This is a genomic window from Acinetobacter lwoffii, assembly GCF_029024105.1.
Lineage (GTDB): Bacteria > Pseudomonadota > Gammaproteobacteria > Pseudomonadales > Moraxellaceae > Acinetobacter > Acinetobacter lwoffii.
The window spans coordinates 1-56,758 of sequence record NZ_CP118964.1 but is presented as its reverse complement, the minus strand read 5'-3'; the positions used below and the strand labels follow the sequence as shown (position 1 = coordinate 56,758).

The 56,758-nt window shown below is 38.6% G+C and carries 52 protein-coding genes, 20 pseudogenes and 1 other annotated feature (1 of these 73 cut by a window edge); of the genes and pseudogenes, 38 read left to right on the top strand and 34 right to left on the bottom strand.

Going from position 1 to position 56,758, the window contains the following annotated elements:
• The 4 genes and pseudogenes from PYW33_RS15560 to PYW33_RS15545 form a co-directional block, all read left to right on the top strand.
• Positions 1 to 331, top strand: the 3' portion of a protein-coding gene (locus PYW33_RS15560) for an IS1 family transposase (RefSeq protein ID WP_004282341.1). It extends 371 nt beyond the left edge of the window; only the last 331 of its 702 coding nucleotides appear in the window; its start codon lies off the left edge, out of view; it ends in the stop codon at positions 329 to 331.
• A 305-nt stretch (positions 332 to 636) separates the two neighbouring features.
• Positions 637 to 837, top strand: a complete 201-nt coding sequence (locus PYW33_RS15555) for a transposase (RefSeq protein WP_004647840.1) — start codon at positions 637 to 639, stop codon at positions 835 to 837.
• A gap of 222 nt (positions 838 to 1,059) precedes the next feature.
• Positions 1,060 to 1,304, top strand: a pseudogene (gene tnpB, locus PYW33_RS15550) (IS66 family insertion sequence element accessory protein TnpB); the annotation flags it as partial.
• Positions 1,305 to 1,457: 153 nt separating this feature from the next.
• Positions 1,458 to 1,844 (top strand): annotated as a pseudogene (locus PYW33_RS15545) (IS66 family transposase); the annotation flags it as partial.
• Here the strand turns inward: PYW33_RS15545 and PYW33_RS15540 are convergent.
• Positions 1,840 to 2,026: pseudogene (locus tag PYW33_RS15540) on the bottom strand (transposase); the annotation flags it as partial. The pseudogenes PYW33_RS15545 and PYW33_RS15540 overlap by 5 nt on opposite strands.
• A 370-nt stretch (positions 2,027 to 2,396) precedes the next feature.
• Positions 2,397 to 3,630: pseudogene (locus PYW33_RS15535) on the bottom strand (IS3 family transposase).
• Positions 3,225 to 3,341: a sequence feature (AL1L pseudoknot), on the bottom strand. Its footprint overlaps the pseudogene before it by 117 nt.
• Positions 3,631 to 3,675: 45 nt before the next feature.
• On the opposite strand from PYW33_RS15535, the pseudogene PYW33_RS15530 reads away from it, so the two are divergent.
• Positions 3,676 to 4,236, top strand: a pseudogene (locus tag PYW33_RS15530) (IS5 family transposase); the annotation flags it as partial.
• 99 nt (positions 4,237 to 4,335) lie between these two features.
• Here the strand turns inward: PYW33_RS15530 and PYW33_RS15525 are convergent.
• The 4 genes from PYW33_RS15525 to PYW33_RS15510 form a co-directional block, all read right to left on the bottom strand.
• Positions 4,336 to 5,136 carry a sulfite exporter TauE/SafE family protein gene (locus tag PYW33_RS15525; protein WP_004647845.1) on the bottom strand — a complete coding sequence of 267 codons (801 nt, stop codon included), beginning with the start codon at positions 5,134 to 5,136 and terminating at the stop codon, positions 4,336 to 4,338.
• Positions 5,137 to 5,178: 42 nt separating this feature from the next.
• Entirely contained in the window at positions 5,179 to 5,673 is a 495-nt protein-coding gene (locus PYW33_RS15520) for a flavin reductase family protein (protein ID WP_004647846.1), read from the bottom strand.
• 97 nt (positions 5,674 to 5,770) lie between these two features.
• On the bottom strand, positions 5,771 to 6,814 hold the full coding sequence (locus PYW33_RS15515; protein ID WP_004281804.1) for a methionine synthase: 1,044 nt from the start codon (positions 6,812 to 6,814) through the stop codon (positions 5,771 to 5,773).
• Positions 6,815 to 6,865: 51 nt separating this feature from the next.
• Complete coding sequence (locus PYW33_RS15510; RefSeq protein WP_004647848.1) at positions 6,866 to 7,849, bottom strand: putative oxygenase MesX; 984 nt, start codon at positions 7,847 to 7,849, stop codon at positions 6,866 to 6,868.
• A 224-nt stretch (positions 7,850 to 8,073) separates the two neighbouring features.
• Between PYW33_RS15510 and PYW33_RS15505 the strand changes: the two genes are divergently transcribed.
• A complete protein-coding gene (locus PYW33_RS15505) occupies positions 8,074 to 8,838 on the top strand; it encodes an IS5 family transposase (RefSeq protein WP_004645258.1) in 765 nt (254 codons plus the stop codon).
• Positions 8,839 to 8,876: 38 nt separating this feature from the next.
• Here the strand turns inward: PYW33_RS15505 and PYW33_RS15500 are convergent, their stop codons facing one another.
• A complete protein-coding gene (locus tag PYW33_RS15500) occupies positions 8,877 to 9,170 on the bottom strand; it encodes a hypothetical protein (protein WP_004647711.1) in 294 nt (97 codons plus the stop codon).
• Between the two features lie 63 nt (positions 9,171 to 9,233).
• On the opposite strand from PYW33_RS15500, the gene PYW33_RS15495 reads away from it, so the two are divergent.
• Positions 9,234 to 9,998, top strand: a complete 765-nt coding sequence (locus PYW33_RS15495) for an IS5 family transposase (RefSeq protein WP_004645258.1) — start codon at positions 9,234 to 9,236, stop codon at positions 9,996 to 9,998.
• Positions 9,999 to 10,002: 4 nt separating this feature from the next.
• Here PYW33_RS15495 and PYW33_RS15490 read toward each other — a convergent pair whose 3' ends face one another.
• Positions 10,003 to 10,467, bottom strand: a complete 465-nt coding sequence (locus PYW33_RS15490; RefSeq protein ID WP_004647712.1) for a hypothetical protein — start codon at positions 10,465 to 10,467, stop codon at positions 10,003 to 10,005.
• On the opposite strand from PYW33_RS15490, the pseudogene PYW33_RS15485 reads away from it, so the two are divergent.
• Both PYW33_RS15485 and PYW33_RS15480 read left to right on the top strand, forming a co-directional pair.
• A pseudogene (locus PYW33_RS15485) lies at positions 10,461 to 11,210 on the top strand (IS5 family transposase). The gene PYW33_RS15490 and the pseudogene PYW33_RS15485 sit on opposite strands and share 7 nt — an antisense overlap.
• A 239-nt stretch (positions 11,211 to 11,449) precedes the next feature.
• Positions 11,450 to 12,118, top strand: coding sequence for an epoxyqueuosine reductase QueH (locus PYW33_RS15480; RefSeq protein WP_004647714.1), 669 nt, complete (start codon positions 11,450 to 11,452; stop codon positions 12,116 to 12,118).
• On the opposite strand, the gene PYW33_RS15475 is transcribed toward PYW33_RS15480, so the two are convergent.
• The 4 genes and pseudogenes from PYW33_RS15475 to PYW33_RS15460 form a co-directional block, all read right to left on the bottom strand.
• Entirely contained in the window at positions 12,115 to 13,509 is a 1,395-nt protein-coding gene (locus PYW33_RS15475; RefSeq protein ID WP_004647715.1) for a methylenetetrahydrofolate reductase C-terminal domain-containing protein, read from the bottom strand. The two genes, PYW33_RS15480 and PYW33_RS15475, sit on opposite strands and share 4 nt — an antisense overlap.
• Positions 13,510 to 13,697: 188 nt before the next feature.
• Positions 13,698 to 13,799, bottom strand: a pseudogene (locus PYW33_RS15470) (putative oxygenase MesX); the annotation flags it as partial.
• A gap of 24 nt (positions 13,800 to 13,823) precedes the next feature.
• Positions 13,824 to 13,940 (bottom strand): annotated as a pseudogene (locus PYW33_RS15465) (transposase); the annotation flags it as partial.
• Between the two features lie 50 nt (positions 13,941 to 13,990).
• Entirely contained in the window at positions 13,991 to 15,196 is a 1,206-nt protein-coding gene (locus PYW33_RS15460; protein WP_004647716.1) for a tyrosine-type recombinase/integrase, read from the bottom strand.
• 302 nt (positions 15,197 to 15,498) lie between these two features.
• On the opposite strand from PYW33_RS15460, the pseudogene PYW33_RS15455 reads away from it, so the two are divergent.
• Positions 15,499 to 15,930 (top strand): annotated as a pseudogene (locus tag PYW33_RS15455) (PPC domain-containing protein).
• A 93-nt stretch (positions 15,931 to 16,023) separates the two neighbouring features.
• Positions 16,024 to 17,232 carry an IS256 family transposase gene (locus PYW33_RS15450; protein WP_032028744.1) on the top strand — a complete coding sequence of 403 codons (1,209 nt, stop codon included), beginning with the start codon at positions 16,024 to 16,026 and terminating at the stop codon, positions 17,230 to 17,232.
• Positions 17,233 to 17,376: 144 nt separating this feature from the next.
• Here PYW33_RS15450 and PYW33_RS15445 read toward each other — a convergent pair.
• The 3 genes and pseudogenes from PYW33_RS15445 to PYW33_RS15435 form a co-directional block, all read right to left on the bottom strand.
• Positions 17,377 to 18,345: pseudogene (locus tag PYW33_RS15445) on the bottom strand (IS481 family transposase).
• Positions 18,346 to 18,547: 202 nt separating this feature from the next.
• On the bottom strand, positions 18,548 to 18,898 hold the full coding sequence (locus tag PYW33_RS15440) for a hypothetical protein (RefSeq protein WP_004281821.1): 351 nt from the start codon (positions 18,896 to 18,898) through the stop codon (positions 18,548 to 18,550).
• Positions 18,899 to 19,048: 150 nt separating this feature from the next.
• Positions 19,049 to 19,565: pseudogene (locus PYW33_RS15435) on the bottom strand (IS3 family transposase); the annotation flags it as partial.
• A 677-nt stretch (positions 19,566 to 20,242) separates the two neighbouring features.
• On the opposite strand from PYW33_RS15435, the gene mqo reads away from it, so the two are divergent.
• From mqo to PYW33_RS15420, 3 genes are all read left to right on the top strand, one after another.
• The gene (gene mqo, locus PYW33_RS15430) at positions 20,243 to 21,877 is read left to right on the top strand and encodes a malate dehydrogenase (quinone) (protein WP_004647724.1); all 1,635 of its coding nucleotides are present in this window, start codon (positions 20,243 to 20,245) and stop codon (positions 21,875 to 21,877) included.
• A 72-nt stretch (positions 21,878 to 21,949) separates the two neighbouring features.
• A complete protein-coding gene (locus PYW33_RS15425) occupies positions 21,950 to 23,224 on the top strand; it encodes an MFS transporter (protein ID WP_004647725.1) in 1,275 nt (424 codons plus the stop codon).
• Positions 23,225 to 23,280: 56 nt separating this feature from the next.
• Positions 23,281 to 23,736 carry a hypothetical protein gene (locus tag PYW33_RS15420; protein WP_004647727.1) on the top strand — a complete coding sequence of 152 codons (456 nt, stop codon included), beginning with the start codon at positions 23,281 to 23,283 and terminating at the stop codon, positions 23,734 to 23,736.
• Here the strand turns inward: PYW33_RS15420 and PYW33_RS15415 are convergent.
• Positions 23,713 to 24,477, bottom strand: coding sequence for an IS5 family transposase (locus tag PYW33_RS15415; protein ID WP_004645258.1), 765 nt, complete (start codon positions 24,475 to 24,477; stop codon positions 23,713 to 23,715). The genes PYW33_RS15420 and PYW33_RS15415 overlap by 24 nt on opposite strands.
• Before the next feature lie 501 nt (positions 24,478 to 24,978).
• On the opposite strand from PYW33_RS15415, the pseudogene PYW33_RS15410 reads away from it, so the two are divergent.
• Together PYW33_RS15410 and PYW33_RS16990 are read left to right on the top strand one after the other, a co-directional pair.
• Positions 24,979 to 25,307: pseudogene (locus PYW33_RS15410) on the top strand (transposase); the annotation flags it as partial.
• Positions 25,304 to 25,453, top strand: a pseudogene (locus PYW33_RS16990) (PPC domain-containing protein); the annotation flags it as partial. The pseudogenes PYW33_RS15410 and PYW33_RS16990, both read left to right, overlap by 4 nt.
• Positions 25,454 to 25,873: 420 nt before the next feature.
• Here the strand turns inward: PYW33_RS16990 and PYW33_RS15405 are convergent.
• The gene (locus PYW33_RS15405; protein ID WP_004647729.1) at positions 25,874 to 26,506 is read right to left on the bottom strand and encodes a glutathione S-transferase family protein; all 633 of its coding nucleotides are present in this window, start codon (positions 26,504 to 26,506) and stop codon (positions 25,874 to 25,876) included.
• A gap of 16 nt (positions 26,507 to 26,522) precedes the next feature.
• Positions 26,523 to 27,542 carry an NADP-dependent oxidoreductase gene (locus tag PYW33_RS15400; RefSeq protein ID WP_004647730.1) on the bottom strand — a complete coding sequence of 340 codons (1,020 nt, stop codon included), beginning with the start codon at positions 27,540 to 27,542 and terminating at the stop codon, positions 26,523 to 26,525.
• Between the two features lie 144 nt (positions 27,543 to 27,686).
• Between PYW33_RS15400 and PYW33_RS15395 the strand changes: the two genes are divergently transcribed.
• Positions 27,687 to 28,295, top strand: coding sequence for a TetR/AcrR family transcriptional regulator (locus PYW33_RS15395; protein WP_004647732.1), 609 nt, complete (start codon positions 27,687 to 27,689; stop codon positions 28,293 to 28,295).
• 104 nt (positions 28,296 to 28,399) lie between these two features.
• A complete protein-coding gene (locus PYW33_RS15390) occupies positions 28,400 to 28,630 on the top strand; it encodes a hypothetical protein (RefSeq protein ID WP_001087955.1) in 231 nt (76 codons plus the stop codon).
• An 83-nt stretch (positions 28,631 to 28,713) separates the two neighbouring features.
• Here the strand turns inward: PYW33_RS15390 and PYW33_RS15385 are convergent, their stop codons facing one another.
• The 3 genes from PYW33_RS15385 to PYW33_RS15375 form a co-directional block, all read right to left on the bottom strand.
• Positions 28,714 to 29,841, bottom strand: a complete 1,128-nt coding sequence (locus PYW33_RS15385) for an alkene reductase (protein ID WP_004647733.1) — start codon at positions 29,839 to 29,841, stop codon at positions 28,714 to 28,716.
• A gap of 203 nt (positions 29,842 to 30,044) precedes the next feature.
• Positions 30,045 to 30,722: a type 1 glutamine amidotransferase domain-containing protein gene (locus tag PYW33_RS15380; protein WP_004647734.1), complete on the bottom strand. Its 678-nt coding sequence runs from the start codon at positions 30,720 to 30,722 to the stop codon at positions 30,045 to 30,047.
• 75 nt (positions 30,723 to 30,797) lie between these two features.
• The gene (locus tag PYW33_RS15375; RefSeq protein WP_004281840.1) at positions 30,798 to 31,955 is read right to left on the bottom strand and encodes an iron-containing alcohol dehydrogenase; all 1,158 of its coding nucleotides are present in this window, start codon (positions 31,953 to 31,955) and stop codon (positions 30,798 to 30,800) included.
• 183 nt (positions 31,956 to 32,138) lie between these two features.
• Here PYW33_RS15375 and PYW33_RS16950 point away from each other — a divergent pair.
• Positions 32,139 to 32,468: pseudogene (locus tag PYW33_RS16950) on the top strand (IS3 family transposase); the annotation flags it as partial.
• A gap of 85 nt (positions 32,469 to 32,553) precedes the next feature.
• Here the strand turns inward: PYW33_RS16950 and PYW33_RS15365 are convergent.
• The 4 genes from PYW33_RS15365 to PYW33_RS15350 form a co-directional block, all read right to left on the bottom strand.
• A complete protein-coding gene (locus PYW33_RS15365; protein WP_000920558.1) occupies positions 32,554 to 32,856 on the bottom strand; it encodes a putative quinol monooxygenase in 303 nt (100 codons plus the stop codon).
• Between the two features lie 334 nt (positions 32,857 to 33,190).
• Positions 33,191 to 34,021 carry an S-formylglutathione hydrolase gene (gene fghA / locus PYW33_RS15360; protein ID WP_000402510.1) on the bottom strand — a complete coding sequence of 277 codons (831 nt, stop codon included), beginning with the start codon at positions 34,019 to 34,021 and terminating at the stop codon, positions 33,191 to 33,193.
• 228 nt (positions 34,022 to 34,249) lie between these two features.
• Positions 34,250 to 35,362, bottom strand: a complete 1,113-nt coding sequence (locus PYW33_RS15355; RefSeq protein ID WP_000842149.1) for an S-(hydroxymethyl)glutathione dehydrogenase/class III alcohol dehydrogenase — start codon at positions 35,360 to 35,362, stop codon at positions 34,250 to 34,252.
• Positions 35,363 to 35,383: 21 nt separating this feature from the next.
• The gene (locus PYW33_RS15350; protein WP_001133624.1) at positions 35,384 to 35,659 is read right to left on the bottom strand and encodes a metal/formaldehyde-sensitive transcriptional repressor; all 276 of its coding nucleotides are present in this window, start codon (positions 35,657 to 35,659) and stop codon (positions 35,384 to 35,386) included.
• A 464-nt stretch (positions 35,660 to 36,123) separates the two neighbouring features.
• Between PYW33_RS15350 and PYW33_RS15345 the strand changes: the two genes are divergently transcribed.
• Complete coding sequence (locus tag PYW33_RS15345; protein ID WP_004647735.1) at positions 36,124 to 37,119, top strand: zinc-dependent alcohol dehydrogenase family protein; 996 nt, start codon at positions 36,124 to 36,126, stop codon at positions 37,117 to 37,119.
• The gene (locus PYW33_RS15340; protein WP_004647737.1) at positions 37,109 to 38,125 is read left to right on the top strand and encodes a zinc-dependent alcohol dehydrogenase family protein; all 1,017 of its coding nucleotides are present in this window, start codon (positions 37,109 to 37,111) and stop codon (positions 38,123 to 38,125) included. The genes PYW33_RS15345 and PYW33_RS15340 overlap by 11 nt, the downstream gene beginning before the upstream one ends.
• A 50-nt stretch (positions 38,126 to 38,175) precedes the next feature.
• Here the strand turns inward: PYW33_RS15340 and PYW33_RS15335 are convergent, their stop codons facing one another.
• Positions 38,176 to 39,075, bottom strand: a complete 900-nt coding sequence (locus PYW33_RS15335; protein WP_004647738.1) for a LysR family transcriptional regulator — start codon at positions 39,073 to 39,075, stop codon at positions 38,176 to 38,178.
• A 135-nt stretch (positions 39,076 to 39,210) separates the two neighbouring features.
• Between PYW33_RS15335 and PYW33_RS15330 the strand changes: the two genes are divergently transcribed.
• From PYW33_RS15330 to PYW33_RS15305, 6 genes and pseudogenes are all read left to right on the top strand, one after another.
• On the top strand, positions 39,211 to 39,951 hold the full coding sequence (locus tag PYW33_RS15330; protein ID WP_004647740.1) for an SDR family oxidoreductase: 741 nt from the start codon (positions 39,211 to 39,213) through the stop codon (positions 39,949 to 39,951).
• A 71-nt stretch (positions 39,952 to 40,022) separates the two neighbouring features.
• Positions 40,023 to 41,021, top strand: a complete 999-nt coding sequence (locus PYW33_RS15325; protein ID WP_004647741.1) for a zinc-binding alcohol dehydrogenase family protein — start codon at positions 40,023 to 40,025, stop codon at positions 41,019 to 41,021.
• 20 nt (positions 41,022 to 41,041) lie between these two features.
• Positions 41,042 to 41,326 carry a putative quinol monooxygenase gene (locus PYW33_RS15320; RefSeq protein WP_004647742.1) on the top strand — a complete coding sequence of 95 codons (285 nt, stop codon included), beginning with the start codon at positions 41,042 to 41,044 and terminating at the stop codon, positions 41,324 to 41,326.
• A gap of 183 nt (positions 41,327 to 41,509) precedes the next feature.
• Positions 41,510 to 41,638: pseudogene (locus tag PYW33_RS15315) on the top strand (IS3 family transposase); the annotation flags it as partial.
• Positions 41,639 to 41,677: 39 nt separating this feature from the next.
• Positions 41,678 to 41,773: pseudogene (locus tag PYW33_RS15310) on the top strand (plasmid replication DNA-binding protein); the annotation flags it as partial.
• Between the two features lie 317 nt (positions 41,774 to 42,090).
• The gene (locus PYW33_RS15305) at positions 42,091 to 42,315 is read left to right on the top strand and encodes an addiction module antidote protein (RefSeq protein ID WP_004647743.1); all 225 of its coding nucleotides are present in this window, start codon (positions 42,091 to 42,093) and stop codon (positions 42,313 to 42,315) included.
• A 77-nt stretch (positions 42,316 to 42,392) separates the two neighbouring features.
• On the opposite strand, the gene arsH is transcribed toward PYW33_RS15305, so the two are convergent.
• The 3 genes from arsH to PYW33_RS15290 are packed head-to-tail and all read right to left on the bottom strand — an operon-like array spanning position 42,393 to position 44,462.
• A complete protein-coding gene (gene arsH / locus PYW33_RS15300) occupies positions 42,393 to 43,097 on the bottom strand; it encodes an arsenical resistance protein ArsH (protein WP_026055795.1) in 705 nt (234 codons plus the stop codon).
• A gap of 5 nt (positions 43,098 to 43,102) precedes the next feature.
• Complete coding sequence (gene arsB, locus PYW33_RS15295) at positions 43,103 to 44,143, bottom strand: ACR3 family arsenite efflux transporter (RefSeq protein ID WP_004647746.1); 1,041 nt, start codon at positions 44,141 to 44,143, stop codon at positions 43,103 to 43,105.
• 4 nt (positions 44,144 to 44,147) lie between these two features.
• A complete protein-coding gene (locus PYW33_RS15290; RefSeq protein ID WP_004647747.1) occupies positions 44,148 to 44,462 on the bottom strand; it encodes an ArsR/SmtB family transcription factor in 315 nt (104 codons plus the stop codon).
• Between the two features lie 82 nt (positions 44,463 to 44,544).
• Between PYW33_RS15290 and arsC the strand changes: the two genes are divergently transcribed.
• The 5 genes from arsC to PYW33_RS15265 all read left to right on the top strand — a co-directional run bounded on the left by arsC (position 44,545) and on the right by PYW33_RS15265 (position 48,124).
• On the top strand, positions 44,545 to 44,973 hold the full coding sequence (arsC, locus tag PYW33_RS15285) for an arsenate reductase (glutaredoxin) (protein WP_004647748.1): 429 nt from the start codon (positions 44,545 to 44,547) through the stop codon (positions 44,971 to 44,973).
• Between the two features lie 170 nt (positions 44,974 to 45,143).
• Positions 45,144 to 46,262, top strand: coding sequence for a Fic family protein (locus PYW33_RS15280; protein ID WP_016807159.1), 1,119 nt, complete (start codon positions 45,144 to 45,146; stop codon positions 46,260 to 46,262).
• 547 nt (positions 46,263 to 46,809) lie between these two features.
• Entirely contained in the window at positions 46,810 to 47,340 is a 531-nt protein-coding gene (locus PYW33_RS15275) for a PadR family transcriptional regulator (RefSeq protein WP_016807160.1), read from the top strand.
• Positions 47,337 to 47,624, top strand: coding sequence for a DUF3861 domain-containing protein (locus tag PYW33_RS15270; protein WP_005015460.1), 288 nt, complete (start codon positions 47,337 to 47,339; stop codon positions 47,622 to 47,624). The genes PYW33_RS15275 and PYW33_RS15270 overlap by 4 nt, the downstream gene beginning before the upstream one ends.
• Before the next feature lie 275 nt (positions 47,625 to 47,899).
• Entirely contained in the window at positions 47,900 to 48,124 is a 225-nt protein-coding gene (locus PYW33_RS15265; RefSeq protein ID WP_023278699.1) for an antitoxin, read from the top strand.
• Positions 48,125 to 48,131: 7 nt separating this feature from the next.
• Here PYW33_RS15265 and PYW33_RS15260 read toward each other — a convergent pair.
• Positions 48,132 to 48,554, bottom strand: a pseudogene (locus PYW33_RS15260) (recombinase family protein); the annotation flags it as partial.
• A gap of 43 nt (positions 48,555 to 48,597) precedes the next feature.
• Positions 48,598 to 49,275, bottom strand: coding sequence for an IS6-like element IS1006 family transposase (locus tag PYW33_RS15255; RefSeq protein WP_026055816.1), 678 nt, complete (start codon positions 49,273 to 49,275; stop codon positions 48,598 to 48,600).
• Positions 49,276 to 49,324: 49 nt separating this feature from the next.
• On the opposite strand from PYW33_RS15255, the pseudogene PYW33_RS15250 reads away from it, so the two are divergent.
• The 3 genes and pseudogenes from PYW33_RS15250 to PYW33_RS15240 all read left to right on the top strand — a co-directional run.
• Positions 49,325 to 50,001, top strand: a pseudogene (locus PYW33_RS15250) (IS3 family transposase); the annotation flags it as partial.
• A gap of 513 nt (positions 50,002 to 50,514) precedes the next feature.
• Positions 50,515 to 51,756 carry a group II intron reverse transcriptase/maturase gene (gene ltrA / locus PYW33_RS15245; protein ID WP_004644827.1) on the top strand — a complete coding sequence of 414 codons (1,242 nt, stop codon included), beginning with the start codon at positions 50,515 to 50,517 and terminating at the stop codon, positions 51,754 to 51,756.
• Between the two features lie 79 nt (positions 51,757 to 51,835).
• Positions 51,836 to 52,306, top strand: a pseudogene (locus PYW33_RS15240) (IS3 family transposase); the annotation flags it as partial.
• A gap of 126 nt (positions 52,307 to 52,432) precedes the next feature.
• Here the strand turns inward: PYW33_RS15240 and PYW33_RS15235 are convergent.
• Positions 52,433 to 53,713, bottom strand: a complete 1,281-nt coding sequence (locus PYW33_RS15235; protein ID WP_004897603.1) for a cation efflux transmembrane domain-containing protein — start codon at positions 53,711 to 53,713, stop codon at positions 52,433 to 52,435.
• An 89-nt stretch (positions 53,714 to 53,802) separates the two neighbouring features.
• Here PYW33_RS15235 and cadR point away from each other — a divergent pair, with 89 nt between their 5' ends.
• On the top strand, positions 53,803 to 54,195 hold the full coding sequence (gene cadR, locus PYW33_RS15230) for a Cd(II)/Pb(II)-responsive transcriptional regulator (protein WP_000550240.1): 393 nt from the start codon (positions 53,803 to 53,805) through the stop codon (positions 54,193 to 54,195).
• Between the two features lie 93 nt (positions 54,196 to 54,288).
• Positions 54,289 to 54,450, top strand: a pseudogene (locus PYW33_RS15225) (IS6 family transposase); the annotation flags it as partial.
• Between the two features lie 41 nt (positions 54,451 to 54,491).
• Here PYW33_RS15225 and PYW33_RS15220 read toward each other — a convergent pair.
• Together PYW33_RS15220 and PYW33_RS15215 are read right to left on the bottom strand one after the other, a co-directional pair.
• Positions 54,492 to 54,794, bottom strand: a complete 303-nt coding sequence (locus tag PYW33_RS15220) for a helix-turn-helix domain-containing protein (RefSeq protein WP_001140620.1) — start codon at positions 54,792 to 54,794, stop codon at positions 54,492 to 54,494.
• On the bottom strand, positions 54,787 to 55,143 hold the full coding sequence (locus tag PYW33_RS15215; RefSeq protein ID WP_004668307.1) for a type II toxin-antitoxin system RelE/ParE family toxin: 357 nt from the start codon (positions 55,141 to 55,143) through the stop codon (positions 54,787 to 54,789). Before PYW33_RS15215 ends, PYW33_RS15220 begins: the two co-directional genes overlap by 8 nt.
• 637 nt (positions 55,144 to 55,780) lie before the next feature.
• Between PYW33_RS15215 and PYW33_RS15210 the strand changes: the two genes are divergently transcribed.
• Entirely contained in the window at positions 55,781 to 56,758 is a 978-nt protein-coding gene (locus PYW33_RS15210; protein ID WP_004761028.1) for a TerC family protein, read from the top strand.

Sequence of the window (56,758 nt, the reverse complement as noted above, 5' to 3'; positions counted from 1 at the left end):
CTATCATCGAGAAACAGGTGAAATTGTTGCTTATGTATGGGGTAACCGAGATTTAGCCACTGCAAAACGACTTAAATTAAAATTGAAGCAGTTAGGTGTAAGCTATACATGTATATCAAGTGACCATTGGGATAGCTTTGTTACGACCTTTAAAGAATGCAAACAGTTGATTGGTAAATTTTTCACTGTGGGTATAGAAGGCAATAATTGTCGATTACGGCATCGAATCAGGCGAGGCTTTAGGAGAAGCTGCAACTTCTCCAAAAAGCTTGAAAATCATTTCAAAGCCTTTGATTTAGTGTTCTTTTATATCAATAATGGATTCGTTTAATGCCAGCATACTTTTTGAAACACCACCCTATTTTTAATTCGGTTCGGCTTTGTTGCATAACGAGCTGAAAAACAGATTTTGAAAACAGCAGATTCAAATCACAAGTGCGACACATTTGTAGTTAGTTGAAAAATTTAGGTGTATTCGTAGAATCATTAGACTTTTTCAACTCGCAATTGGAAAGCACGCAATGAAGAAATACACCCAACTCTCTCAAGATGAAAGTAAGCGTCCGCTGAGCCCCACTTTTTCTCACTCATGAATACCACGATAGTGTCCACTAAATTTTAAGTGGACACCTATTTATGGATTTAAAGACAGTTATAGACAGCACACCAATGCTAAAAAAGCCCCGTCGAACCTTCACGGCTGAATTTAAACATCAACTTATTCAGCAATGCCAGCAGCCAGATACATCAGTGGCTAAGGTCGCAATGCAACATCAGATCAATGCCAATCTGTTGCATAAATGGATTCGTCAGTCCAGATCAATGCCCCTGCATTAACACCCCCTCCATTCCACAGACTGACTTTCTTCCGGTCATGCTTCACCCGACTCCAGTCAAACAAGACGCACCTCCGCCACCTGTGCCGGAGAAGAATGCTGTCGCTCATATCAGGATTCCATTGCATAAGGAACAAAGTTCCGCAAGGGATCAGATGATCGAGATCGACTGGCCAGTGGAGTCAGTAACTGAATTACTGTTGCTGATCCAGGGTTTGACTCAATGATCCGTATTGATGAAATCTGGTTGTCTACCCAGCCCATGGACATGCGTGCGGGTATGGATACTGCCATGGCTAAGGTGTTGAGAGCCTTTGGCTCGATCAAACCGCATTGCGCTTACCTGTTCTGTAATAAACGTGGCCATCGCATGAAAGTGCTGGTGCATGATGGACGGGGATCTGGCTGTGTGCCCGGCGGCTGGAACAGGGAAAATTCCACTGGGCGCAGGTTCACCAGGGTGAAAGCATGGCGATCAGTCTGGAACAGTTACAGTCACTGATCCAGGGTTTGCCTTGGCAGCGCATTGGTGGTGACGATGCTCTAAACCAGCTTGGTACATTCTGCTATTCTCCAAACGTTCTATTTCCTCTGCGTCATGACCTCAGGCATACTGCGGTCATTAAAATGCTGCCTGACTTAAGCCAACTGACCCATGAACAACTGCTGGAATTTACCAGACAGCTAGCGCTGCAGCATCAACAACTCGCAGAAGATAAACAACAATTAGATACCAAAGTTCAGCATCTTGAAGTATCAAATCAGCAATTGGATGCCAAAGTTCAACATCTTGAAGCATGCAACCAACATCTCTCTGTTCTCACTCAAAAATACGAGCATGAACTTGCGCTATTTAAACAGTATAAATTCGGTAGTAAAAATGAACATCTCACCGCAAAACAAATCCACCTATGGGACGAAGCGGTTGAAGAAGATATTGCTGCGGTTGACCTGGAACTGGAACGACTGAATGCAGATAAAATGAATACAGCTGCGCAGAAAAGCGAGTATGCACGACTCTAAAATCACCAAAGCGTTCGAATAAGTCTCGCCACGGGATACCTGAACGATAGCGCTTCAACAAATAGTCGGTTATCTTTGGCCGTTACTCCAACAGTACCCATTCGTCCAGGTAACAGATCTTTAACCTGTTCCCACTGATCATCTTTTAATGCATAGCGTTTAGTCATGAAAAAATTATGAGGACCGGTAATATTTTCTCAAGCTAATTGATGACACGCCCTAAGAATAAAAAAATATTTATAAAAATAGACGTCTTGCGTTAGTCAAAATTTAAAATTTAAACAGCCAAAAGCTACATATTATAAGGTTTTAGCCAATTCAAAAATTAGGTAAAACGATACTTTCGCAAGAGGTCTAATCTATATTTTTTAGATTTAGCTATACAGAATTTATCATTCTGTATAGCATAGACTTTATACTCTATTAGTATCTAGAGTATAGTAAGAGTCAGACTGCTTAGCTAAAAGTTCAATAAACTGCGGAATTGCACTTGCACTTTGAACCGTACCGGGTTTGTCGGAGACTTTTTTATTTAAGTTAGGCCACCTGACCTAACGGGTTAATCTTATCATAGTACATTGCTTCAAACTCAAAAGGCGACTTGTAACCCAATGCACTGTGTACACGCTCTTTATTGAACCAATCTACCCAGTTGAGTGTCGCAAGTTGTACATCCGCTAAACCTTGCCAATCTGCTTTTAAATATTCAATCACCTCTGTTTTGTATAAGCCATTCACTGTTTCAGCCAAAGCATTATCGTATGAATCACCAGTTGTACCGACTGACGCTCGTAAATTTGCTGCTTCTAGACGATTGGTATAGCGAATGGAAAGATATTGCACACCTCTATCGGAATGATGAATTACATTCTTTGGCTTACCTCGATCATGCAATGCTTGCTCCAGTGCATCAAGCACCATATCTGTATTCATACGTGTTGATACTTTCCATCCAACAATTGCTCGTGAAAACACATCAATAATAAATGCGGTATAGACCCAACCTGACTTGGTTTGAATATACGTAAAGTCACTGACCCACAGCTGATCTGGATGATCAGCACTAAAATTACGTTTCACTAAATCATTCGCTCGTTTTTGATCATCTCGGCTACGGGTGGTTTGTTTGTTCTTACCTCGCCAAACACCTTGTATACCTAGCTTTTTCATTAATCGAGCAACAGTACAGCGTGCAATAATATAGCCTTCACGTTTCAGTTTTTGCCAGACTTTACGTACACCATACCGACCTGAACTTTCCTTCCAAATTCGTTTAATCTCCTCAGCATGATGCAAGTCATGTAAATCTCGCTTTGCTCGATGTTCTGGATTTTCGCAGAGATCTAGAGTCCGGTAATAGGTTGAAGCTGCGATCGGTAAAATCCTACAAATCGCATCAACACCATATAAGTCTTTATTGTTATGGATGAAATCCACCATTATTTGTGTGGGCGGTCGAGCTCCGCCTGGGCGAAAAAAGCGGCTGCTTTACGTAGAATTTCATTGGCGCGTTGCAGTTCTTTATTTTCGCGTTCGAGTTGTTTGATACGTTCTTGGTCTGAAAGCTGCTGTACTTTAACTGGATTTTGTTTATCTAAATATTTTTGATACCAAACACGTAGTGTTTCAGGAGTACAACCCTTGCGCAGTATACTGCTCAGGGAGCAATAGCTGTGATCGCAGCCCAATTCGATGGATAATCTTTCTCGGATTCAATCAATAATTGAACCGCTCTTTCTCTGATTTCAGGGGTATATTTTAATTTTGTCATCGGGATAGTCTCTCAGAATATTGACTCTCCGACAAACCCGGTACGGTTCAGTTTCTAGGTGAAGGTGAGTGGAAACGTAAGAAACATGGACCTGAATATCGTCGCCAATGGCGTAAGCTTCATATTGGCATCGATGCTGAAACCTTGCAAATACGTGCAGTACAGCTTACCACAAATAATGTGAGCGATTCGCAAGTACTCGGTGATTTACTTGCTCAAATTCCCTTAGATGAACGAATTGATTCGGTCTATACCGATGGTGCTTATGACACGAAGCACTGCAGACAAGTCATTCTAGATCGAGATGCACATGCGGTCATTCCGCCAAGAAAAAATGCAAACCCATGGAAAGATCAGAAATTGAGATCTTTAGAGCGGAATGAGTTACTGAAAACAGTTAAACGTTTAGGAAGAACGCTTTGGAAAAAATGGTCTGGTTATCATCGTCGAAGTTTAGTTGAAACCAAGATGCATTGCATCAAACTATTAGGTGATAAATTAACAGCAAGGAGTTTTTCTAGTCAGGTGAATGAGATTCATGCACGCATAGCCGTATTGAACAAATTTACAGAATTAGGTCGTCCTCATACCCAAGTTGTCACTTGAATTCTGTTCAAATGAGCAGAGTGTTGTCTTTTAAATCTTTGTGCAACAAAGCCCTTTAAAATTACATTTAGCATAAAATCTCTTATGCGAAGTCCAATATTAAATTAATCCCTTCACAAGGAAGAAGCTTGCTACAATGACCAATAAAACTGCAAAGCATTTCTTTAACATTGCTGGCGATAAAGCATGTGCCGCCTTCGCACCAAACTTAGCCGTAATGAAACTCATGATGCTAATGCCAATAAATGCATAAATATGCACGTAACCAATGGTATTAGGTACATTAATCTCAGCATTTATACCAAAAATAATAAAACCTAATGCACCAGCGACAGCAATGGGGAATCCACATGCCGCAGATGTTCCAACCGCCTTCTGCATGACCACACCATAGCGATTCAGGTACGGAACCGTCAGACTTCCACCACCTATTCCAAAAATTGCTGATGCAATCCCAATGACACTACCAGCAGCAACTTGTTGACCTGACGACGGTAAAGTTTGCGTTGAATTAATTGCTGTTTTAGCATCTGTAAGCATCGTATATGCGACCCAAATCAGAAATAAGCCAACAATGATTTGTAGATATAACCCTGATATCAAACCAGCAATACCTGCCCCAAAAAAACAACCAATCGCCATTGGTGGAGCTAGATTTTTAAATACAGGCCATAGCACAGCGCCATTTTTATGATGTGCCATTAATGAGCTGATTGAAGTGACAACGATTGTTGCTAAAGATGTACCTAATGCGAGATGCATAACAACATCAGGGTCATAACCCATTTGAGTAAAGACAATAAAAAGCAGTGGTACAATAATCGTACCACCGCCGACACCAAACAGCCCTGCTGCAAAACCAGCAAAAGCGCCGATGACTAAAAAGGTTATAAGTTCCACAATAAACTAACTTTAAAAAGATAAAAGAATTAAGGCATTGAGTTAAGCGTGTTCCAACTGACCCACTTGATGATAAGCACGGTTAAAATACACCAGACTTTCTTCTTGATCGCTTTGTTGAACTTTAAGAACACGACACATGAAAACACTGTGTGTACCGACTTGCTGAATATCTTGAATCTCACAGTCAAAACTGACCAAGGCATCTTTCAAAATAGGTGAACCAGTTTCCATCGTACTCCAATCACCGAGTTTGAAACGATCTTCTGAGCTGAATTTACTTGAAGCAAAAGCATTTGAAAGCTGTTCATGCTGAGTACTTAGTACGTTTACAGCCAAGACTTTATTTTCAACAAAATGGGCATGTGAACGGGAGGATTGATTCATACAGACTAATAACATTGGCGGTGTATCCGTCACGCTACATACGGCAGATGCAGTAAATCCATGCATACCTGTTTCACCCGAAGTCGTAATAACATTCACTGCTGTGGTGAGTAAAGACATTGCATTTCTAAAGTCTGTTGCTTCAATCATCTCTTTCATCTCAAATGTACATATCACGTGCTCGTGCATAAAGCTGGACAAATGACCTTGCGATGATTTGTTCTGCTTCGCACGAGACTACGTTTGATTAAGCTTCTAGCTCTTTACGAACAATGGCAGCACCTGCGCTTAAAGCTTCAAGTTTGCCACGTGCCACTTGGCGAGATAGCGGTGTCATACCACAGTTAGTTGAAGGATACAGTTTATCTGCATCAACAAATTGCAATGCTTTGCGTAGCGTATTTGCTACTTCCTCTGCAGTTTCCACTTGAGTGGTTGCCACATCAATTGCACCCACCATCACTTTCTTACCACGGATCAATTCGATTAAATCCATTGGTACACGTGAGTTTTGGCATTCAAGTGAAATAATATCGAGCTTAGATTGTTGTAGTTTCGGGAATGACTCTTCGTATTGACGCCATTCATTACCTAAAGTTTGTTTCCAATCTGTATTGGCTTTAATGCCGTAACCATAGCAAATATGAACTGCAGTTTCACATTTTAGACCTTCAAGTGCACGTTCTAAGGTTGGTACACCCCAGTCATTCACTTCATCAAAGAATACGTTAAACGCAGGTTCATCAAATTGGATAATGTCTACGCCTGCTGCTTCAAGTTCTAAAGCTTCTTGGTTCAAAATTTTGGCAAATTCCCAAGCCAGTTTTTCACGGCTCTTGTAGTGTCCGTCAAAAAGTGTATCAATCATGGTCATTGGACCAGGCAACGCCCATTTAATTGGCTGACTGGTTTGGCTGCGTAAAAATTTCGCATCGTCTACAAACACTGCTTTTTTACGAGAAACTTCACCCACAACTGAAGGTACACTTGCATCATAACGATTACGAATACGCATGGTTTCACGCTTTTCGAAATCTACACCTTCAAGATGTTCAATAAACGTGGTTACAAAGTGCTGACGGGTTTGCTCACCATCACTCACGATATCGATACCTGCAGTGACTTGCTCATGTAATGATAATTTCAAAGCATCACGTTTAGCTTCTAATAATTCTTCGCCTTCAAGCTTCCATGCAGACCATAATTTTTCAGGTTCAGCTAACCAAGACGGTTTTGGCAAGCTACCCGCAGTTGAAGTTGGGAGTAAAAGTTTCGGTTGTGTAAGCGCCATGTCTAATCTTCTTTCTCTAAAATTCGTCAGTCTGTGTGTCAATTCGATGTCTTAAGCAGCTGTTTCGACCTTAAAGTTTGCTGCCCATTCATTTAAAATATCTTGATATGGTTTGATGAAGTTTTCTTCTGTCCATTTACCTTGCTTAACCGCTAACTCACCACGTTCAACACGGTCATAAACGATACGTGTCAGTGAGTAATCGCCATAGCTCAAGCTTGGTTGATACTCCACACCTGCCGGAGAGTTGGTGTTGTAAATTTCAGGACGATAAATTTTTTGGAAGCTTTCCATGGTTGCAATCGCGCTGATCAATTCAAAATCAGTATAATCACGGACTAAGTCGCCAGCGAAATAGAATGCGAGTGGTGCATTACCACCTTCTGGTTTGAAGTAACGTACACGTAAGCCCATTTTGGCGAAATATTCATCGGTACGTGAATATTCATCATTGGTATATTCCTCACCTAAAATAGGATGTACGTTTGCCGTACGGTAATAGGTTTTAGAGGTTGAAACACTTAAACAAATCACAGGTGGCTTGGTAAATTCTGCCTTAAATACATCTGAATTCACCAAATGTTGATACAATTTACCATGTAGATCTCCAAAATCTTCAGGTTTTTCACCTACACCACAACCCAATTGAGGCAATACTACGCTGAAGTCGTAATCACGCACATAAGATGAGAAGCTATTGCCGATCATGCCTTCAATACGCTCCCCTGTTTTATGGTCAATCACTACACTTTTCAGTGTTTCAATAAATGGGAAAGTTTGACCATTACCTTCGATATCAATTTCAGCAGAAATGATGTCAATCTCAAGTGAATAGCGATCACCTTTCGGGTTATCAACGGTTGCCAAGCTATTAAAACGGTTGTTGATCATCGCAAGGGTACGACGCAAGTTTTCTTCACGGCTTTCCCCACGTGCCAAATTGGCAAAGTTTGTGGTTAAACGTGTGCTTTCTGCTGGTGTATAATTCTCATCAAAACGGATACGTTTAATTGAACACTCAAATGCTGTACTCATGGAGATTGCCACCTAAAAATTTTATAAAAAGCTAAATTTCTGAATGGCTGTATTTAAACGTGAATAAGAAAGTGAGTAAAACGATATAAATTCAGCTTAAGATGAGAAATACTCATCTTAATAAATTAAAGATTCTGAGGATTTTTAGGGTCTGTTGACATTTACTGTTCAAAAAAATAGCGAGAAAGTAAAATTTAATCGCCAAACTAAATTTACTTCTCGCTATGCCTCGTACAATGCTGAATGATCAACACTGGTCTAAGTTACTTTCTATTTTCCGAAATTTTGATATCTATTTCAAATCTAATTTGAGAAATTTTGTCGAAGCAATACTTTATAGAATAAGAACAGGCTGCCCATGGCGTGATTTGCCTAAAGAATTTGGTTCGTATAACTCAATCTTTAAAAAATATAATCGTTGGTGTAAAAATGATAAGTTAATGAAAATATTTAAATTAATTTCTTCAAGTGCTGATATGGAATGGGTTTTTATTGATGGTAGTCATGTTCGGGCACACCAACATTCTGCTGGAATAAAAGATCAGGATATTTCTAAAAGCATTGGTGGAAATAGTTCTAAAATACACTTAGCTGTTGATGCGGATGGCAATCCAATCGAAATTATTATCTCCGATGGAACGATACATGATGTCAAGATTGCTCCCAAAATGATTGAAAAACTTGATTTGAGTGAAACGGAAGTATGTTGTGCAGACAAAGGATATGACTCTGAATCATTAAGAGAACAAATATCTGCGAAAAAAACTAAAGCGAATATTCCAAGAAAATCAAATACTCAGTCAAATAATGATCATATGGATTGGTATTTATATAAAATCAGACACTTAGTTGAGAATGCATTTTGTAGGTTAAAGCAGTTCAGAGGAATAGCAACACGATATGATAAGCTAAAGTGTAGCTATGAGGGGGCAGTTGCATTAGCTTGTATATTTATTTGGCTACCTTTATCGGGTAAATTCTATACTTGAAATGTCAACAGACCCTAGTTATTCAGTAAGTTAAGCGGCTATCTAAAATCTTTATCTGAAATTGATAATGTTTTTTGCAACTCTACCAAAGATAATAAATCTCCAACTATCAAGTATGTGTAAATAACATAACGATCAGCTTCTTGCCTAGAAGTAATAATATCATGAGAACCTTTCTGAGCAGCTTTGAAAATAGCATCTAACCGCTCGCCCAAATATTTCATCTGTGAACCAACGATTTCCTCAAATCTTTTAGAGTCTGACTGCTCATCAACATATGCAATAATTCGATTTATATAATTATCCACACCTAATTTAGGGTCTGTTGACATTTACTGTTCAAAAAAATAGCGAGAAAGTAAAATTTAATCGCCAAACTAAATTTACTTCTCGCTATGCCTCGTACAATGCTGAATGATCAACACTGGTCTAAGTTACTTTCTATTTTCCGAAATTTTGATATCTATTTCAAATCTAATTTGAGAAATTTTGTCGAAGCAATACTTTATAGAATAAGAACAGGCTGCCCATGGCGTGATTTGCCTAAAGAATTTGGTTCGTATAACTCAATCTTTAAAAAATATAATCGTTGGTGTAAAAATGATAAGTTAATGAAAATATTTAAATTAATTTCTTCAAGTGCTGATATGGAATGGGTTTTTATTGATGGTAGTCATGTTCGGGCACACCAACATTCTGCTGGAATAAAAGATCAGGATATTTCTAAAAGCATTGGTGGAAATAGTTCTAAAATACACTTAGCTGTTGATGCGGATGGCAATCCAATCGAAATTATTATCTCCGATGGAACGATACATGATGTCAAGATTGCTCCCAAAATGATTGAAAAACTTGATTTGAGTGAAACGGAAGTATGTTGTGCAGACAAAGGATATGACTCTGAATCATTAAGAGAACAAATATCTGCGAAAAAAACTAAAGCGAATATTCCAAGAAAATCAAATACTCAGTCAAATAATGATCATATGGATTGGTATTTATATAAAATCAGACACTTAGTTGAGAATGCATTTTGTAGGTTAAAGCAGTTCAGAGGAATAGCAACACGATATGATAAGCTAAAGTGTAGCTATGAGGGGGCAGTTGCATTAGCTTGTATATTTATTTGGCTACCTTTATCGGGTAAATTCTATACTTGAAATGTCAACAGACCCTAATAATTTTAATTTTACCATTGTCTAAATTAATAGTCTTATCCTCTCTAGCAGGATAAATCACATCAGCAGTATCTTGAAATATTTGCCTACAACTATGAACAGCATTTGACCAATCCTCTGAATTTTCGGACGTTAAATTCTCATAAACAGATGCAAATTTTTGTGCTGATAATGGTACTAAACCTCCAATTTTTCCGTCTACAAACTTTCTTGTTCTAGAAAAAATATCTGACGTAATTTTTGAATATTTTAGCTCATAATATTTATTAGACACATATTCGTATACAAAAACTTGTCGTTTAATTAGAAATTGAGAGTCCGTGCTAATACCATCTCTTAAACTCTTTCTTTCTAAAAAATTACTAGGGCGTGTCCTCATTTGAAGAATTGGTTTTAAATACTTAAAATCCTCCTTTAAGCTCTTTTCATTTCTATATTTTTTCAATGGCACGTACTCTTCTCACTGATGATATTTGGCAGCAAATTCAAGATACTATGCGATTACATGGTTGTTACTGTTCAAAAAACAGTAGAAATATCATGGAAGCCATCTTATGGAAACTGCGCACAGGCGCCACATGGCGCGATATTCCTCAAGAATTTTGCCCTTGGCAAACTGCTTACAATCGCTTTAATCGCTGGGCAAGTAAGGGATTATGGGATAAATTTTTTTTAGATTACGAGGCGTCTTGGATCAAGAATGGGTATTCATTGACGGAAGCTACATACGCGTGCATCAACATGCAAGTGGAGCTCGGTATGGTTTCGAAAGAGCAATTGGACAATCACGCGGTGGACAAACAACAAAAATACATCTTGCAACCGACGCGAATGGATTACCGATTGATTTTAAAATCACTGGGGGTGACGTCCACGACAGTCAAGTTGCAAAACAACTGATTGATATTGTAGGCGAGGCAACATATCTCATTGCTGACAAGGGATATGATGCTGAGCACATTCGAATATGTGCTAAGAACAAGAATATGATTCCTATTATTCCATTGAGATCAAACAGTAAGAGATCGAATAAAGAATTTGATAAATATCTATATAAATTAAGATATTTAGTTGAAAACGCTTTTGCGAGATCAAAACATTTCCGTGCTATTGCAAACTCGATTTGATAAACTAGCACGCAATTATAAATCTATGCGTATAGCCTGCATATTTATTTGGTGCAAAGCCAAATGAGGACACGCCCTAATAATTTCTTCACTTAATTTTAAAGCTTCATACAATGACTCTTGATTAACTTGCAATGTTCTAATTCCAAAGCATTATTGTAGTTATTCTCTTATATACTTTAGTTCTTATTAAATTTCAATTAGTGAATTTCTTTCATCTTAACCTTAGAAAATATCAGTATATCAAATCTTTACTATCTAATTAAATCGTTAAAATATAGGGTTTAGATTTAAACCCATATAACTATGTCAAACAAACTTGAACGTCAGAAATTGACTCTCCCAGCAGGTCATGACAAGCTTCTGCTTCACTCCTGCTGTGCACCATGCTCGGGTGAAGTGATGGAAACCCTAATTGAATCAGGCATCGACTTTTCGATCTTTTTTTATAATCCCAATATTCACCCTGTCAAGGAATATGAAATCCGTAAGGAAGAAAATATTCGCTTTGCAGAAAAACATAATATTCCTTTTATTGACTGTGATTACGATACAGACAATTGGTTTGCACGTGCCAAAGGCATGGAAAATGAGCCAGAGAAAGGTATTCGCTGTACCATGTGTTTTGATATGCGCTTTGAACGGACTGCCCTTTATGCAGCTGAAAATGGCTTCAGCCTAATTAGTAGCTCATTGGGTATTTCTCGTTGGAAAGATATGAAGCAGATCAATGATTGTGGGCATCGTTCTGCTTCACATTATGAAGGTATCACCTATTGGGACTACAACTGGCGTAAAAATGGTGGTGCTGTTCGTATGCTTGAAATCAGCAAGAAGGAAGAATTCTACCAACAAGAATATTGTGGCTGTGTATACTCCTTACGTGATACCAACCGTTGGCGTATGAGCCAAGGTCGTGATCGCATCAAATTGGGCGTGAAATTTTATTCGAATGCCATGGATGATGAAAGCTAAGCTTCAGTCGCCAGATACCAATTTTTCCAGGAACTGGTTCCACGGACTTCAATGGGTACAGTTGGAATCAGTTTTTCTTTTAGAACGTCAGTCTGTCCCACGGCTTTGGCAAGTCGGGCTTTCACAGAATGAATGCATTCACGATCTCCAAACTCACAGCGATCCAATGTCGTACCACCACAAGGACCATTCGCCAATCCTTTGGGACAAGTTTCAGGGCAAATATATAAAGTATCTCCTAACCTACATTGACCACAACTTTCACAACCCACGACCCCTTGCTTAGAGATAAATTCAGTTTTTAACAATGCTTTTGCTGCAGGCGTATTTTCCCAGAATGAGGCTTTAAAAATAAAATGCCCCACACCTTTGGCAATTTTGGACTCAAATAGAGCCTTGTGCATGAAATGCAATTGCTGATATTTAATAAGCTGGCTAGAGGATGGTTGGCGGGAATAATAAGCTAATTGTGGCACGAGTTCCTTTTTAGTCTCCACTTGCCACAGTGCATTCCAGAGTGCTTCAAGTTCCTGTAAACCATAATGTCGATATTGTTCAATATATTTTTCTAAAAGCTTTTGCTCTTCAGGCTTATGGCATGCTGAAAGATGCACACCTGCAAAACCCAAATACTTACACATCAATATTTGTATAGCACAACGTTTATAAGTATTCTCAGTTCGTCCATCCTGTTTTTCCTGAGCCAACACTCGTAACATGTGTGGTGTAATCACAATTCCTGCGATCTTATGTTTCACCATAAAATTGGCACGTGCCAAACTAAGTGGCATAACACAAGCAAGTATATTTTGTGGGTATCGATGACGATTTAAAAAAGCCTTGGCTTGTTTTAAAGCCTCCATATCGTAACCCAACTGGGTAACGATAAAGTCTGCTCCTGCTTTAATCTTTTTGTGAAGTTTTAAATATTGTGCATCACGTTCAGCTTCAGCATATTTAAAGGGATTAAAAGCTACACCAATATGAAATCCACCATAACACTTTGCGGCCATGACCGCATTTACAGACTCTAAATATCGGGTGCGATTCGTTCCAGCTTGACTATTTGTATGCCCTTTTAACTTATCACCTGTGAGAAGCAGTAAATTTTTTTGTCCCGAAGCTTGAGTTAATTTTAAGAAGGTCTCAAAATCAGTAATATCCCGACTTTTCCCTGAATAATGGATGATTTTTTCCACTGATGAAGGAAATGTCTTCGCACATTCAAGTGGTGGCAAATCACTATCGGCATGCACTCGATCTGCCAAAGTGATCGCGCATGGAAATTCTGCTAAAGACATTGGTACGGCAATGCCCCCCTTAGCAGAACTTAAATATTCCAACAAAATACAAAACTGATTGTGCTTAAAATGGGAAGCAAGCTGTGACATAAAATAAAGTTCAAATAAAAATGATTAAAGCAGGTCGCTATTATATTCGACCTAACAGAATCAGCCCGATTAATCTTAAACAGGCTGATATAGAAAATTTTAGTCAACAATTATGCAATGAATCTATTCACTACATTCAATCAGGCAACTTTCTCATTAGATTCTCGCTCTAATGTGAAATGAAATGCCTATTTTTCAAGAATATTTTGATACGACTTAATGAAGTTCTCTTCTATCCATTTACCTTGCTTAAGATTCAATTGAACACGTTCAACACCGTCATAAACTTTACGAGTTAAGAGAAATCATTATTGTGAACAGACTATTTCTCTAAGTTGATTCATCACAACATGTAATTTATAGCCATAGAACCGGCCCATTGAGCTTTTACCACGAGATGCAATTTTAGATAATGATTTATGGCGGTGAATAGGTTTGTGCAACAAAGCCTATTCTAATTAAAACTTGGATTTCATAACCATTAATTTACAGTACAACTATCAATAAAATCGCCCCACCATTGCATCATTTCCATACGCTGATTAAAATATTCTGCATGATTATAACTTGCACGGGTTTTATTTTTATCAGTATGAGATAGCTGTGCTTCAATCCAATTTGATTGAAATAAACCGGATTCATTTAATATGGTACTAAATGTCGATCGTAACCCATGAGAAGTTAATTCATTTTTAGTATATCCCATTTTTCTGATAATCAAGTTCAGGGTATTAAAATGAATAGGTTTATTATTGTTTCGGGGGCTAGAAAACACATATTTTTCGCCATGAGACCAAACGAGTGCTGATTTCACAACTTCAAGTGCTTGATCAGATAGTGGAACAAAAAAATCAGGGATATCATGACCTAAAATAACCTTTCTTCTATATTGTTTAATATGTAAGGCTGGTATTTTCCATATTTTTTTATCTAGATCGAAGTGATGTGGTTCACAAAGCAATAATTCTCCACCACGGACGCCTGTATATAATTTAAACAACAGGGCTTTTTTAATAATAGGATCTGTATTAATCTGATTTAATTTAGCTAAGAAATTAGATAGTTCATCTGAATTTAAATGAGGATAGTTTTTCTTAATCTTATTGTTGACTAATATTTTATGAAGTCCATGTGCAATATTATATTCACAATACCCCATCGCTACCGCATAATCATAAATCTGATTTAAATAACTATAGGCTTTCTTTACAGGTTCTTTTACATTTCTAGATTCTATATTTTTAATAATCTTAACTAGATCATATCTTTTAATTTCCATAAATGGCATTAGTCCAATATTTGGATAAACATCCTGATCTAAACATTTTTTTGCGAGCTGAATTACACCGCATCGTGGTTCATCTTCAAAGGAATTTTTAATTTTAAATTCTAACCACTCTTCACAAATATCCTGAAAAGTTTTGATGTATTTTTTATGCAGTGGTTTATTTTCATAATTATTAAATTTATATTCATCCCGGACTGATCTGGCCTCTTTCAAGGACATTACAGGATATTCACCCAACTTCATGCGAGGACGTTTATTTGTCCCTGCAAGTGAATAGCGGTAACTCCAAGATTTACGTCCGTTTGGTTCTACCTTCAAACTTAAGCCATCATCATCTGCCAGAAAATAGATTTTTTCCTTTGGTTTAGCTTGACGTACCTTAATTTCAGTAAGACTCATGAATTTTTAACCTAACCACAAATGGCACTGCTCAATTCAATTATAGCAAATTTAAGCGATATTCATATGATGCGTATCATACGCATCACATATTTTTATAAGTAATTGTTAAATAAAATTTATATTTAGATTGGTTATTCCCTAGTAACCAATTAATTAACCATTGATTTTGCAAGTCTTAAATTGGCATTTGAAGTGCAACCCCATGTTATGACTATTCACATTTCTGCTCCATCATTCATGGTTACTTATTAGTTATGTTATTATGTCAGGAGCGATACAAGAATTAGGGTAACCTTATTATGGAAATAGCGAATACGAAATTACTAGCTGGCGCTTTGATAGCCCTAACTTTAACTATAGTTAGCCCTGTCGTACTTGCAAATGATAACAATGATATACGAAAGACTATTGTAGTTAAGTTTGCTAAAAAAGCTCACCCTGCAAATTATTACGGAAGGATAGATGGATACAAGTATGATTCCTAAAAATTTTATGCTAAAAAAGGGCAAAAGTTAAAAGTGAAGTTGACTGGAGGAAATGTTGAAGCTTACTTATGGGGTAATCAATTAAAAGACTCCATCAATCTTGGAGAATATTCTCCAGAGCTTGATGATAAGGGTATTTATATTTTACCTGCTTCAGGTGAGTATGAAATTAGAGTATTACAACCTAGATCACAGGCAAGAAAAGATAAAAAACCTCAATACTGGATGAGTATTAACATTAAATAAAGACTTGCTAGATTTTTTTAAAAGACTGTAAATTAAATTGTGTAATTGCCTGAATTTGCTATGTTCATATTCACAACGGAGTCAGGCAACATGATGAACGAACAAAAACTAAAAGACCTTGCAGCAGAATTTGCTAAAGGAATCAAAACAGAAGACGATCTCAATCAATTCACCCGATTGTTGACTAAACTCACTGTTGAAACGGCTCTCAATGCCGAACTTACCGAACATCTCGGACATGAAAAGAATGCTCGTAAGAACGGTTCAAATGCTCGTAACGGTTATTCCAGTAAGACCGTGCTGAGCGATGATGGTGAGATTGAGATCACCACACCACGAGATCGTGATGGCACATTTGAGCCACAGCTAATTAAAAAGAATCAGACTCGTATCACGCAAATGGATAGCCAAATTCTATCCCTTTATGCCAAAGGCATGACTACCCGTGAAATCGTGGCTACTTTCAAAGAAATGTACGATGCTGATGTATCGCCAACGCTTATTTCCAAGGTGACTGATGCTGTTAAGGAGCAAGTCGCTGAATGGCAAAACCGTCCGCTGGATGCACTCTATCCCATCGTCTATATGGACTGTATTGTAGTTAAAGTCCGTCATAATGGCAGTGTTATCAACAAGGCTGTATTCCTTGCCTTAGGCATTAATCTTGATGGACAGAAAGAACTGCTCGGCATGTGGATGGCTGAGAATGAAGGTGCAAAGTTCTGGCTGAATGTCCTGACTGAGCTTAAAAACCGAGGGTTGCAGGATATTCTGATCGCCTGTGTGGATGGACTAAAAGGCTTTCCTGATGCCATTAACAGCGTATACCCGCAAACCCATATCCAGCTGTGCATTATCCATATGCTGCGTAACAGCTTGAAATACGTATCATGGAAAGATTACAAGGCCGTCACTCAGGATTTAAAAGCCGTTTATCAGTCACCTACTGAAGAGGCAGCCTTGATGGCCTTGGATCAATTCGCCCAAACATGGGATGACAAGTACCCACAGATCAGCAAAAGCTGGCGTACACACTGGGAGAATCTAAATACCTTCTTTGCTTATCCAGCCGAGATACGCAAAGCCATCTATACCACCAATGCGATCGAATCATTAAACAGCGTAATACGTCAGGCGATCAAAAAGCGTAAAGTCTTTCCAACGGATGATTCTGTACGTAAAGTGATTTACCTGGCAATTGATGCAGCGTCTAAAAAGTGGAATATGCCTATTCGCGACTGGCGTTTAGCCATGAGCCGCTTTATTATTGAATTCGGTGACCGCTTAAGCAATCACCTTTAAATTTATGAAAAGCAATTACACAAAATTATTTACAGGCTCTTTTTTAAGCTTTTATACCAGGGTTCAAAAACTATTGCCAGTTAAACGGGGCGTGATTTTTACATATATGTTTTTATATTAATAAAAATGATATAGATACGTAATTCATAGAGATCGTTTCAATTTAGCAATCTCTAAATACATCTTGTAATTGGCATGTTGAATCCGTTCATTTGAGGGGTCGTATTGCTTCTGGACTTCATCTAAGAAAGGAGTTTCTTCACATAATTCAAAGTACCTTTCCATCGGTGTTTTACCTTTCAAAGCCGAATGTGGTCTCATCCAGTTATAGTAATGCTGCCATTCTGCCAGTTTGCTCTGAATTTCCTCTGAATCGATATCTACAGTAGCGTAGAACTCAGATTTATCAGTCTTTTGTGAGCGCTCTACCTTGCCATTCAGATGAGGTGAACCCGGTTTATTTGGCCTAAATTTGATTCCATACTGCATCATTTTTTCTGTACTTTTTCAGCAAAGAATGCTCGTCCACGATCGGTCTGTATTCGCTGTATGAGAAAAGGTATTTCTTCAATTACACAGTTAAAAAGTCGAGTGTATTCGCAGCTGTTCGGCGTTTATATATCCTTAAAACGCGATATCGTGTGCAGTCATCGATAGATGTGTACTGATATAGTCCAGGACCCAGTTTACAGGTATCCATTTGAATTCTATCGCCTGGTAATGGACGTTCATAACAAATGTAATCTACTTTACGACGGAATTTTTTAATCGGTTTGACTTAATGGGTGGATAGTACTTTATGGATAGTCGCCAAGGACAACGAGACTCCGTGCAGCTCATTAATTCGGTTTGCAAACGTCGAGCACCAAGATTTCTAGCTGAGCGCATTTCCAATATTAAAGCTTCTAGCTCAGCATTGATTTTAGTATTTGGCGATTTTAAGGGACATTTACTATGACTACTTAATCCATCAATACCTTGTTCAGAATATCGTTTCCACCACTTGCGTAAAGTTGGTCTAGAAATGCCACATCTCCGACAAACCAGGCCAGCATTATTGGTCTCTTCAAATAATTTAACCCATACGAGTCTTTGTTGAATTTCTCTGTTCATAGACACCCATTATATTGAAGTGATGTCTATGAATCACACAGATTATCATAAGGCTTTTGAAACTGTCGCACCTCATGTTTGAATTCACCCATTAACAGAGTGCGAATTAGTCCTTGATCATGTTTGACCACATTTCAAGGAATAGTGTCCAACTTTCGGTATGCAGATTATGGTGTGGGGTTCTCTTAAAGTTTAAACCTTATTATTTTACTTCAGTAATGCTGATTGGCTGGTCTTTTACAAATTCAACAACCCCTTCACCACGTTTAAAGTGAATTGAAACTCCATTATTATTAGCTAAACGAATACCACTACCAGCAACTGTTTGCTTTAAACGATATACCATGCCTGAGTTATCAGTCATTAAAGCAGTTTCAAAGTTATCCGATGATTTCAGAAAAATTAATAAACCATTCGGACCAGAAAATTTAAGGACCTGCGTATCAGCTGAAGTATTGCTTGTAGCCTTATCTTGTAAAGTTTCAGTCTTTGGACTCGAAGTACACCCAGTCATTGCTAAAACTAACAAAGTTAAACTTAAAAAATATTTCATTTAACTACCTTTTTCATCTGTAAATCATAGGTGTATTTATACTAATTGTTATAATTTAACAATAAAACAAATATTACTTTTTTTTACATAAAAAAGCCATAAATCGCATTTTGAACCTTACCGGATTTATCGGAGATTTTTTTATTTAAGTTAGGCCACCTGACTTAACGGGTTAATCTTATCATAGTACATTGCTTCAAACTCAAAAGGCGATACATAACCCAGTGCACTGTGTACATGCTTTTTATTAAACCAATCTACCCAATTTAATGTCGCAAGTTGTACATCTGCTAAACTTTGCCAATCTGCTTTTAAATATTCAATCATCTCTGTTTTGTATAAGCCATTAGGGGGTCATTTTTACACTGCCGCTAACAAAAGCATTATCGTATGAGTCCCCCGTTGTACCGATTGATGCTCGTAAATTTGCTGCTTCTAAACGATTGGTATAGCGAATGGAAAGGTATTGAACACCTCTATGGGAATGATGAATCACATTCCTTGGCATACCTCAATCGTGCAATGCTTGCTCCAGTGCATCGAGCACCATATCTGTATTCATACGTGTTGATACTTTCCATCCAACAATTGCTCGTGAGAACACATCAATAATAAAGGCGGTATAGACCCAGCCTGAATTTGTTTGAATATACGTAAAGTCACTCACCTGAGATACCGTCTTGGTAGTCAATCAATAATTGAACCGCTCTATCTCTGATTTCAGGGGTATATTTTACTTTTTTCATCGGAACACTACGCTTCGCTACGTCGTGCGAAGCAATGCTTCTCATCTCAGGAAAGTTGGTCTCCAACAAACCCGGTACGGTTCACAATGAGGTTCATGCACGTGTAGCAGTCCTTAACAGATTTACAGAATTAGGTCGACCACTTACCCAAGTTACGCCTTAAATTTGGCTCAATTAGGGGCGCTTTGCCTTTCAAATATTTGTGCAATAAAGCCGTTGGAAAGTAACCTTGAAACAAGTTATAAGCTTCTTTTTAATAAATTACTGAGTATTTGTATAAATATTCAACATCTGATTTTTTTTAAACCAGATATTGAATTAAAATAAAAACCAATAAACAAGAACAAACATCATTGGTATTTATATTTTAATTATGTTCATTTACAATAAAAATTACTAAGTCAATACATATTTAGTCTAAAATATCCATCAATCAAAAATGTGTGATAGCTTCGAACGTTAATCTTTGTATACTTGTAATTTTGAGTATTACTTCAATTCTCTAAGCTAATTCTTTACAAGTGTTCCTATCACCATAATTGTTATTCTTGTCTTCGCTATAAAGCGATCCAAACCTGCCCTCCATGGTCATAATCGCATGAACAAATTTTTAAAATACCTATTGGTATTCATCGTTCTGCTTATTATTGCAGCACTAATCTTTTTATTTAGACCTATCGCGTCTAAGAAAATTCAAAACACCAGCAATGAGCCTGTCGTTGACGCAGTCTTAGTTGGTGGTGGCATCATGAGTGCAACCCTAGGCACATATCTTAGTGAACTTGAGCCAAACTGGCAAATTCGTATGTATGAACGCCTAGACAACGTTGCCCAAGAAAGCTCAAACGGCTTCAACAATGCTGGCACAGGCCACTCTGGCTTTATGGAAATGAACTATACCTCTGAAAAAGATGGAAAAATGGACATTTCTAAAGCTGTGAACGTTGCGGAACAATTTGAAGTTGCAAAACAGTTCTGGTCTTATCAAGTCAAAGAAGGCGTTTTGGGTCAACCAAATAGCTTTATCAACCCTGTACCGCACATTGCCTTCGTTTGGGGCGATAACGTGAATTTCCTAGAAAAACGTTACGCTGCAATGGTTAAAAACCCAATGTTTTATGGCATGAAATTCTCTGAGAATCCTGCTGAAATTAAACAATGGGCACCATTGGTGATGAATGGCCGTGATGCTGCACAAAAAGTAGCTGCAACACGCATGGATGTAGGTTCGGATGTGAACTATGGTTCGATTACCACTCAATTGGTCGATCACCTTAAAAAACAATCTAATTTCCAGTTACAAACATCGACTGAAGTGACTGGCATTAGCCAAAACGATGATAAAACGTGGACTGTTTCATTTAAAAACCTCACTACAGGGAAAACAGATCACGTGAAAACGCGCTTTGTCTTTATTGGTGCAGGCGGTGCAGCGGTTAAACTTTTACAAATGACAGGCTTACCAGAAGCGAAGCAATATGCTGGCTTCCCTGTAGGTGGCGTGTTCTTAATGACCGACAACCCAAAAGTCACTGAAGGCCATACTGCAAAAGTTTATGGTCGTGCTGAATTAGGCGCACCACCAATGTCTGTTCCACATATTGATACACGTTATATCGACGGTAAAAAATATGTGTTGTTTGGTCCATTTGCAACTTATTCAAACAAGTTCTTAAAACAAGGTTCTCAGCTTGATTTATTGAAATCAACCACTAAGAACAACGTTTTACCAATGACCGCTGTGGGTATGGAAAATCTTGATTTGGTGAAATACTTAGTTAGCCAAGTCATGATGACCGATGAAGACCGTTTTAATGAGTTGAAAAAATACTATCCTGATGCAAAACCAGAAGACTGGCGCATGAATCAAGGTGGTCAACGTGTTCAAATCATTAAGAAAGAACCAGGCAAACCTGCAAGCTTGCAATTTGGTACCGAGATTTTTGCATCACAAGATGGTGCTGTGACTGCCCTATTAGGTGCGTCTCCTGGTGCTTCAACTTCCCCTTATATTATGTTGAGCTTGCTTGAAAAAGCATTCCCTCAGCAAGTAGCAGGTAAATGGAATCCGAAATTACATGAAATTGTAAAATCGTACCAACAAGAACTCAGCACTAATCCTGTGCTTCTTGACCAAGTTCGCCAATACACCAGCACAACCCTTGGTTTGAAATATACACCTATGGCTAAAGCTGCAAATGACGAAACTATTGCGGTAGCAAAAGCACAGTAATCTGCTTTAAACCCTAAAAAGGATGGACTTTGCGCCATCCTTTTTTAATTCATATTTGAAACTATTCTGTTTATGTCGCTTTTCCATTCCGATGCTTTTTTGGCCTTTCGTTCACGTGATTTTTCACTTCTGAGTGTCAATCAGTTGTGCTTAATTCTAACCATCATGATTCAAGAAGTCGTCATTGCCTATAGTATCTATCAACTCACTCAAAATCCACTCAGCCTTGGCATGATTGCCTTAATTGAGTTACTCCCCTTTATTTGCCTCTCCCTGATCAGTGGCGACTGGGCTGATCGCTATAACCGACAAAAAATTGTGCAGTGGAGTTTTAGCTATAGCACTTTAATTCCATTATTATTTATTGTTCTTTTTTCTCAGTACCAACAACATCACATTCAACAAAATACTCTTTTATGCGGCATTTATAGCCTCATCTTTTGCTTAGGCATACTTAGAGGCATTTACAGCCCATCATTTAATTCATTACGCCCTTTTCTAATCCCCGAGTCAGCCTATAGCAATGCAGCCACATGGACCGCGCTCATTTGGCAAATAGGCGGCATTTTAGCGCCTTTATGCGCAGGACTTTTACTCGGCCAACTTGGGCTTGAAAAAACCCTCTTTATTATTTTTTTCTTGTGTTGCGTGGGTAGCATCTGCTTATTCGGATTAAGTCCTCGTCAATTCCCTAGCCCCCATAAACAGCATTTAAGCAAAAGTTTGAAAGAAGCCTATTTGTTTATTTTTAAACATCCACTAATGTTTTGGAGTATGTTGCTGGATCTCAGCGCCATGCTTTTTTGTAGTGTCATTATCTTACTGCCTATTTTTGCACACGATATCCTGCATCTTGGTGTTGAAGGCTTAGGTATACTCAGAGCTGCACCAGCTATTGGCGCCTGTATCATGATGTTGATGTTGACCTGTTATTCTCCGATGCAAAATGCATGGAGAAATATGCTCTATAGTAGTTTTGCAATTGCTTTGTGTACTTTAGCCTTTGCACTATCCTCCCATGTTTGGCTCTCAGTCTTCTTCCTTGTTTTAATCGGTGCCTTTGATAGCATCAGCATGGTCATTCGACAAACTTTATTACAGCAACTCCCCCCAAAAGCACTATTAGGGCGTGTAGCGGCTTTAAATGGCATATTAGTCACTTCAGGCAATCAGCTCGGTGCCCTACACATGAGCCTGATGACGCGCTATTTTTCTGTGGTGCCAGCAGTACTTATTGGAGGGACGCTGTGTTTAATAATCTGTGGTCTAAGCTTTACTCGTACGCGACATTTATTCAAGCCATCTCCAACACTAAAAAAACATGCCACAGTGGCAAAAAGTGAATAGCATGTTAAGCTTCAAATCTTCTTTTAATATGATGTGAGTTTTCAATAGAGCAAATTATGAAACAGATTTTCCCCTTTTCACATATTCTCTATACCAAACTCTATTCTTTCGTACTATCAGTGTTGTTGGCTTATTGCCTATTCAATGCAATTTATACGTTCATTATTGGTGGAACTGGTTTTTATTTATTTGCAACTTTTATTTTAGCTTTTCAATGTAATTTCGCGTTACGCACTTCTCTCCATGACCGTATTTACACCAGTTTAGGGATAGTTTTGCTTATTATTGGGTTATTGTATACACATGGAATTCACTTTCTAAACCATTTAAAAACAATTGTATTGGTTCCTGCTTTAATTTTAACTGCCTTTGGAATAGATAATTTATATAGAAAGCCAAATAGACTTAGTTGTCTTAAAGTTGGACTGATCCTCGGCCTATTGCTATTAGCTTATATTCAATATTATGATTTAGGGTCTGTTGACATTTCAAGTATAGAATTTACCCGATAAAGGTAGCCAAATAAATATACAAGCTAATGCAACTGCCCCCTCATAGCTACACTTTAGCTTATCATATCGTGTTGCTATTCCTCTGAACTGCTTTAACCTACAAAATGCATTCTCAACTAAGTGTCTGATTTTATATAAATACCAATCCATATGATCATTATTTGACTGAGTATTTGATTTTCTTGGAATATTCGCTTTAGTTTTTTTCGCAGATATTTGTTCTCTTAATGATTCAGAGTCATATCCTTTGTCTGCACAACATACTTCCGTTTCACTCAAATCAAGTTTTTCAATCATTTTGGGAGCAATCTTGACATCATGTATCGTTCCATCGGAGATAATAATTTCGATTGGATTGCCATCCGCATCAACAGCTAAGTGTATTTTAGAACTATTTCCACCAATGCTTTTAGAAATATCCTGATCTTTTATTCCAGCAGAATGTTGGTGTGCCCGAACATGACTACCATCAATAAAAACCCATTCCATATCAGCACTTGAAGAAATTAATTTAAATATTTTCATTAACTTATCATTTTTACACCAACGATTATATTTTTTAAAGATTGAGTTATACGAACCAAATTCTTTAGGCAAATCACGCCATGGGCAGCCTGTTCTTATTCTATAAAGTATTGCTTCGACAAAATTTCTCAAATTAGATTTGAAATAGATATCAAAATTTCGGAAAATAGAAAGTAACTTAGACCAGTGTTGATCATTCAGCATTGTACGAGGCATAGCGAGAAGTAAATTTAGTTTGGCGATTAAATTTTACTTTCTCGCTATTTTTTTGAACAGTAAATGTCAACAGACCCTAGTAGAACTGCAAAATTATTATGACTCTTTACATAATGATGAGACTTGGCAGCAATTTGGCGCATTATAACAGCTAGCACAAAAAAATTTGGTGGGTGAAAAATTTACAATCCTAATTCTGATTTATCATGTTATTACATAGGAAAACTGCCTTTAAAAGACGGGTCTTGCTAGTCTAGAATTGCAGACGAAAGGGAATAAAATGCCTGTATATCCGATTCTAGAAATTGATCATTTTCAGCATCATAAACAAAAGATTTTTCTTCTAATAAGTATTGGCCATCTTGCTCACTAAGAAAATTTTAAAGTTATTTGCTTGATCAGGGAAAATTTGTTCTCCGTCAAAAAAAGATCATAACAATCTCGAACGGCTTTGTTGCGCAAAGCTGTTCTTAAGGACTTTTTCAGCAATATAATTTTCAAATGAAGAAGCATACACACAAAATCTACCGCACAACCAATTGGCCCGCATATAACCGAGCACTCATGAGTCGCGGAAATATTGCCATTTGGTTTGATCCTGCTACGCAATGGTATGCGCTATCAAAAGGCAAACAAGGGCGAAATCAAACCTACTCCGACGCAGCCATCCAATGCTGCTTAATGATTAAATCCTTATTCCGTCTGTCTTTACGTATGGTCACTGGCTTTATGCAAAGTCTGATTAAACTTTGCGGCTGAGCAGCCCCGAATATCAGTGATATTCGTACAGTACGCTTTGTAGAAGACAAAAGCATATTGATATTGCAATCTTGGAGAATATTCTCCAGAGCTTGATAATAATGGTATTTATATTTTACCTGCTTCAGGTGAGTATGAAATTAGAGTATTACAACCTAGATCACAAGCAAGAAAAGATAAAAAACCTCAATACTGGATGAGTATTAACATCAAATAAAGAATTGCTAGATTCGTTTAAGTTTTAATACAAGGGTTCAAAAACTATTGCCTGTTAAACTGGGGCGTGATTTTTACGTGTATGTGTTTATGTTAGTAAAATGATGTAGTTTACTTGTTTAATACCCCGAGGAATAATTTAATCTTGCTGTGCGTTAGTCGCGTTTCTTTCTTTCAAAAGTTGATTATATATTTCAACGTAACCGTCGTAATATTCAATCTCTTTTGATAAGAATTTACAGTGGAAGAACAGGCGAAACTTGTCTTAAATAATGGTAATTCCTTATCTTTAAAATAGAGAACGCCCGATGAAATTCATTAGGCGTTTACTTAAATATGTGTCAGCTTATTTTATAACTAGCTGTACTTGATAATCACGATTCTTTTTCTCAATTGCCTTAAAAAAACAATCTTGCTATTTTTAACTTTTCACACCATTTTGTTCAATTTGTACTGCGGCTTGCCAGCTAGGTAGTTGGCTTAAACCTGCTACATAATGCTGGATATGAGGATAATTTTCACCTTGTCCCATATGATGAACTAAAGCATGTAGTCCAAAGCCCATCATAAAGTCAGCACCGGTTAAACGGTCTGCGACTAGAAATTCTTTATCTTTTAAATATTCATTTAAATAGCTAAATACTTTATCGAACTCAACTTGAGTATAATTTTCTAGAAATACCAACTTCGTACCCTGCTTGGTTTCTATCGCATTAAACGTTTTTAACAAAAATGGCAGCATGGCAGAGCTTTCTGAGAAATGAATCCACTGTAGATAATCGACATAGGTAGATTCATCCATATCTGGTGCTAAATGTGGCGCAAGTTGCTGAATTAATAACTCAACGATTGCGCCTGACTCTGCAATAACTTTGCCATCCCATTCCAATACTGGAGATTTCCCTAAAGGATGAATGGTTTTTAAAGAGTCAGGGGCCAAATGCGTGTTTGAGTCACGATAATAGCGTTTCAGCTCATAAGGCTGCTTGATTTCTTCAAGTAACCACAAAATGCGAAAAGAACGTGATTGATCTAAATGATGTAGTGTAATCATGATAATTCCTATTTTTTTAAATTTTTACAACCACTTTGCCAAAGTTTTCGCCTTTCAACATACCATTGAAAGCATTGATCGTGTTATCTAAACCTTGCACCATATGCTCTTTATATTTGATTTTTCCGTCTTTCAACCATTCAGACATTTGCTGATAGAATTCCGAATACTGACTGCCATAATCATCAAAAATAATAAAGCCTTGCATGCGAATACGCTTTTTTAAAAGGGTGGAAATAAAGCCTGGTAAACGGTCTGGCCCTTGTGCTCGCTCGGTAGCGTTATACTGGGAAACCACACCACACACCGGTACACGTGCCGCAGAGTTAAGCAATGGCCATACTGCATCAAACACTTTACCCCCGACATTCTCATAATAAATATCTATACCGTTGGGAACTGCTTGTTGTAATTGTTCTGCAAAATTTTCATCATGATGATTGATACAAGCATCGAAGCCGAGTTCTTCTACTGCATAACGGCATTTTTCAGCCCCACCTGCGACGCCAACCACGCGACAACCTTTAATTTTGCCAATCTGTCCAACCGTAGCACCAACAGGTCCTGTTGCAGCTGCAACGACCAAAGTTTCACCAGCTTTAGGCTGGCCAATGTCCAACAACCCCATATAAGCAGTAAATCCTGGCATTCCCAAAATACCCAATGCCCAAGATGGATGTTCAGGTTGCATACCTAAGCTTTGACATGCAGCCCCATTAGAAATTGCGTAGCCCTGCCAGCCATTTCCTGAAAGAACCCACTCACCTTCTTTGAATTTTGGGTTTTTAGAGGCCACCACTTGACTGACTGTTCCACCGACCATCACTTCGCCAATTTCAACCGGTGCTGCATATGAAGGAGCATCACTCATGCGACCACGCATATAAGGATCGAGTGACAAGTAAATGGTTTTTAACAATATCTCGCCTTGTTTAAGTTCATTGAGCTCAACTTGCTCAATACGAAAATCGCTGTGTTTTGGCTCACCCACTGGCCGTTTAGCTAAAACGATGCGTTGATTAATAACTGTTTTCACACATATAACTCCATGTTTTATTTAGAAGTATTTCTCTTCACAATTAAAAATTAAGATTAAAATTTCTTTACATCCATTGTAGATGAGTTATAATAAAAAACAATACGACTGGTCTATTTTTTTACAATAGAGTAAATAATTAATATGAAGCCTACTCCTATTAAAAAGTCTGAAGCGAAGCGCTTACACATTCTTAACACCAGTTCAGACCTGATTTTGCATAAAGGTTTTACCGGTGTAGGATTACAGGAAATTTTACAGAGCTGTGAGATCCCTAAAGGCTCGTTTTATCATTATTTCCAATCTAAGGAAGCTTTCGGATGTGAATTGGTACAGCATTATGTAGACAATTACCAAGTCCGTTTAAATGATGTATGGCGTAGTGATAAATCCCCTTATCAAAAGCTGATTGAGTATTTTAATTTATGGATAGAAGATCCTAAAACACAGTGTGGTTGGGCGGATAGCTGTTTAATTGTGAAACTTGCCGCAGAAGTTGCCGATCTATCCGAAGATATGCGCTCCATTATGTCCGCTGGCGTCGATGATGTAATCCAACGGATTGCTGGTTTAATTGATTTGGGTAAACAGGATCAATCTATCCAAGCAGATACCGAGGCCTCGACTTTGGCACAAGTACTTTACCAAATGTGGTTAGGTGCAGCATTACTGAGTAAGTTGCAAAAAGATAAAACACCATTACATCAAGCTCTGAGAGCAACTAAATTTCTATTAAAAGGTGAAGATTCATAAAAATTAAATTAAATATCAATTACATAATTAATAATAGCAGTCCAATGATTACTTATTAATGTGTTGCTATTAGATCAATTAACAATCTATGAGTATAGCGCACAATGAATTCTCCTCCTAAAGCCCTCATGACTCGTATTTTAGTCGGATATTTAGGCTTATATCCCACACTATTACTGGTACTCACTTTATTAAAGCCAATTACTGAGCATCAAAGTTTCCCGATGATGGTGTTGATTGAAGTCATAGTATTAGTGCCAGTAACGCAACTGATTTCTTTCCCACTGGCAGGTTGGCTCATTACACAGCTAAAAAATTTTAAGAATTTGTTTTAAGAAGAAGTTATGCTGGCAACAGCAATCCTAAGTTCTTATTTTGCCAACCACAAAGGTTGGCAAAATAACTCACTTAGTCGAGATTAATCTGCGTAAGCTGGATAATCAATATAGCCTTTTTCCGTCCCACCATACATAGTACTTGCATCTACTGCATTCAATGGCCAACCATTGGCGATGCGATCGGGTAAATCTGGATTCGCAATAAATGGGCGTCCAAATGCAATTAAATCGGCCAGCCCTGCCTCTAAAATTCGAGTCCCTCTTTCTGCCGTATATCGACCTGCATAAATAATCCGACCACTGAAAGTGTCTCTGACATCTCTACGAAAATCATGAGGAAGTTCTGGTGCATTATCCCAATCAGCTTCTGCAATCGATAAATAGGCAATCCCAACTTCTTCAAGTATTTTTATGGCTTCAATATAAGTCACATGTGGATCATCTTCAACCAACCCCATGTAAACACGATCTTCCTCTGTACTTTCAAATAGCGGGGCAAAACGCACTCCTAAACGATCTGCACCAACCACCTCAGCAACTGCCTCTACTACTTCACGTAAAAAACGCAAACGATTGTTTAGTGATCCACCATATTCATCTTCACGGTGGTTACTATGTGCAGAGATAAATTGATTCACCAAATAACCATTTGCACAATGAATTTCAACCCCATCAAAACCAGCAGCCAAGGCATTGCGTGCTGCTTGAGCATAGAGTTGCACTAATTCTTTAACTTCTGCATTGCTTAAAGCACGTGGCATTGAAGGATCAGCCAAGGCACCTGCATTGGGCCCGGTCTCAATAAAGACTTTAACATTACTATCAGCCCTAATAGCCGAGGGCGCGACCGGTGATGCATGATTGGGTTGCAAAGATGTATGTGAAACACGCCCAACATGCCAAAGTTGTGCAAAAATAATGCCTCCTTTAGCATGCACTGCTTCCGTCACTTTACGCCATCCAGCAATCTGTTCAGAGCTGTAAATACCGGGTGTCCAAGCATAGCCTTGACCACGTGGCTCGATTTGCGTACCTTCGGTGACCATAAATCCTGCACCGGTACGCTGTTGATAATAGGTTGCCATCAGTTCATTTGGAATATTCCCTGGCTGAGTACTGCGCGACCGCGTTAATGGTGGCAATACAATACGGTTTTGCAAAACATAAGGGCCTAAGCTTAAGTTTTGAAATAGTTTGCTGTCTTTCATTTCATTGTATCCAAGTCATCATGACTTAATTGATCTAAATTAAAAAAATACCCTTCCTTCCTGTATATAGAAAAAATAAAGGAAGGAAAGCTATTAACTCAGGCCCTTCACCATTAAGGGAGGGTTATTTTGCTTATTGCGCCAGTTGCTCAGAGTCAGAAGTTTATTCACTGCTAAGCACCACAACAGACACTAGCTACTCTTTATTTCAACAATTGAAGTAATGCTGAGGCAGTTGCAGCAGAAGATGCTGGATTTTGTCCAGTAACCAGCAAGCCATCTACTTGAACATGTACTTGCCAATCATCAACTTTAGAATAATGACCACCGTTTTGTTTAAGCATGTCTTCGACTAAAAATGGTACAATTTCAGTCAAGCCTACAGCGGCCTCCTCAGTATTGGTGAAACCAGTCACTAATTTACCGCTAACTAAGGGCGCTCCATTACTCGCTTTCACATGACGAAGAACACCCGGGGCATGACACACTGCTGCAACAGGTTTGCCAGACTGAATCGCCTGTTCAATCAGAGAAATTGAAATCGGATCTTCTGCTAAATCCCACAATGGGCCATGCCCGCCTGGATAAAACACTGCATCATAATCAGCTACAGAAATTTCGCTAAGTTTATGTGTCTGTGCCAATGCTTGCATTGCAGTTGGATCTGCTTCAAAACGATGAGTGGTTTCAGTTTGAGCATCGGCTAAATTACTTTTCGGATCTAGTGGTGGCTGCCCACCTTGAGGCGACGCCAGCGTAACTTCAGCACCAGAGTCAATAAAGGTGTAATACGGTGCAGCAAGTTCTTCTAGCCAGAAACCTGTTTTCTTACCAGTATTGCCAAGTTGATCATGTGAAGTTAAAACGATTAAAATTTTCATGTTATTTCTCCGATAATTTTCATGATTGAGGAGCATTGTTACAGGGTCAGAGCATGCCAGATACGCGCATTTAGCTTAGATGCTCATCTCGAGAATTTGGCGACTGATCTCTAATGAAACATTTTTATGTTCGCCTAGCTGTGTAAGATTATGTGATTTAAGTTGCGTAATGATGATCTCAATATCTGTCTCCCCCAGTCCATAATCGCTAAGACGAGTCGGCAATCCAAGTTGCTCAAAGAAGGCTCGAGTACGAGCAATAGCAGTATCAATACGTTGTTCTTCATCACCTTCGACAATCTGCCAGACACGAGCTGCATACTGTAGTAATTTTTCTCGCTTCTCTTGACGACGCACTTGTAGATTGGACGGCAACACAATGGCCAAGGTACGAGCATGATCAATACCATATAAAGCCGTGAGCTCATGTCCAATCAAATGGGTTGACCAATCTTGTGGTACACCAGCTCCAATTAGCCCATTCAGTGCCATGCTAGCAGCCCACATCAAATTCGCACGCGTGTCATAATCTGCTGAATCTTCCAAGATTTTCGGTCCAATCTCAATCAAAGTTTGCAATAGACCTTCGGCAAAACGATCTTGTACGTGTGCATTCACAGGGTGAGTTAAGTACTGTTCCATGACATGAATAAATGCATCGACCACGCCATTAGCCAACTGGCGCGTCGGCAAGCTAAAAGTTTTATTCGGATCAAGTACGGAAAATTGCGGAAAAACATAGGGACTGCTAAATGACAATTTGGCTTGGGTCGATTTTCTGGTTACTACCCCACCGCTATTCATTTCTGAACCAGTTGCCGGAAGGGTGAGTACACTCGCAAAAGGCAAAGCTTGGGTAATTTTATTACCATGGGTTTCTAAAATCTCCCATGTATCCCCTGTATAATTGACTGCTGCTGCAATAAATTTAGTACCGTCGATTACCGATCCACCACCGACAGCCATCAAGAAATCAATCTTTTGTTCACGAATCAGCTCTACAGCTTTCATGAGGGTTTCATAACTCGGATTCGGCTCAATTCCGCCAAATTCATGAATTTCTCTTGCACCTAATGCTTCACGCACTTCAGCTAAAGTACCATTCTTACGTGCACTTTCACCACCAAACAACATTAATACTTTTGCTTCTGTAGGCACATAGTCATTGATTTTAGCTATTGTATCGCCACCAAAAATAATGCGGGTCGGATTATAAAAGTTAAAATTCAGCATATTTTTATCCTAGAATGATCAGTTAATTGATTTGAAAAACCACCGTTATTCATCAAATAAACTTTTAAAAAATCGGACAACACTACGGCTTTTGCCTACACCATGTGCTAACTATACATAAAAATAGACCAGTCGTCTATTTTTATAAAAATTATTTCAGCTTGCAACTTTAGTGATGGTTAAACAAATTCAGGCTTGTTCTATACCGCTTTTATTATTGATGTATTTTCACGAGCGATTGTTGGATGAAAGGTATCAACACGTATGACTACTGACATGGTTGTGAACGCATTGGCTGAAACAGTGAATGGCTCATACAAAATAGCAATGATTAAATATTTTAAAAGCAGATTGGCACGGTTTAGCAGATGTACAAATGTGACAGTAAATTAGATAGATTGGTTCAATATAAAGCATGTAAATAGTTGCATTCGTTTATTTACCCTGTTTTGGATATTGCCCCATTTAAATGATGAGATTAAGCCAATAAATAAAGTAGCCCAACTTGAATAAAAAGCCTATGACAAACCTCAAAGCGTTAAAGTGCTGCCTTTCATTCAAAATTTCAGACAGCACCCTCATACATTTAAGCATCGGTTTAAGCTGGTAGTTTACTCGCCAAAACATCTACTTTTTCAATAGATGGTGGCTCTGAAAATAGCTCTTCGGCCTGAGCCATCAAAGCAGCTGCAACCTTGCCAGATAAATGCGCTTGGCGACCCGCCTCATCAGGAAATGCATCAAAAATACCAAATGTTGTAGGTCCAAGACGTAGGCCAAACCACGCAACTGTCGCAGGTTCTTCCATGACAATAGGTAAACCGGCTTTAAGAAAAGCTTCCACTTCGTCTTCTTTACCCGGTTTAGCTTCAAGACGGACATATAAAGCTGTTTTAAGCATGACTAAAACTCCATAATTGATTATAATTCAAACTGATTCTGACATTGCTAATGTATGCATGTCAGAAAGTTTTGTTGTATAAAAGTTAAAAAAAATTCCCATAGCTGAGCCAAAATTTAGGTTTTTATTTCGACATAATGCTATGAATTTATTCAAGTTAATATCATTAACATTTGAATCAAAAAATCAAGATATGAGATGATTAAATTCAATCTTATTTATATAAGGATCAATTGACTCTACCTTAGATTTATAAGCTGACCTCTTCATCTGGAAATTATATTGCTCAAGAAGCATTCAAGAACAATATTGTACATCCTCATATCTATGAAAGTTATTTAGCTAGGAATTTGCTGTGAAACTCTATATGTTTCTCTATAAAGCTCGCAATAAAGTAATAGCTATGGTCATACCCTTCTCTTAGGTTAAGTGTCAGAGGATATTCTTGTTCCAAACAAATATCACTAAGAAGCTTAGGCCTTAACTGTTCTTCAAGAAAATCATCAGCTGTTCCTTGATCGACTAAAATAGGTAAATGAACTTCAGCGTTTTTGATTAATTCAATCGCATCATAGCTTTTCCATAAAGTTTCGGTTTCACCTAGGTAGTGTGTAAAAGCCTTTTTCCCCCAAGGTACTTGGCTAGGTGCAACAATTGGTGCAAAAGCAGAAATACTTTTATACAGCTCAGGATTTTTTAATCCAATTACTAATGCACCATGACCACCCATGCTATGACCCATAATACTTTGGACTTGATTGGTCGGAAAATTCAGGTCAATCAGATTTCTGAGCTCTTCCACAATATAATCATACATTTTGAAATGCTGCGACCAGGGTGCTTGTGTTGCATTCACATAGAATCCTGCGCCTTGGCCTAAATCATAATCTGCATGATCTGGTACATCCTCTCCACGTGGGCTGGTATCTGGTGCAACAATAATGACTTTATGTTCAGCCGCATACTTTTGTGCTCCGGCTTTAGTAATAAAGTTCTGTTCGTTGCAAGTCAATCCTGATAACCAATATAACACTGGCAACCGCTCATCTTTGTCATGAGGTGGCAGATATATTGAGAATTTCATTGAACAGTTTAATGCTATTGACTGATGGCGATACACTTCTTGCGATCCACCAAAAGAAGCATGTTTCTCAATTATTTCCATAATCAATTACCTATGTTGAGCAAGACTTCATGAGAAATCGAGTAAACAAAGAGTCTGACATTCTCCACAGAGAATACTGATAAAGATTTAAAATGTAGGCAGGTTTGTTGAACCTATACATGATGGATACATAGATAGATCTGTTTTACAGATGATGTGCCGTTTTAGAGGATTCCATGCATGTCATTCATGATTCACATGCATGGAAAAGTATAAGGTCTGACGGAATTATTCGTAATGAATTACAGTACGAATTGACTTACCTTCATGCATTAGATCAAAGGCTTCATTGATCTGATCCAAGCCCATCGTATGTGTCACAAATGGTTCTAATTGAATTTTACCTTTCATGGCATCTTCAACCATTCCTGGAAGTTGCGTACGACCTTTTACCCCACCAAAGGCAGAACCTAGCCATTTACGACCAGTAACCAGTTGGAATGGACGGGTAGAGATTTCCTGACCTGCGCCAGCTACACCAATAATTACGGATTGTCCCCAGCCACGGTGTGCACTTTCAAGGGCTGCACGCATCACATTCACGTTACCAATACATTCAAATGAATGATCTACACCCCAGCCAGTCATTTCGACAATGACTTGCTGGATTGGTTTATCGTAATCTTTAGGGTTCAAGAAGTCCGTTGCACCAAACTCTTTTGCCAGCGCAAATTTATCTGGATTCATGTCAACCACAATAATACGCCCTGCTTTAGCTTGACGTGCGGCTTGTACGACTGCCAGACCAATACCACCTAAACCAAAGACCGCAACACTATCACCTTCTTGTACTTTAGCCGTGTTATGTACTGCACCGATACCCGTTGTTACCCCACAACCCAGTAAGCAGACATGTTCGTGATTGGCTTCAGGATTGATTTTAGCCAATGATACTTCTGCCACTACAGTGTATTCACTGAACGTTGAGCAGCCCATATAGTGGTAAATCGGTTGACCATTGTAGGAAAAACGAGTGGTACCATCTGGCATTACGCCTCTACCTTGAGTTTCGCGAACGGAAATACACAAGTTCGATTTTCCAGATTTACAGAATACGCACTCGCCACATTCAGCAGTGTAAAGTGGAATAACATGATCACCTGGTTTGACGCTAGTCACGCCTTCACCAACCTCAACTACAACACCAGCACCTTCATGCCCGAGAATAGCCGGAAAAACACCTTCAGGATCATCGCCAGATAAAGTAAATGCGTCTGTATGACACACACCGGTATGGGAGATCTTAATTAATACTTCACCTTTCTTCGGTGGTGCAACATCAACTTCAACAATTTGAAGAGGTTGACCAGGACCAAACGCAACGGCAGCACGTGACTTCATGGAATAATTCCTTATACAGATCTATTTTAAATATGATTTTAGAATCTTGGCGATTTCAGCCAATTCTTCTTTTCGTTGTTGTTCTGTGGTTTCACCTGATACTAAAGTGTCCTTTAAATGAACCTCCAACATTTCATTCATCAAACCATTAATAGCACCACGCACAGAGCATATTTGTTGCAGAATTGCACCACATTCCACATTGTCTTCTAACGCTTTTTCAATCGCTTGCGTCTGACCTTTGATCTTTCTGACGCGTAGAAGAATCTTTTTTTTGTCTTCAACCTGATTAGGCATCAGACCTCCTTATTAGCTAGCATTAATACTATACTACCCCATAGTATAAAAAAAGCAATAATTTTTATAAATCGAAAATTAAAAAGATCTTTAGCGAAAATTTTCTATCCCTGTTTTTAGTTTTTTTAAATTAACATCATAGAGCTTATGCGAAAGTCACAAAAAAAATGGGACTTTTAGCTCCCATTTTTTTTGGCTCATGTTCTTTGTAATGCTATGACCTTTTAGAATTATGTTTCAAATTTTAGCCACTTTGTAGATATTTTGAACGTTTCAAGCCTTGAAAATACTACCGACAGTTTAGATTAAACTGCCTTTACAGACTGTACTAGAATATTTTTAGTGAGCAGATGATATTTATTATTCATTATTTAGGAATTATCAAATCCTATAAATATCATTTATTGGATTAATTTACTTTGGTACTGTGCATATCATCCCCCAGTTAAGAATAAGGAACAACTATGAATAAGATGATGAATGCTCTTATCCTAGAAAATTTTGGTGATCATGAATTTAAACGTGTAGAACTCCCTATACCTCAACCAGAGGCTGGGCAAGTTCTAGTACGTATTCATGCTAGTGGTGTAAACCCTATTGATTATAAAATTCGTCTTGGTGAAGCACCATATGCTATGCCAGAGCTTCCTGCCGTGTTGGGAACAGATATGGCTGGGGTTGTAACTGCTGTTGGTGAAGGTGTCACCCACTTCAACGTTGGAGATGAAGTTTACGGTCTGATTGGTGGCGTTCGTGGTCTTCAAGGATCTTTAGCAGAATATGTTGTAGCAGATGCCGATCTGATTGCATTAAAGCCACGGAATATCTCTATGCGCGAGGCAGCAGTACTACCATTGACGTTCCTCACCGCTTGGGAAGGTTTAGTGGATAACGCGAAGGTCCAACCAGGGCAAACTGTACTGGTTCAGGGTGGTGCTGGTGGCGTTGGTTATATGGTTGTTCAGCTTGCAAAATCACTTGATGCAAATGTTTGGGCGACTGGTCGTACAGCTGATCAACCACTGATTTCAGAACTCGGTGCAACACCTCTCGATTACACAACAGCATCTTCCGATGACATTATTGCTGCAAGCCCTGAGGGTCAAGGTTTTAACATTGTTTACGACACTGTGGGTGGTCCAGTACTCGAAGCTTCACTTTCCATGACAACTCACTATGGCCACATTACCAGCTGTGCTGCATTTGGTAATCATAATTTAGCGAGTTCATCTCTACGGTGTGCCACAGTGTCTGGCGTATTCGTCCTAATGCCGATGTTAACAGGCAATCGCCGTGCTCATCATGGTGATATCCTTAAGATCGCGACTCGTCTTGTTGAGGAAGGTAAACTGCGTCCTCTTGTTGATCCTCGTCATTTTACTCTAGACCAAGCGATTGAGGCTCATGATGCTGTTCAAGATCGCTCTGCCAATATTAAGGTCGTGATTGATGTCATTTAACGCACTTCAGGCCAAGACTTGGCGCTTCAATAGTATTGGAGATACAGATGTTCTGACATTAGAAACACTTCCTGTTGCTTTACCAGCAGCAGGAGAAGTTCTAATCCAGATGAAAACGATCGGACTCAACCGGGCTGATGTAATGTTTCGGCGTGGTACTTATATTCAAAAAGCAGTATTCCCTTCTCGTCTGGGATATGAGGGAGCAGGCATAGTTCTGGCAATAGGTGAAGGTGTACGCCAATTTTCTCCAGGAGATGCAGTATCGATTCTTCCGACTGACAATCTAGCCAAATATGGGACATATGCGGACAAGCTTCTGATTCCAGAAACTTTTTTAGTTCACAAACCCGATAGTTTAAGCTGGGAAGAAGCTTCTTCAATCTGGATGCAGTATTTGACGGCTTGGGGTGGTGTAATCCATGCTGGTGGACTTTCGAAAGGAAAAACGATCTTGATCACAGCAGCTTCAAGTAGCGTAGGACTAGCTGCGATACAGATAGCTGAAGCAGCGGGTGCTAAGGTCATTGCAAGTACACAGACGGTAGAGAAAAAGCAACGTTTACTGGATCTCGGTGTTAAAAATGTTATAGCCAGTGAAGATGAACCAGATTTGTATGAGGCGCTTGTTTCACGTTTGGGTGGAGAATATCTTGATGTCGCCTTCGATGCTGTAGGAGGGCCACATATTGAACAGATTGCAAAAGCGATGTCTGTGGGAGGAACTATGGTTATGCATGGTGCACTTAGCCCGGAGATCACACCATTTCCCCTTAAAGTTGCATTACGCAAAAGCTTAACCATGCGAGGTTTTTTGTTCCTTGAGGTTCTCCATGATCCTGTTCTAAGGGAGCAAGCCAGACGATTTATTCTTAGCAGTATAGGTGCAGGATATCTTCGTCCAGTGATCGACTGTTGCTTTAACTTTGAGGACATGCATGACGCTCAGCGCTATCTTGAATCAAATCAGCAAATAGGAAAAATTGTAGTTACTCTAAATACATGATGGTCTTATCTGATTTCTACTTTCTAGAAAAAAGGTTAGTTCCATCTGATTCAGGTTTCTATATGGCCCAACACTTCCGCTAAGTAATCAAACAATGCTCGGATTCGCAAAGGTGTCGGGCCCCGCTGTGGACGATATAAATACAGGCGCCAAACGGGAGAGGTTTCCTCATGAAGTATCTGAATGAGCTTACCACTCCTAAGCCACGGCAAAACTAGAAATCCAGGCATGTGTCCGAATCCAACCCCAGCGAGAATAGCTTGAAATTCAGCTTCTAGATCATCTGTAATAAAACGAGGCTTTGATGGCGTGAAGCTTCGACTTTCGGTGAATGTCCATGGCCAGTAACGCCCTGTTTTATGATCGAATAGTGCTGTTAGAGGGTATTTATCAAGGTCAATAATTTTTTTAGGCATTCCGACCTTATCAATTAACTCTGGCGTACCCACAGAATAAAAGTTCACTTTAGCCAATTCCCTTGCCACATATCGATTGTCCGGCAAAAATCCAAATCTGATCCCGATATCTATCCGCTCATCGATCACATCCGAGTGTGAATCTGTTAGCACACAATCCACGACAATATCTGGGTAACGTGTGGCAAATTCTGCTAGTGCAGGTACTACCAATTTACGCCCTAACACTGACGAAACAGTAAGACGGACAGTCCCACGCATTTCATCTCGTTTTTCCTTGGTGTCTTTTACAAGCAGAGCATCAATGGATCCCACCGCAAAACGTGCTTGCTTTGCCAAACGCTCACCATCAGCAGTAATTTTAATTTGTCGAGTACTCCTGTAGAACAGAATCTCTCCGCGCTGCTCTTCTAGCTCTTTTATTGCCCGTGTCACTAGCTGCGGGGAAATACCGAGCTGAGTGGCTGCCTCTTTAAAATTTCGAGACTCTGCTGCGACACAAAAGATACGCATCATTTCCAATTTGTTCTGCATGTCCAATCCTGTGGTCTGGTAATTATTCCGTAAATAGGAATTCTGAAAGATAATATTATTCATTTATTATACCTATCAAGGCTGTAATACTTAATCCATCAAATATGATTGACAGATAGGTTGAAGGGCACTTGTATGAATAATATAGAAAATAAAGTTATTGTTATCACTGGTGCAAGTAGTGGTTTAGGTGAAGCTACTGCTCGCTTACTTGCTAAAAAAGGTGCAAAGGTTGTACTTGGTGCTAGACGTACTGAAAAATTAGAGGCTATTGTTCACGACATTCGTGCTGAAGGTGGTCAAGCTGAATTTATTGGTATGGATATAACCAAACCACATGAAGTACAAGCACTTATTGAAAAGGCATTAAGCGCATTTGGTCAAATCGATGTATTGGTAAACAATGCTGGATTAATGTCTATTGCACCATTAAGTGAGCTAAAAGTTGATGAATGGGATCGTATGATCGACATTAATATCAAAGGTGTTCTTTATGGTATAGCAGCTACCCTACCTGTTTTCCAAAAACAAAACTTTGGACACTTTATTAATCTCGCATCTGTTGCAGGGATAAAAGTATTTAGTCCAGGAGGTACTGTTTATAGCGGTACTAAGTTTGCTGTAAGAGCCATCTCTGAAGGACTTCGTCATGAAGTTGGGGGAACAATTAGAACGACTACTATTGAGCCTGGTGCAATTGAGTCAGAACTAAAATTCGGTTCTTCTCATAAAGAAAGTTCAGAGTTTGTTACTGATTTCTACAAACAAGCCATACCAGCTGACTCAGTCGCTCGAGCAATTGCTTATGCAATTGAACAGCCTGCGGATGTAGATATTAATGAAATTGTTTTACGCCCAACGAGCCAAGAGTTTTAATTATTGAATAACAAAAAATGGGAGCACCTCGCTCCCATTTTTACTATATTTTTAAAGTTAAGGACAAATCTATGAAAGCCGTATCGTATGTTATCAATAACCATGATGATTTTAAAAATTCATTGGTAGATATTGAAAAAGCGAAGCCTACGCTTAAGGAGCGTGATGTACTGGTAAAAGTTCAGGCAATCTCTGTGAATCCAGTTGATACCAAAGTGAGAAAAAATTCGTCTGAAGCAAATAATCGTATTTTAGGTTGGGATGCCGTTGGGGAAATTATTGAAGTTGGCTCAAAAGTTACCTCGTTTAAAGTAGGAGATTCTGTTTGGTATGCTGGCGATTTAACCCGAGATGGTAGTAATGCTGAGTTTCAAGCAGTCGATGAACGAATTATCAGTCTTAAACCAATTACAGTATCTAATGCAGAAGCAGCAGCATTGCCATTAACTGCAATAACGGCATGGGAAATGCTGTTTGATCGGTTTCAAATTTCAGAAACAGAAGTTGGCAGTATTTTAATTATTGGTGGTGCAGGTGGTGTAGGATCAATCGCTATCCAACTCCTAAAAGCAAAAACAAATCTGACCGTTATAGCAACAGCTTCACGTGAAGAAACGAAATCTTGGGTGGAATCACTTGGTGCCGACCATGTCATTGATCATAGCAAAGATTTAAATGCACAAATCGAGACACTAGGCATTGCAAAACCAAAATACGTATTCTCTACAAATCATACAGAAACATATATCAAGCAAATAGTTTCTCTGATTGTACCACAAGGCAAGCTTGGATTGATCGATGATCCACAAACATTTGATATTATGCCGTTTAAGACTAAATCTATTTCTATCCATTGGGAGTTGATGTTTACTCGTTCAATGTATGAAACCGATGATATTGAAAAGCAAGGTGAACTGTTGCAACAGGTTGCCCAATTAGTTGACCAGCAAAAAATTAGAAGTACGCTCAACCAAAATCTAGGCAATATTAACGCTGCAAACTTGGAGAAGGCGCATAAGTTGCTTGAATCAGGTAAATCAAAAGGCAAAATTGTACTAGAAAACTTCTAAAACAAATTAAAGGTGAAATAATGACTATTTCAGTAATTGCGAACTTTAAGGCAAAATCAGATCAAAAAGAAACGTTAGAAGCGCTTTTAAAAAGTGTAATAGAGCCTACGCTTCAAGAAGAAGGATGCTTGAAATATGAGCTTTATATTAGCGAAAATGACTCAAGTAGATATTTCTTCTTAGAAGAATGGCGTAGCAGGGAGGATTTAGATATCCATATAGCGTCTGATTATATTCAAAGTTTATTTGGTAATATCCAATCGCTAATTGAATCAAGTGATATTGTAGAAATCAAAAAAATATAGCTGTATTCGGACGTTATGATGAAGTATTCTTCAAATTAACATAGGGACTTAGAAAGCTAACAAAAAATGGGAGCTATAAGCTCCTATTTTTTAAGATTTTTTAATTTTTTAGTAGTAACCTAGGCTTCAACAAATTATGCCCCTGAGGGGAGCCACCAATACCCTGCATTTTGACAACAATGTCATCGTTTAGAGGCAGCAAATTTACGAGCATCAGTCGGTACGACCGGTGATTCATACGATAATGCTTTGGCTGAAACGGTGAATGGCTTATACAAAACAGAGGTTATTGAATATTTAAAAGCAGATTGGTAAGGTTTAACAGATGTACAACTTGCGACACTAAACTGGGTAATCGAGAATAAGCGAATTCCTATTCCTGAACACGTAGAGCCTGAACCGGAAAAAAGAGGCTTTTGGAGCCGATTCTTTAAGCCGTATGGCTGATTTGATTGTTCACTTGGGCTTATTAAAGCCGTGAAACATTGCTCACTTACTAAGCGTGAAACATGGAAAAACATAAAAAAAGCCCACCTTGGGGAAGATGGGCTATAAACTAGGAACTACAGGATTGATTTATAAGCGGAATCATAACGCATTTCGTATAAGGTGTATTATGTATTTTAGAAAACCTAATTAAATGTTTCTAGGTAGTTCATTAATTCAGTTTTTGCTTGCTTCTGTGCTCTTTCAAATGCTGTTTCCTTGTATTTATTTTTATGTTTCATATCTATTCCATATTCAGCTAAGAACTGTAAGATGATATGCAAGCTTACTTACAAGCATGTATTGAAGAATCTAATGGCGATGCCGCATTCATTGCAAAGGCTTTAGGTAACATTGCAAAAGCTAAAGGAATGGCTCAATTATCACGAGATACAGGCTTAGGCCGAGAAAGTCTTTACAAAGCACTTTCTGGTGATGTTAACCCTAGTTTTGATACTGTGATTAAAGTTGTAAAAGCACTGAATTTACGCTTAGCAATTTAAAAAAGTTATTAAAAAATGGAGTTTTAAGCTCCATTTTTTAATTTCGTATAAGGTGTATGATGTTAATTTTAGGAAATCTAAATACTCTTCTGATTCACACGTTTTGAAAGCTCTTCTGCACTTTCTACACGTTCAGAGTAACGATCAGTTAAATATGCTGATTGTCCCCTGGTTAAAAGTGTAAATTTATAAAGCTCTTCCATTACATCTACAATCCTACGGTAATAAGAAGAAGGTTTCATACGACCATCTTCCTCAAACTCAAGAAATGCTTTAGGAACTGATGACTGGTTTGGTATTGTGATCATACGCATCCAACGCCCTAAAATACGTAATTGATTTACAGCATTAAAGGATTGCGAACCTCCACACACTTGCATTACAGCTAAGGTTTTACCTTGCGTTGCACGTATTGCGCCTGCTGCTAATGGAATCCAGTCAATTTGAGCTTTTAAAATCGAACTCATTGAACCATGACGTTCAGGAGAGCACCAAACCATGCCTTCTGACCATGCTAAAAGCTCATGCAGTTCTTTTACCTTGGGATGCTGCATATCACCATCCTCAGGAAGAGGTAACCCTTTAGGATGGAAAATTTTAACTTCTGCACCGAAGTACTCCAGGATTCGGCCTGCTTCCTGAACTGCTAAACGGCTATATGATCTCTCACGATTTGAGCCGTATAGAAGTAATATTTTGGGTGGATGATCCAGGTTTTTTGCCTGAATTTTTTCTAAAGTCGGTTTTTCTAAAAGACTAAGATCAATATTTGGTAAGTTCATTAGATTCATACTTCTTTAAACACTTTTTTTCTAAGCCATAGCGAAACTGTCACTAAGGCAATCAATACAGGTACTTCAACCAATGGGCCAATCACGGTGGTGAAGGCGACAGGAGAAGCTAATCCAAAAGTGGCAATCGCTACAGCCAGTGCTAATTCAAAATTGTTGCCTGCCGCAGTAAAGGAAATAGCAGTCGTTTTAGGGTAATCGTTACCCATCCACTTACTCATAAAGAAGCTGATGAAGAACATTGCAACAAAATAGATCGTCAAAGGAATAGCGATTCTAAGCACGTCTAGAGGAAGGCTAATCACTTCACCACCTTTAAGACTGAACATTGCTACAATCGTGAATAAAAGCGCAATAAGGCTGATTGGGCTAATCTTTGGAATAAACTTAGTTTGATACCAATCCAAACCTTTCTGTTTGACTAAAATCAGCCGGGTTAAAAAACCAAGTAAGAATGGAATACCTAGATAAACCAGAACAGCATGGGTAATGGTCCAAAAGCTTACATCAATGATTTGTGCTTCTACCCCAAAGAATGGCGGTAAGAAGGTCAAGAACAACCAAGCATAAGTACTAAAGAACAAGATCTGGAAGATACTGTTAAACGCAACCAAGGCAGCAACATATTGATTATCCCCACATGCCAAACCATTCCAGACGAGGACCATCGCAATACATCGAGCTAAGCCTATGAGAATTAGGCCAGTCATATATTCAGGATAGGCGTGCAGAAAAATAATGGCCAAGCCAAACATTAAGCAAGGTGCAATGACCCAGTTCTGAATAAGAGATAATGTAAGGGTACGCTTATCCTCAAAGACTTTAGGCAAGGTTGCATAGTCAACTTTGGCAAGTGGTGGATACATCATCAAAATAAGCCCTATTGCGATAGGGATATTCACTGAATTAATGCTTAATTGATCTAATACAACAGATGTTTGAGGGAAAAATACGCCAATACCTACGCCTAATGCCATGGCAATGAAAATCCATAGAGTTAGGTTTCGATCTAAGAATGAGAGCTTTGATGCGGACATTGAATTACTCGCATTGCATAGAGATAGATAAGTTGCTCGTAGATTTATTTAATATTTCAGCATTCAAAACACTGAACACTGCATTTACCCATTCTGGTAAATCAGGATTTAATCGGTAATACACCCATTGTCCCTTGCGCTCATCTAGCAAAATTGAAAGGTTACGGAGTAAAGCCAAGTGACGAGAAATTTTAGGTTGGCTCAGTTGTAATATTTCTGTGATTTCACAAACACATACATTTTGTCTTTCTAAAATAATTTTTAAAATATCTAGACGTGTCGGGTCAGATAGGCATTTAAAGAAATCTGCTTGATCCATAATCTATACTCTAATATATGCTATTGCGAATATACGCATATCCATATATAAATGCAATATTATGAAGTCCTGAGTAAGTCCAATGTCATCAAAAGTTAAGATCTATCATAATCCAGCGTGCGGAACATCAAGAAATACACTGGCGCTAATTCGAAATACCGGAGAAGAACCTGAAGTTATTGAGTATCTTCTCAACCCTCCAAGTAAAAGTGAACTCATTAATTTAATTGAGAAATCAGGTCTTTCTGTACGTGAAGCTATTCGCAAAAACGTGGAACCTTTTGAAACGCTCAAGTTGGATCAGCAACACTGGACAGATGAGCAGCTTATTCAGTTTATGCTGGAGTATCCAATTTTAATTAACCGTCCATTTGTTGTGACTGAACTGGGGGTAAAACTATGTAGACCATCTGAACTCGTTTTAGATATTTTGTCTGCGCCTCAATTAGGAGCTTTTACCAAAGAAGATGGTGAAATAATCATCGATGAAAATGGTAAGCGGATTAAATAAATCCGCCTCATTTAACATAATGGTTGATATACGAAATTGAAATGTAAGCCCAAAGTAGAAATGTTCTCGATAAATAATGAGCTAATTAACAGTACATATTCGGCTCACAATATGAGTCGAATTTGTGCTATATTTAACTCATCTTAGATTTTAGATGAGAGAGATTGAAAATGCAGAAATGGATTTGGCAAGCAGAAAACTGGACAAATTTCACATGGCAAGATTCAACTATCTTACCTAAAACCAGACAGATACATCAAAAAATAGGAATTCTTCTTGGACAAAGTCAGCATGATTTAGCGAAAGAACAATTCACTCTAGATACTCTACTTGCCAATCTCGTTGCTTCATCAGCAATTGAAAATGAAACCCTCAATGTTTTTTCATTGCGATCATCTTTAGCCCAACGCTTGGGTGTCACTCTTGAACAGCCTTATCCAAGCTCAGATCGATCAGAAGGTTTAGCCAATATCATGCTGGATGCGCTGAACGATGTTAAGCAACCACTGACTGTTGAGCGCCTCATGCAATGGCATCGTTGGCTTTTCAATGACCCCGACTGGACAATGCAACGTTTACGCATTGGTCAACTGAGGGGATCAGAGCCTATGCAGGTCGTTTCAGGTCGATTGGATTACCCTAAAGTACATTTTGAAGCACCGCCAAGAGAAGGCTTAGAAGAACGCTTACATACCTTCATAGCGTGGTTTAATCAGAGTCTGAATGATTCATTGCTTGATCCTCTGTTACGTGCAGGCATTACCCATTTATGGTTTGTTACCCTACATCCTTTTGATGATGGTAATGGCCGTATTACACGTACACTTACAGACCTTGCTCTAGCTCAAATGGATGAGCAAAGTATCCGTTTGTATGCAATGTCTACTACGATATTAAATAAACGTAAAAGTTACTATGAGATATTAGAACAAACTCAAAAAAATGATTCTGATATCACAGATTGGCTGATTTGGTTTCTAGACACGTTGAATGAAAGCCTTGAAAAAACCTTAGCGCAGATCAGTCGAACATTGTTTAAAAGTCAATTTTGGCATAAATATTCAAATTTAGCCCTGGGTGAAGAACAACGTAAAGTTCTAAATCGTTTATTAGACGGTGGCGAAAATGGCTTTGAACATGGTATTAGTGCTTCGCAATATCAAAAGGTTGCTAAAGTCAGTAAGGCAACGGCTACTCGCCACTTATCAGACTTACTTGAGAAAGAATGTATCGTTAAATTAGAAGGTGGTGGACGTAATACACGCTATCAGATCAATACCCAGTTATAGATATTCTAAGCAATAAAAAACCCCGGCATCCTGCCGGGGTTTTTCATATTGGGTTGCTAAGTATGACTCCTGTCTTACCTCACGTTCCTGGTGCGATCTTTCTTATTCTTGTTGTTTGGAACATCCTGTTCTCTATGGCTTCATCATAGGAAAATTCACCTATCCTGGACAGCCGTAAAGAACCAGAATTTACGTAAGCCCAGGCGTACAAAATAGCCTAAATTTTATCCACAAAAAATGTGGATAATTTTGGACATTGAGGCATTGATAAAATTTGAAAAATCTCAAAATTGATTACTTTTTAAACAAATTTATTGGCAAGAACTATCAAAAACGATCATAAAAAAGCCGACTTGTTTCCAAGTCAGCTTTTCGACATCGTCGAGCATTATCACTATAACACAAGTATTTGATTTTTATGTGTTTAAAATATGCTGTCGACTTCGCATAACCTCCATTATGTTAAATTGGGGGATAAATAAAAGAATTGAAAATATATCTAAGATTTATTAAGATATATCTTAATAAATCTTAGATATGCTAACTTATGAATGAAACAACTGACTCTTTGCTGATAAATTCAGATACGCCATCACGTAAAAGCCGTTTATTTGAATCTGGCCATATGAAATTGCTAGTGCTTTCTTTAATTGAACAAGCGCCTAGATACGGTTACGAAATTATTAAAAGCATTGGTGAGTTGGTAGGTGGTGGATATAGCCCAAGTACAGGCACAATTTACCCAACCTTATCTTATCTTGAAGACATGCAATTTGTTTCTATTGAAAAACCTGATGGTGACCGTAAGCAGTACAAGATTACAGTGACTGGTATTAACCATTTAAATGCTCAAAGAGAGCATTTAGAACATATCCTTGGCCGCTTAGAAACGCGACGTGAAATTCAAAATAATGATCAATATCTAGATATCTATCGTGCAATGGCAAACTTAAAAACATCATTGCGACTTAAATTAAAAAATAATGCACTGACTGAAGAAACAATTCATCAAATTGCTAAGAGCATTGATCAAGCTGCTGTTGATATTAGCTGTCTTAAAAATGAGGTAGTCCGATGAAACAACATAAATATCAAATTAGTGTAAAGCATCTTGTAGATCCAAAAGGACAGCCTTCAACTTACACTGAAGATCTTGTTTTTACTGCTTATAATCACGATGATATTTTCAAAGTTTTAGAAAAATTGCAGCAGAAAAAAATTATAGATGAAGAATCAATGAAATCTTTTGCCGTAGGATTAAAGCTTATGGGAGAAGTGTTATTAGAAAATAAAGATATTCCTTTATTTAAAGATTTTTCGCCGCAATTTATTGAATTTATTAAATCAATCAAAAAACTTTAACTTACGGAGTTAGTCCATTTAAATCTATTCCTTTGAGTTAATCCGATATGAAAAATATTTAAGGTTAAATTATTTAGTTTTCTTAAAATTAACATAATACACGTTATGCGAAATTATTTTTAATTTTTAATTAAAAATCAATTACCTAATTATATAAAAAATCCCAATAAAACCAGATTGGGGTTTTTGTATGAATTATTGTCGTGGCATCAATAACTACTCGGACAATAATGGCATGATATACCAATGGCACATACCATGCTGGGAGAATAAAAATGAAAATTGCTAAAGTTTTTCAAGCAGGTCGGAGTCAAGCTGTTAGATTGCCCAAAGTATTTCGCTTTAATGGCAACGAAGTTGCTATTAAAAGTTTTGGTCGTGGTGTCTTGTTACTACCTATCGATAACCCCTGGGACATGATGTTAGAGGCAATTAACGAGTTTGAAGTAGGATTTCAACTGGAACGAGCTGATCAAGGTGAGCAATTGCGTGAGGACTAAATAGCTACTACTCTTCTCTTCTAGACAAATATCGATATACAGCCTGCCGGCTGATACCAAATGCTTTTGCTAGATCAACTTTGGATGAATACTTCTTTTCATCCCAAGCTTGTCGCAGGGCTTGAGCCTGATCAGGATTTAATTTATGGATACGACCTTTATATTTTCCCTGAGCAGCTGCGATCTTAATCCCTTCTTTCTGACGTTCTAAAATAATTTCCCGCTCAAATTGGGCAAAAGCTCCCATGAGCTGCAACATCAGGTTATCCATCGGAGTAGCCAGGGCAGTGAAGGTAATATTTTCTTTGACAAACTGGATGGCAACCCCCCTCTTGACGAGCTGATCAACTTCAGTAACTAAATCTTTTAGACTACGAGCGAAACGATCCATGGAATGAACAACAATCATGTCCCCTTCACGGGCACTGTTGCAAATAGAGATTTGAGTCGATGATGTTTCCTTTAAAAAGTACTTAGAGACCGAAAACCCTGTTGATTAGACACACTTCACCCTGAGGCTGACCATAATAAAATGACGATGCTTGTCCTTTACGTAGTGCACGCATGACTTCAATACCTTTAATTGTGGCATAAGCCGTCTTCATAGATTTGAATCCTAATGTGGCCCTGATGATCCGCTTTAGCTTGCCATGATCACATTCAATCACGTTATTTTTATACTTAATCTGCCTGTGCTCAAGGTCTGGTGGACATTTACCTTCCCGTTTTAACCGTGATAAAGCACGTCCATATGTGGGTGCTTTATCCGTGTTGATCACTTGTGGAATTTGCCACTTCTTCACATTATTTAAAATTTTTCCAAGAAAACAATATGCTGATTTGGTATTACGTCTAGAAGAAAGATAAAAATCAATGGTATCGCCACGTTGATCGACTGCACGATACAGATAAGACCATCGTCCATTCACTTTTACATAGGTTTCATCAATATGCCACGAGCTCAGATCTGTAGGATTACGCCAATACCAGCGTAAACGTTTTTCTATTTCAGGAGCATAACGTTGAACCCAACGGTAAATAGTCGTGTGATCAACATTCACACCCCGTTCGGCCAGCATTTCCTGCAGTTCACGATAGCTAATGCCATATTTACAATACCAGCGCACAGCCCAAAGTGAATAGCCACCGATTTTGTAGACACCTTTTAGTTAGATAAAATGGCTAATTAACGAGGTACTTATGAGCAGTAAACGATACCCTGAAGAATTTAAAATTGAAGCAGTAAAACAGGTCACAGAGAAAGGCCATAGTGTTGCTGATGTCGCAGCTCGTTTAGGTACGACTACACATAGTTTATATGCCTGGATTAAACGTTATGATCCACAGCAGCCCAAGACGATAGAATCTAATGATCCAAGTGCAGAATTAGCGAAATTAAAAAAAGAGCTGCAAAGGGTCACTGAAGAAAGGGACATATTAAAAAAGGCCGCGGTGTACTTCGCAAGCCAGTCCAAATGAGGTACGCCTTTATTCAGGACAATCAGCACATATGGCCTGTTCGTCGTTTATGTTCAACGTTAGATGTTCACCACAGTGGTTATTACGCATGGTTAAAGCAACCCACCAGTAAAACTGCAAGGAAACGGCAACAGCTTTCAGGCCTGATTAAACAATTCTGGCTGGAATCTGGCGGAGTCTATGGCTATCGTAAGATTCACTGTGATTTGAAAGATGTTGGCGAAAGTTGTGGGATCAATCGAGTACATCGACTGATGAAAGCAGATGGTCTTAAATCACAGCGTGGATATCGTAAACCTAGAGCTTACGCTGGTACTCCGGCTGTCATTGCCGCAAATAGCTTAAATCGACAGTTTAATCCAACTCAGCCGAACCAATTATGGGTGACAGACATTAGTGTGCCGCAGCAAGCGGCGTAAGAGATGAGGGTATGGCCCCTCGCTATCGGCTTGCAGGAGCAGGTAGCAAACCACCATAAGCGGCTTGGATCAAAAGTCCCGGTCGTGAGCGTTATGGAAAAGGCGTTGTAAAGGCGTCAGGTAAGAATTAGGAAGGCGAACACCAGTGAACTGCCGTTCAAGTGTCGAAAGTACTCAAATGACATCAAAACCGGGGATGGATGTTGCCCCGCGATCAGTTTGGCCGTTACCTGCTTACGGGCCATTCGGTGTCCGGCGTAGAGGCAGCGCGATCCTAATTCAGGCTTTTACGTTGAACTGCGGGAACCTTCGGTGGCGATGTCAAGCGAAAGGTACAAGCTCAAAAGGCAAGGCCGATAATAGCAATGCGTCACCAAGGGGCGGAGCAGCTCGTAGTAGTGTTGAAGTTACTGTAATGGTAATGGAGCGAAGGGGCTGCATTATCCAGGTCTGCGGTCTTGTCAACTGCACAAGCAGGAGGAACAAGGCTTTATGACCAAACCATTTAACATTCCTAAAGCGTTAATTTGGGAGGCATTCAAGAAAGTCAAAGAGAATGGCGGTGCTGCAGGCATCGATCATGAATCTATTGAGCAATTCGAACACCACTTAAAAGGCAACCTGTATAAACTATGGAATCGACTTTGTTCAGGCAGTTATTTTCCACCGCCAGTCAAAGGCGTTCCGATTCCAAAGAAATCAGGTGGGGTACGTATGTTAGGCATTCCAACAGTAGCGGATCGAGTAGCACAAACAGCTGTCAAGCTTATATTGGAGCCACAGATTGATCCTCTATTTCATCCAAACTCTTATGGATATCGTCCAGGGCGTTCAGCCCATGATGCGATAGCTGTGGTGAGACGACGAAGTTGGGAGTATGACTGGGTTGTGGAATTTGATATCAAAGGTCTATTTGATAACATTGACCATAATCTACTCATGCGTGCACTTAAGAAACACTGCGAAATTCCATGGATTCTTCTCTATGTAGAACGCTGGTTAAAAGCACCTATGCAAAATGTAGATGGTCAAGTTTTAGAAAGGAATCACGGCACACCGCAAGGTGGAGTTATCAGTCCTCTATTGGCTAATTTATTTATGCATTATGCTTTTGACATGTGGATTACCAAGAATCTTGCGAGTGTAAGATTCTGCCGCTATGCGGATGATGGAGTAATTCATTGCCGAAGTTTATCTCAAGCCAAACTTGTTTTACAAAAGATTGGTGCACGATTTCGTGAATGTGGACTCGAATTGCATCCAGATAAGACAAAGATTGTTTATTGCCAAGATGTGAATCGTCGCCAAGCATATCCAGATGTTCAATTTACTTTTCTCGGGTACACGTTTAGGCCCCGTAAGGCTGTGGACAAGTATAAAAGAGTTTATGTAAATTTCTCTCCTGCAGTCAGTCGTGATGCACTTAAAACAATGCGACAGACTATTCGGAAATGGCATCTACATCTGATGTGTAATCGCGAATTAAGTGATTTATCTGCAATATTTAATCCAATTCTTCAAGGCTGGCAGCAATACTATGGTCGATTCCATGGTTCAGCAATGTCAACGATCTGGCAACACATGAATGCTTATCTTATACGCTGGATGAGGCGTAAGTATAAAAACTTGGCCCGTCATAAAAGACGGGCTAGATATGCCTTAGGGCGACTTGCGCGTGATTTTCCAAATGCCTTTGTGCACTGGAAAATGGGATGTTTACCATCGGTTGGATAATGGGAGCCGGATGAGCTGAGAGGTTCACGTCCGGTTCTGCGAGGGGCTAAGGGTGAGACTCCCTTGGTCTACTCACCCCTATATCCGTACACATGAAGGGTGGTTATATCTTGCGGTGGTGATTGACCTGTTTTCACGTCTTGTTGTTGGCTGGTCTATGAAATCCAGAATCACGACAGATTTGGTTTTAGATGCGTTATTGATGGCTCTGTGGCGAAGAAATCCAAAGAACAAAGTCCTAATCCATTCTGATCAAGGCAGCCAATATACTAGCCATGAATGGCAGACATTTCTCAAGCATCATAATCTTGAAAGTAGTATGAGTCGTAGAGGCAATTGCCATGATAACGCTGTTGCAGAAAGCTTCTTCCAGCTATTAAAGCGGGAACGAATTAAAAAGAAAATCTACGCAACTAGAACTGAAGCAAGATCAGATATCTTTGAATATATTGAGATGTTCTATAATTCAAAACGCAGACATGGTTCCAATGGTCAGCGTTCTCCATTAGATTATGAAAAGACCCATCAAAAGATGGTTATGTGTGTCTAGAATTTTGGTGGCTATTCAAAGAATGATTTCGCCCTGAAAATGCCGACCATGGAAAGGATTCATATGCTGCACCTTTAGCTAAAACAGTCTTCAGCTTACCATTCGTGGTTATTTGCAACAGTGCCCTTACTTCAAAGCCAAAATTTTTCGGGCACCATTAAGTACGAATAAAGAAACCAGTATGCCAATGATTAAGTCTGGATAAGCTGATCCCGTCCACGCCACGAGTACACCGGCAAATATAACGCCCATATTTACGACAACGTCATTCGCCGAGAAAATCCAACTGGCTTTCATATGTGCGCCATCTTCTCGATGACCAGAAATAAGATATAAGCATGTCACGTTAGCTATAAGTGCGAGCAGGCCAATAACAATCATGAGCGTTGATTCTGGCTCGCTTCCAAACATGAATCGTCTAATGACATCAATAATCACGATGACAGCAAGTAATAACTGAATCCAACCTGCGAAATGGGCTGCTTTCACTTGATATTTCGCAGCTTTTCCGACGGCATATAGCGCAATACCATAAACGGCTGCATCGGCAAACATATCTAGAGAATCAGCAATCAATCCTGTAGACGCAGCAATAATTCCGCTGATGAATTCTATAAAGAACAGTAGAGCATTAATGCCTAATAACAGTTTAAGTACTTTAGCTTGTCTCACAGGATCAGGTTCATTAGGTATATCGCCTGTAGAAAGCTGTGTTTCATCAAGTTTCGCCCCAAAACCCAGTCCTTCGAGTTTAGCCGTAATTTGCTGAATCCCTTCATTATGGAAGACTTTCAGTTTTCGATTGGGAAGATCAAAAGTAAGACCTTTAACTGCTTCAATATCTGCAAGAGCCATACGGACCATTTGCTCTTCAGCAGAGCAATCCATTTTAGGAATGGTGTAGGTACTTGTTTGCTTAGCCTGTTGATTGCTTATATAAGTTTCAGTCTTCACAAGCTTTGCACCAAAACCCAAAGCTTCAAGTTTGGTGGTTATATTTTCATCTTTTTGATTATGTAGAACCTTTAAAGAACGGTTAGGTAAATCAAAGATGAGTTTTTGAACACCATCAATTGAAGATAGCGCCATACGAACCATCTGTTCTTCCGCAGAACAATCCATTTTGGGAACTAAGTATTCACTCATGTAGTGCGAATCTTTTAAAACGTCTTCAGTGCTTAAATTTTCTTTGGGATCAGAACCACAACAGGATTGAGCGGTATCTTCACAACTGTTTGAAGTGTTACAGCAAGGAGATGAAGATTTTTTTTCTTCCTCTTCACCACAACAGCTAAGCGTATTATCACAATTCTTTGAATTGTTTGCTTCTGCAATTGATGGATGATTTTCTTGTTGAGATTTCTTATCTTCGCATGGTGTTTCTTTACTACATCCACAACCACTCATAATTATACCCATTAAAAAAATTATAAACTTTGAATATTAGAATCCCTATAGTTACTATAGAGTCAAGAATCTTTGGAAATACTAACTCAATGCATTTAAAAATTGGTGAACTCTCTAAAAAAACCTCATGTTCAGTATTAACAATTAGGTTTTATGAAAAGGAAGGTTTAATTCCGGAACCGGAAAGAACGGAAGGAAATTACCGCCTTTACGATGTAGGCTATGTTGAGCGAATTAAATTTATTTTGAATTGCCGAACTTTAAATATGAGTTTGAATGAAATTCGTCAATTACTTACCTATAAAGACAAACCTGAGAAAAATTGTTCAGATGTGAATGAATTAATTGACTTACATGTCAGTGCTATCAGAGAAAATATAATCAAGCAACAAAAGCTTATTGAACAACTATCTGATTTAAGAGGTACTTGTGATGGCTTATGTACAATTGACCAATGTGGAGTTTTAAAAAATCTAGCTTGATTATCTAGACCTATGCTTTTTTCAAAAAATCGGCACTGTTGCAAATAACCACGAATGGTAAGCTGAAGACTGTTTTAGCTAAAGGTGCAGCATATGAATCCTTTCCATGGTCGGCATTTTCAGGGCGAAATCATTCTTTGGGCTGTGCGCTGGTATTGTAAATATGGCATTAGCTATCGTGAACTGCAGGAAATGCTGGCCGAACGGGGTGTGAATGTTGATCACACGACTATTTACCGTTGGGTTCAACGTTATACGAATCTAAAAATGGGAGCCTATAGCTCCCATTTTTATTGTTAAACGTTGAATCCTATATGTTTTCCTGTTGGAAGCTCTACATCAATACGGAGCTTCCCACCCATTGCCTCAACATACTTTTTCATGGTTGAAATCTTAAGATCATTGCCACGATTTTCTATTGCTGAAAGCGATGGCTGTTTTATTCCCAAAGTTTCAGCAAGCTCTTTTTGAGAAATTTCGAGTTCTTCACGAATAAGATGAAGCTGATTTTCTAGCAGTAATTCATCAGCCATTTTTTGAATACGGGCTTGGCTCTCTGGAGAGCGGCTAGCTAACAATTCTTGCAGAGTCTTAGCCATTAGATTTATCTCCTAGGGTAGTGAGATGAAGTTGGTATTGTTCATCTGCAATATCCAGCATGTCTTTATAAAAACGCTTTTTACCGCCTTTATCAGCAATACATAGAACAATAGCCTGTCGTAAGGGATCAAATGCGAAGAAAGCTCTTAAGGGTCTACCGCGATGTTGAACACGCAGTTCTTTCATATTGGTAAATTTAGACTCATACACAGTATCTACTAAAGGACGGCCTAAACTCGGTCCCTGCTGCTGTAGAACAACCAGGGCAGCTAGGACCTTCTCTTGTGTAGGTTCATCTTGCTGTTCAAGCCACTGATTAAATAGATCTGTCGTAATGACTGTCCACATACCACAACCAAAATATAGATTATAGTCTATATTTTAGGGGCATTATGTTTGTTTTGCAAATGAGAAAGGATAGGCAATAAAAAAGCCCGACATCCTGTCGGGCTTTTCCATATTTGGCGCTTAGATCTGACTCCTGTCTGATCTCACGTTCCTTGTTGTTCATCTTATTCTTTTTATCTGGAGCATCCTGCTCTCTATGTCTTCATGATAGGAAATTTCCAGTATTGCGGATAGCAGCAAAGGGCCGAGATTGGTATGAGCCAGGGCTTACAAAATAGCCTAAATTTCATCCACAGTAATTGGGGATAGTTTTCGCCCTGGAAGAGCTGAGAACATTGGGAAAATGCCAAAATTGAGCATTTTTTAGACGATTTTATTGGCGAAAGATTACAAAGTTGCTTAAAAAACACACGAGTTGTTAAAACGTCTGTTTTTTGATCTTTGGGGTTTTGGATTTATTGAGTTAACTATTTGATAAATAATACTATTTAAAAAGGCGTTTCGTATAACCGCCATTATGTTAAATGGGGGATTTATGAATTCTGAATATATCTTTATATGTAAATAAATATTGACAAGTATTATTGATAATGAGCATATCTTCTCATATAAGCACAAGTATATGCAGAGGAAAACTATGGACGTTCTATTTTCGAATTTTTTAGATAAACCTGTTTGGATGTGGATTTTCTTTATCCTTATTGTACTTGTCCTGCTTATTCTAGATCTTGGAGTATTTCATCGTAAGGTAAGAGAGATTGGTGTTAAAGAAAGCTTAGCACTATCAGCATTTTATATTACATTAGGTTTACTTTTCGGCGCATGGGTGTGGTGGTATCTCGGACCCACGGCAGGGATTAACTATGTAACCGGTTTTGTAATTGAAAAATCATTAGCGATGGATAATATCTTTGTCATTGCAATGATTTTTTCATATTTCTCGATACCAAGAATTTATCAGCATAGAGTCTTATTTTGGGGAATTATAGGTGTAATTTTTCTAAGAGCTATCATGATTGGCGTGGGCGCAACACTGGTTAGCCAATTTTCATGGGTTCTTTATATATTTGCAGCCTTTCTTATTTTTACAGGGATAAAAATGTGGCTAAGTGTTGATAAAGAATATGAAGTCGGAAATTCTCCTATTTTGAACTTTATTAAAAAAAGATTTCGTGTCACTGAGCAGCTTCATGCAGAGAAGTTCTGGGTGAAAAAGATTGATCCAAAAACTAACCAATTAACCTGGTTTATGACACCACTTTTTCTAGCCTTGATCATGATTGAATTTGTAGATCTGATCTTTGCAATAGATAGTGTTCCTGCGATTTTTGCGATTACGACAGATCCATTTATTGTTTATACTTCAAATATTTTCGCAATTTTGGGATTACGTGCTTTATATTTTGCCCTATCAGCAATGGTCGACCGCTTCCATTATTTGAAGTACGCATTAGCAGTATTGTTAGTCTTTATTGGATCAAAAATTTTTATAGCTGATGGATTAGGTATAGCAAAAATTCCACCGCCAGTCTCCCTTTCGATCACGTTCATCATCTTGTTTACAGGAATTCTATACTCTCTTTGGAAAACAAAAGATCAAAGTACTCATAGGTAA

Excerpts from the sequence above, each read along its gene's own strand:
- PYW33_RS15555 (WP_004647840.1), top strand. The coding sequence starts at position 637 with ATGGATTTAAAGACAGTTATAGACAGCACACCAATGCTAAAAAAGCCC.
- PYW33_RS15520 (WP_004647846.1), bottom strand. The coding sequence starts at position 5,673 with ATGATTGAAGCAACAGACTTTAGAAATGCAATGTCTTTACTCACCACA.
- PYW33_RS15515 (WP_004281804.1), bottom strand. The coding sequence starts at position 6,814 with ATGGCGCTTACACAACCGAAACTTTTACTCCCAACTTCAACTGCGGGT.
- PYW33_RS15510 (WP_004647848.1), bottom strand. The coding sequence starts at position 7,849 with ATGAGTACAGCATTTGAGTGTTCAATTAAACGTATCCGTTTTGATGAG.
- PYW33_RS15505 (WP_004645258.1), top strand. The coding sequence starts at position 8,074 with ATGCCTCGTACAATGCTGAATGATCAACACTGGTCTAAGTTACTTTCT.
- PYW33_RS15500 (WP_004647711.1), bottom strand. The coding sequence starts at position 9,170 with ATGTCAACAGACCCTAAATTAGGTGTGGATAATTATATAAATCGAATT.
- PYW33_RS15495 (WP_004645258.1), top strand. The coding sequence starts at position 9,234 with ATGCCTCGTACAATGCTGAATGATCAACACTGGTCTAAGTTACTTTCT.
- PYW33_RS15480 (WP_004647714.1), top strand. The coding sequence starts at position 11,450 with ATGTCAAACAAACTTGAACGTCAGAAATTGACTCTCCCAGCAGGTCAT.
- PYW33_RS15475 (WP_004647715.1), bottom strand. The coding sequence starts at position 13,509 with ATGTCACAGCTTGCTTCCCATTTTAAGCACAATCAGTTTTGTATTTTG.
- PYW33_RS15460 (WP_004647716.1), bottom strand. The coding sequence starts at position 15,196 with ATGAGTCTTACTGAAATTAAGGTACGTCAAGCTAAACCAAAGGAAAAA.
- PYW33_RS15450 (WP_032028744.1), top strand. The coding sequence starts at position 16,024 with ATGAACGAACAAAAACTAAAAGACCTTGCAGCAGAATTTGCTAAAGGA.
- PYW33_RS15440 (WP_004281821.1), bottom strand. The coding sequence starts at position 18,898 with ATGAAATATTTTTTAAGTTTAACTTTGTTAGTTTTAGCAATGACTGGG.
- mqo (WP_004647724.1), top strand. The coding sequence starts at position 20,243 with ATGAACAAATTTTTAAAATACCTATTGGTATTCATCGTTCTGCTTATT.
- PYW33_RS15425 (WP_004647725.1), top strand. The coding sequence starts at position 21,950 with ATGTCGCTTTTCCATTCCGATGCTTTTTTGGCCTTTCGTTCACGTGAT.
- PYW33_RS15420 (WP_004647727.1), top strand. The coding sequence starts at position 23,281 with ATGAAACAGATTTTCCCCTTTTCACATATTCTCTATACCAAACTCTAT.
- PYW33_RS15415 (WP_004645258.1), bottom strand. The coding sequence starts at position 24,477 with ATGCCTCGTACAATGCTGAATGATCAACACTGGTCTAAGTTACTTTCT.
- PYW33_RS15405 (WP_004647729.1), bottom strand. The coding sequence starts at position 26,506 with ATGATTACACTACATCATTTAGATCAATCACGTTCTTTTCGCATTTTG.
- PYW33_RS15395 (WP_004647732.1), top strand. The coding sequence starts at position 27,687 with ATGAAGCCTACTCCTATTAAAAAGTCTGAAGCGAAGCGCTTACACATT.
- PYW33_RS15390 (WP_001087955.1), top strand. The coding sequence starts at position 28,400 with ATGAATTCTCCTCCTAAAGCCCTCATGACTCGTATTTTAGTCGGATAT.
- PYW33_RS15385 (WP_004647733.1), bottom strand. The coding sequence starts at position 29,841 with ATGAAAGACAGCAAACTATTTCAAAACTTAAGCTTAGGCCCTTATGTT.
- PYW33_RS15380 (WP_004647734.1), bottom strand. The coding sequence starts at position 30,722 with ATGAAAATTTTAATCGTTTTAACTTCACATGATCAACTTGGCAATACT.
- PYW33_RS15375 (WP_004281840.1), bottom strand. The coding sequence starts at position 31,955 with ATGCTGAATTTTAACTTTTATAATCCGACCCGCATTATTTTTGGTGGC.
- PYW33_RS15365 (WP_000920558.1), bottom strand. The coding sequence starts at position 32,856 with ATGCTTAAAACAGCTTTATATGTCCGTCTTGAAGCTAAACCGGGTAAA.
- fghA (WP_000402510.1), bottom strand. The coding sequence starts at position 34,021 with ATGGAAATAATTGAGAAACATGCTTCTTTTGGTGGATCGCAAGAAGTG.
- PYW33_RS15355 (WP_000842149.1), bottom strand. The coding sequence starts at position 35,362 with ATGAAGTCACGTGCTGCCGTTGCGTTTGGTCCTGGTCAACCTCTTCAA.
- PYW33_RS15350 (WP_001133624.1), bottom strand. The coding sequence starts at position 35,659 with ATGCCTAATCAGGTTGAAGACAAAAAAAAGATTCTTCTACGCGTCAGA.
- PYW33_RS15345 (WP_004647735.1), top strand. The coding sequence starts at position 36,124 with ATGAATAAGATGATGAATGCTCTTATCCTAGAAAATTTTGGTGATCAT.
- PYW33_RS15340 (WP_004647737.1), top strand. The coding sequence starts at position 37,109 with ATGTCATTTAACGCACTTCAGGCCAAGACTTGGCGCTTCAATAGTATT.
- PYW33_RS15335 (WP_004647738.1), bottom strand. The coding sequence starts at position 39,075 with ATGCAGAACAAATTGGAAATGATGCGTATCTTTTGTGTCGCAGCAGAG.
- PYW33_RS15330 (WP_004647740.1), top strand. The coding sequence starts at position 39,211 with ATGAATAATATAGAAAATAAAGTTATTGTTATCACTGGTGCAAGTAGT.
- PYW33_RS15325 (WP_004647741.1), top strand. The coding sequence starts at position 40,023 with ATGAAAGCCGTATCGTATGTTATCAATAACCATGATGATTTTAAAAAT.
- PYW33_RS15320 (WP_004647742.1), top strand. The coding sequence starts at position 41,042 with ATGACTATTTCAGTAATTGCGAACTTTAAGGCAAAATCAGATCAAAAA.
- PYW33_RS15305 (WP_004647743.1), top strand. The coding sequence starts at position 42,091 with ATGCAAGCTTACTTACAAGCATGTATTGAAGAATCTAATGGCGATGCC.
- arsH (WP_026055795.1), bottom strand. The coding sequence starts at position 43,097 with ATGAACTTACCAAATATTGATCTTAGTCTTTTAGAAAAACCGACTTTA.
- arsB (WP_004647746.1), bottom strand. The coding sequence starts at position 44,143 with ATGTCCGCATCAAAGCTCTCATTCTTAGATCGAAACCTAACTCTATGG.
- PYW33_RS15290 (WP_004647747.1), bottom strand. The coding sequence starts at position 44,462 with ATGGATCAAGCAGATTTCTTTAAATGCCTATCTGACCCGACACGTCTA.
- arsC (WP_004647748.1), top strand. The coding sequence starts at position 44,545 with ATGTCATCAAAAGTTAAGATCTATCATAATCCAGCGTGCGGAACATCA.
- PYW33_RS15280 (WP_016807159.1), top strand. The coding sequence starts at position 45,144 with ATGCAGAAATGGATTTGGCAAGCAGAAAACTGGACAAATTTCACATGG.
- PYW33_RS15275 (WP_016807160.1), top strand. The coding sequence starts at position 46,810 with ATGAATGAAACAACTGACTCTTTGCTGATAAATTCAGATACGCCATCA.
- PYW33_RS15270 (WP_005015460.1), top strand. The coding sequence starts at position 47,337 with ATGAAACAACATAAATATCAAATTAGTGTAAAGCATCTTGTAGATCCA.
- PYW33_RS15265 (WP_023278699.1), top strand. The coding sequence starts at position 47,900 with ATGAAAATTGCTAAAGTTTTTCAAGCAGGTCGGAGTCAAGCTGTTAGA.
- ltrA (WP_004644827.1), top strand. The coding sequence starts at position 50,515 with ATGACCAAACCATTTAACATTCCTAAAGCGTTAATTTGGGAGGCATTC.
- PYW33_RS15235 (WP_004897603.1), bottom strand. The coding sequence starts at position 53,713 with ATGAGTGGTTGTGGATGTAGTAAAGAAACACCATGCGAAGATAAGAAA.
- cadR (WP_000550240.1), top strand. The coding sequence starts at position 53,803 with ATGCATTTAAAAATTGGTGAACTCTCTAAAAAAACCTCATGTTCAGTA.
- PYW33_RS15220 (WP_001140620.1), bottom strand. The coding sequence starts at position 54,794 with ATGGCTAAGACTCTGCAAGAATTGTTAGCTAGCCGCTCTCCAGAGAGC.
- PYW33_RS15215 (WP_004668307.1), bottom strand. The coding sequence starts at position 55,143 with ATGTGGACAGTCATTACGACAGATCTATTTAATCAGTGGCTTGAACAG.
- PYW33_RS15210 (WP_004761028.1), top strand. The coding sequence starts at position 55,781 with ATGGACGTTCTATTTTCGAATTTTTTAGATAAACCTGTTTGGATGTGG.